Here is a 48,652-nt window from a genome sequence, read left to right as displayed (position 1 = left end):
AATGGCGCGCTCGGGAGGATTCGAACCTCCGACCGCCTGGTTCGTAGCCAGGTACTCTATCCAGCTGAGCTACGAGCGCGCATCGTGGGGCGCGTATTATAGGGAGTCAGTGCTAACTGTCAACGCTTTTAATACACATCTGCGGGAGCAGAAAACGTGGCGGAGAGAGAGGGATTCGAACCCTCGATAGGGGTAAACCTATACACCCTTAGCAGGGGTGCGCCTTCAGCCACTCGGCCATCTCTCCAGTTCACGGCGCGCATGATACCACGTTCCCGCAAAAATCAAAGGAAAAATTTTAACAAAATTAAGGTGTTAGTAATTCCCGTGACTTTCGTCGTGACCTTCGTCACCATCTTTCTCGCGCTGGATGCGCTGGTAAATCTCTTCACGGTGTACGGCAACTTCTTTTGGTGCGTTAACACCAATGCGTACCTGGTTTCCTTTAACGCCTAAGACAGTCACAGTGACTTCGTCACCAACCATCAAAGTTTCGCCTACGCGACGGGTTAAAATAAGCATAGGAGTTCTCCTGACATTCCTGTTCGGTTCTAGGGTGCTTTGGCGGTTAAGCCGATATTCTCACGTCCCAATGCTCAGTATTGACCACTATGGTCAGAAATGAAGCCAAGGCGAGGCGTTATTGAGAATATTTAGTTATTAGGGGGCTCTCAGTCATTGAGCGCCCCCTAATGAGGATCGGAAAGGACGGAGGGTTATTCTGCCTGCTCTTCTGCATCCAGGCCAAAGGCTGTGTGCAGAGCGCGGACCGCCAGTTCCAGATACTTTTCTGCAATCACAACAGAAATCTTAATTTCGGAAGTGGTGATTGCCAGGATATTAATATTCTCGTCAGCAAGAACTTTGAACATTTTGCTGGCAACGCCGGCATGAGAACGCATGCCCACACCAACCATAGACACTTTACAGATGTCATCGGTTCCGGTGGCTTCACGGGCATTCAGTTCAGTAGCCAGGCTGCTGAGAATTTTCAGCGCTTTCTGATAGTCGCCACGGTTTACGGTGAAAGTGAAGTCGGTAGTACCGTCTTCGGACACGTTCTGAACAATCATGTCCACTTCGATATTCGCGTCGCTGATTGGCACCAGAATACGGGATGCCACACCCGGAACATCGGGTACACCTTTCAGGGTGAGTTTTGCTTCGTCGCGATTGAATGCAATGCCTGAAATAACTGGATTTTCCACGGAGCTCATCTCCTCCATCGTGATCAAGGTGCCGTTACCTTCCTTAAATGAGGAAAGTACACGCAGGGGAACTTTGTACTTACCGGCAAATTCGACCGAGCGAATCTGCAGAACCTTTGAACCCAGGCTGGCCATTTCCAGCATTTCTTCAAAAGTTACTTTATCCATACGGCGCGCAGCCGGAACAACACGCGGATCGGTGGTATATACACCATCGACGTCGGTATAAATCTGACACTCGTCTGCGCCCAGTGCCGCAGCCAGTGCAACACCTGTGGTATCAGAACCACCACGACCCAGCGTGGTGATATTGTTGTCGTCATCGATCCCCTGAAAACCAGCCACAATCACCACGCCACCGCTGTCCAGCTGCTTACGCATGGCGCTGGTGTCGATATCTTCAATACGGGCTTTCATGTAAGAGCTGTCGGTTTTGATACCAACCTGCCAACCGGTGAAAGAACGGGCATCCACACCGCGCTTCTGCAGCGCCATCGCCAGCAGGGCAATCGTCACCTGCTCGCCGGTGGAAACCAGCACATCCATTTCGCGTGGAGTCGGATTTTCGGAAATGCCTTTCGCAAGACCAATCAGGCGATTGGTTTCACCGCTCATTGCGGAAACGGCAACAACAAGTTGATGGCCGGCGTCGTGGAAAGACTTAACTTTATCGGCAACGGCCTCGATGCGTTCAATAGAACCTACGGATGTACCGCCGTATTTCTGTACGTATAGCGCCATGATGTGTCTTTACTGGGATTGACTGGTTGAAGGGGCGCTCATTAAACAACAAATGTCCACAACAAGAAAGATGGCCTATTGGCTTAAAACGCAACAGTCTGATGCCTGACCAACGTTTATTACCGGGGATAAATTACCGCAGCCGGGAAAAGCACATAAAGCGTCAATCTGCAGATAAAAAAACAGCGGGCAATGCCCGCTGTTTTTCAACCAGATCTGACGATCAGGACAGCTGAGCCTGAGCCCAGTTATTAAAGGCGGCCAGAGCGTCGTCAATGCCTTCCGGCTTCTGACCACCGGCCTGAGCCATTTCCGGCTTACCGCCACCGCGGCCATCGACATAAGGAGCACATTCTTTAACCGCATCACCGGCCTTGGCTTTACCAATCAGGTCTTTGGTCACACCGGCCAGCAGTGTCACTTTGCCTTCGGTTTCTGCTGCCAGCATGATCAGCGCAGAACCCAGCTTGTTTTTCAGCTGGTCCATGGTGGTGCGCAATGCTTCGACATCGGCACCATCCAGACGGGCTGACAGCACTTTCACGCCGTTAATATCCTGCGCATTGTTAGCCAGATCGGAGCCGGCACTGGAAGCCAGTTTGGATTTCAGCGCATCCAGTTCTTTTTCCAGCTGACGGTTACGCGCCATCAGTTGCTCAACTTTGTCGCCAACGTTATCAGCCGAACCTTTCAGGTTGCGGGCAATACCGTTCAGGGTGGCTTCTTCGCGGGCAATAAAGTCCAGCGCTGCCTGACCAACGACCGCTTCAATACGGCGGATACCGGCGGCAATACCGCTTTCGCTGCTGACTTTCAGCACGCCGATATCACCGGTGCGCTTCGCGTGAGTACCACCACAGAGCTCGACCGAGAAATCATCCACACCCATCGACAGCACGCGCACTTCGTCGTCGTATTTTTCGCCGAACAGTGCCATCGCACCGGAGTTACGGGCATCGTCGATGTTCATCAGACGGGTAGTTACTTCGGTGTTAGCGCGGATCTGGGCGTTAACGATGTTTTCGATCTCAGCCAGCTCTTCTGCTTTAACCGCTTCCAGATGAGAGAAGTCGAAACGCAGTTTGTCGTAAGTCACCAGCGAGCCTTTCTGACTGACATGCTCACCCAGCACTTTGCGCAGCGCAGCGTGCAGCAGGTGAGTGGCCGAGTGATGAATGGCCGTCGACTGACGCTTTTCCGCATCAACCGTTGCGGTCAGCTGGTCACCGACTTTGACTGAACCTTCAACCAGCACGCCTTTGTGCAGATGGTTTTTGCCTTCTTTGCTGGTGTCTTTCACCTGGAAGACAACGCCGTTGGCTTTCAGGAAACCGGTATCACCCGCCTGACCGCCGCTTTCGGCATAAAAGGCGGTTTCATCCAGCACCAGTACGGCTTCATCACCGGCGTTCAGTTGCTCAACGACCACACCGTCTTTAAACAGGGCTTTCACGCTGCCGGTATTTTCCAGCTGGGTGTAACCAAGGAATTCCGTTGTTCCGTCGATTTCCAGACCTTTGCCGTAGTTACCGGCAAAGTTACCGGCTGAGCGGGCCATTTCGCGCTGTTTATCCATTGCCACATTAAAGCCGTCTTCGTCGACTTTCAGGTCGCGCTCACGGGCAACGTCGGCGGTCAGATCCAGCGGGAAACCGTAGGTGTCGTACAGTTTGAAGGCGGTTTCACCGGGAATGGTATCGCCTTCCAGGCCGGCGATAGCATCGTTCAGAATCGCCATACCTTTATCCAGCGTTTTGGCGAACTGCTCTTCTTCCAGACGCAGCACTTTTTCGACGTGCGCCTGCAGTGTGCGCAATTCCGGATAAGCTTCGCCCATCTGCTCAACCAGTGCACCCACCAGCTTGTGGAAGAAACCAACCGACGCTCCCAGCATATGACCGTGGCGAACAGCGCGGCGGATAATACGGCGCAGCACATAACCACGGCCTTCGTTGGATGGCAGCACGCCGTCAACAATCAGGAAGCTGGTTGAGCGGATATGGTCGGCGATTACGCGCAGAGACTTGTTCTCGGTATCTTTGCAGCCGGTCAGTTCGCCGGCCGCCGCCAGCAGTGCCTGGAACAGATCGATTTCGTAGTTGCTGTGCACGCCCTGCATGATTGCCGAGATACGCTCGAGGCCCATACCGGTATCAACAGAAGGCTTCGGCAGTGGGATCATCTCGCCATCAGGCTGACGATCAAACTGCATAAATACGTTGTTCCAGATTTCGATAAAGCGGTCGCCATCTTCTTCCGGTGATCCCGGAGGCCCGCCCCAGATATGTTCGCCATGGTCGAAGAAAATTTCAGTACACGGACCGCACGGGCCGGTATCACCCATCGCCCAGAAGTTATCGGACGCGTAGCGGGCGCCTTTGTTATCTCCGATACGGACGATTTTTTCCGCCGGAATGCCCATCTGCTTGTTCCAGATGTCATAGGCTTCGTCGTCTTCGGCGTAAACCGTAACCATCAGTTTTTCTTTCGGCAGGTTCAGCCACTGCGGTGAGGTCAGGAATTCCCAGGCAAACTTAATCGCATCTTCTTTAAAGTAATCGCCAAAGCTGAAGTTACCCAGCATTTCAAAGAAGGTGTGGTGACGCGCGGTATAACCGACATTTTCCAGGTCGTTATGCTTGCCACCGGCACGCACGCAGCGCTGAGACGAGGCCGCGCGGGTATAGCTGCGCTGATCCTTACCAAGAAAACAGTCTTTGAACTGCACCATACCGGCATTGGTAAAGAGCAGAGTCGGGTCGTTACCGGGAATCAGCGGGCTGGATGGCACCACTTCATGGCCTTTGGAGGCAAAGTAATCAAGGAATGCCTTGCGAATGTCTGAGCTTTTCATACGGCTGCGGGTATCCGGAAGCGGTTAGTCAAAGTTAAAGGAGAAGGAGTATAGCGGTTTGCGCGCTTCAGGCCGAGTCCCCGCAAGCGTGTTCCTGGCAGTAAATATCAGCCACACAATAAATGGAGCACAGGATTTTGCCCGGAGATCCGCATTGATAAGCGAGAACAGCACGGGAATAAGCTGTCAGATCTGACGCCCACCGCACCGGCAGGAAAAATTGCTTGACGATAGACACAACAAAGATAACTATATAAGCATATTCTAATTTAGAAAAAGGTGATGTTATGAATGTCGATCGCATGATTTTCGCAATTGCCGGCCTGTTTATCCTGATCAGCGTTGGCCTGTCTCAGGTTCACAATATTAACTGGCTGTGGTTTACCGCTTTTGTCGGCGCCAACATGTTTCAGGCCGCATTCAGTGGTTTCTGCCCGCTGGCAATGATTCTGAAAAAACTGGGGATCAGCACCGGTAAGGCTTTCCAGTAATACTGCCGGCAGCGAGCTCTGGCAGGAATCAACCCTTATAAATTGGCCGGAATTCACAGGTTCCGGCCACCTTCCGCCGCTATAATCCCGCCCTCATCCGGAGGGTTTATGCGTTATATCCATATTTTATTCTTGTCTTTCTGCGCTCAGGTGTCGGCTGCCGACTGGCAACCCTATCCAGCTGAACTGCCCCAGTTCGATTACAGCGCTGACCGCCTGCTGGAATTCTGGCCACAACTGAATCAGGGGCCCGGTCTGCCCTATCCGGACGAAACCTTTCTCCGCGACATGATGGCGAAATATCCGCAACTCGCCGAATTTACCTTAACCCTGGCACGCCAGCCCGATGCCCATCCTGCCCTGCAGGCACTACTCAACGACAACCTGCAGCCATTGGCACAAGCCAGTCAGCAGGTCTGGCGTCTGCATTACGAAGGCCATTTTCAGCAGGCTTATGAATTGGGCAAACAACTCGGGCCTGCGGGCTCCATTCCTGCGCTGTACTCCAAGCTGATGTATGCCGCACTGATTGTGCAGGACAAAGACACCAAGCTTACAACCTTCCGTGAAGCCGCAGCCGAGTCTGAACGCCTGCTACCTCTTGCCCCTGATTATGCCTTCGCCGAATTTGGTCTGGCTTATGCCCATGCCCGGATTCTGGAACTGCTGGATACCAGCGCCGCCACGGCCACCGGTTTTCTCGGTGACACCCAGGACGCGATGGCAGAGTTACAGGAACGCTATCCGCAGCAAGCCCTGTACCCGGCGATGCTGGGCGGCTTACATGCCGGCGTGGTCGAACGTGTCGGCTCCTTTGTTGGCCGCATCACCTACGGCTCCACCGAAAGCCGGGCTCTGGAAGCATTCAAGCGCGCACTGGAATTACAGGACAAGCTGCCGGTGATCTACAACGAATACGTCAACGCCCTTGCCCGACTGGATAAAGACAAGTATCACGACAGAATGATCACACTGCTGCAGCAATGCGTTAAACTGCCGGTACTGAGTGCAGAAGAAGCCCTGAACCGTCAGGTCTGCGCTGATCACCTGCAACAATGGCAAGTGGCCGACTGAGCACAGCCATCACCGGATATAACAATGATTACTGCTCTGCTGATTGCCATGGTTCCGGCCATGGTGCTGCTGATGCTGCATCTGGCCATCGGACCTTTCGGCCATGTTCGCTTCCTGCACTGGCATCTGCGCTGGAAAAAAATGCCGGTCTGGCTGCAACAGAGCCTGTTAGTGCTGGCAACAGGCATTTTACTCGCCGGCGCCAGCCACCTGCTCGGCATCTGGCAACAACCCACGCCCCTTCCTGCCCACTGAAACACAGCATTCGCAGACATACTCCGCTAATGTGAAATTCTGATGAATAAAAGCGGCCAATCGTGACAGCTTTGTCCGTATAATGGCGGCAGTTTTTTCACTTACCGGAGTCTCACCATGCAACGTATCGTCATTATTGGCGGTGGTGCAGGCGGACTGGAACTGGCAACCCAATTAGGGCGCAAGCTCGGACGGCGCGGAAAAGCCGAAGTCGTCCTTATTGATGCCAACCCCACCCACCTGTGGAAGCCCCTGCTGCACGAAGTCGCCACCGGCGCACTGGATTCAGGGATAGACGAGCTTAACTACCGCGCCCACGGCAAGGTACACGGCTTTAGTTTTCAGCTTGGACGCATGTCCGGCCTGCAACGCGAACAACGCGAAGTGGTGCTGGCGCCAATTCACGACGAACAGGGCGAGCTGATCGTTCCGCAGCGCAGCGTCAGCTACGACACGCTGGTGATTGCCATCGGCAGCGTAACGAACGATTTCGGCACGCCTGGCGCTAAAGATCACTGCATTTTCCTCGACAGTCGCCAGCAAGCCGAACGCTTTCACCGCACATTGCTCAACGAATTCCTGCGTGCCAGTAACAGCGAAAATCCACGCAATCTGGAAATTGCGATTGTCGGTGCCGGTGCAACCGGGGTGGAATTGTCTGCGGAGCTGTACAACACCGCCGAAGTATTGAGCAGTTATGGCCTGAAGAACGTTTCGCCAGAACAGCTGAAGGTTACCTTAATCGAAGCAGGCGAACGCATTCTGCCGGCACTGCCACCAAGAATATCCGCCGCTGCAACCCGTGAACTGGAAGCGCTGGGCGTATCGGTTCGTACCGGTACCCTGATTACTGAGGCCACTGCCGAAGGCTTTGTTACCAAAGATCAGGGCACCATTCCGGCACGGCTGAAAGTCTGGGCCGCCGGGGTAAAAGCACCGGAGTTTATGAAAACACTGGGACTGGAAACCAACCGCGCCAATCAGCTGATCGTTAATGCCAGCCTGCAGACCGAAGACACGAATATCTTTGCCCTCGGAGATTGCTGCAGCGTAATGCACAGCGATGGCAAGCCGGTACCGCCACGCGCTCAGGCTGCTCACCAACAGGCGAGTCATCTGGTTAAAGCTTTGCGCGCACGTCATCAGGGACAACCATTACCGGAATTTGTTTTCCGCGATAAAGGTTCGCTGGTTTCTCTCAGCCGCTACAGCACCGTAGGCAGCCTTATGGGCAACCTGACCAGTGGTTCGATGATGATTGAGGGAAGATTGGCGCGGATTGTTTATGTGTCACTGTACCGGCTGCATCAGATTGCCCTGCACGGTTACTGGCATACCCTGCTGCTGAGCCTGGTAGGTCATATCAACAAGGTTATCCGGCCGCGCCTGAAGCTACACTGAGCTATCAGGCTTCATTTGTCTCTGCACTCAACGCCTGACGGTAATCGCCGGGCGTTGCATCCGTCCAGCGTTTGAAAGCTTTATAAAATGCACTCGGCTCGGCATAGCCGACCATAAAAGCAATTTCATATAACGGGATACTTTCATCGCGGATCAGACGCATGGAAAGCGCCTGCCGGCTTTCGTCCAGTAAAGCCTGATAGGTTGTACCCAGCGCTTTCAGTCGACGCTGCAAATTACGCACACTGATGCCCAACTGGGCAGCCACATCTTCCTGTGACACCTGACGCTTCAGCAGACACCCCTGCAGAATGCGCTGCAGTTCATTGTACAACCTTACCTGTTCCTGAAATTTATCGGCGTTACGCTCAAAGTCACGCAACAGGCTGGCATACAGAATCGGCTGCTGTCCCGGATTCAAACGCTGCCAGGCAGCTGCTGATATATCCAGAGCATAATGCTCACCTGCCGTAACAGCCGGAACAGAAAAGGCGTTCAGTTCAGTAATAACATCAGGCTCCAGAGGTACCCGCAGAGTCAGATCCTGATCGGTATAGCATCGGCCCAACACCTGGTAACAGGCCTCAGACAATGTTAACAGGCCCTGCAACAACTGCTGCGGCAGCAGTTGCAGGCTGCTCTGGGGCTCAGCCCGTATAACCACTTTGTGCTCACCCGGGCTGACAACAAAATGAATATTGCCAACGGACAGATGCATAAAACGCAATGCAGAAACCAGCCCCTGGGACAGGTTCTCAGAGTATTTTAATAAGCGACTCAGCGGTAAATCACGTTGCGCCAGATAACGACCGGTACGGGCAGGCAGCAGCCTGTCGCTGCTTTGCGAGGCAATATACTGGTGGGCAAGCTTCAGCTTGTCAGCATCGACCCATGGCGGCATAGGCTCCGCTGGCGTCATGCTCAGTAAACTCCAGACAGGAGTGATATCAATACCTTGACTGTCCCAGAAACTCAGCAGGTGCTGCACCAGTACGATATCGACCTGTAAAGTTGGGCTCATATCCCTCCCCAACGATCTTATGATTATTAATTGCCGGTCTCCACCGGAAATTGAACATTCGTTCTATATTTAAATATATGATTCCGATCATGGTTAGCGGTGAGGGGAGTGTCAATAGACTGAGGCGACAGTGAAAATAATGTCGTCAAAAAGGCAGCTTAGTCAGGAATATTCACTAGGGCCTGTCGACACTAATTGAATAGGTCCTGCTGAGAGCTAGTTTTTTTCAGAACAAGGAGAGAGGAGTGATATTAGCGGGCTAAATGAATGACGAACGACGAAGTTAATGAGAAAAACTGGCCTCAGCCCGAAGGGTTATGGCTAAAAATCCCTCATCCTGCGTTGCTGTTCGTTCGCTTAACCCGTTAGGCCACACTCTCAGCGCCTTGTTTGAGATATTTTTAGCCAATAACAGGCCTGTTTAATTAGTGTCGACAGGCCCTAGATGGTGACAGGAACTTAATCGTTGTCCGAATGTTCAGCCATAGCCAGCTGCTCAAGGGCATAACTGGTTTGCTCACCCGTAAAACCACGATAGGCCAGAAAACGATATAAACGGGCGCGTTCACGCATATCCTGTGGCGGTAGCCCGCCGGGGCATTTGCGTTGTGCCAGGTCCAGTGCCAGCTCATACCAGTCGACACTGAGATTGGCGATAGCACTCTGAATCTGCTCTGCGCTCAGGCCTTTTTCACGCAACTCCTGTTGCAGGCGCACAGGACCATAACGCTGACAGCGGCTGTTGAGGAAAGACTCGGCAAAACGTTCATCGGATTGCCAGTGACGCTCGGCGAGGTCATCAAGAACCGTTTCCACATCGTCAGGGTCAGCGGCTTTCGGGGAGAGTCTACGTGTCAGTTCGCGGCGGGAATAATCACGCCGGGACAGCAGATCAACAGCCGCCCGGCGTAATTCAGCCTGCGTCAGCTCAGGCTTCGGTTTCTTCATCCACTTCACTGGTAATGTCAGATGCTACGGCCACCGTCAGCATCTGGCTGCGGATACCGGCTTCAATTTCTGCAGCCATTTCAGGGTGATCCTGCAGGAACAGTGCAGCATTAGCTTTACCCTGCCCGATCTTGTCGCCTTTATAGCTGTACCAGGCACCGGATTTATCCACCAGGCCACACTTAACACCCAGGTCGATCACCTCACCCATGTGGTAAATACCCTGACCGTACATGATCTGGAACTCGGCCTGCTTGAATGGTGGCGATACTTTATTTTTCACCACTTTAACGCGGGTTTCGTTACCAATAACTTCATCGCCCTGTTTAACCGAACCGATACGGCGGATATCCAGACGTACAGAAGAATAGAACTTCAGCGCGTTACCACCGGTCGTGGTTTCCGGACTGCCAAACATAACGCCGATTTTCATCCGGATCTGGTTAATAAAGATCACCAGACAGTTGGCGTTTTTAACGTTACCGGTAATTTTACGCAGAGCCTGAGACATCAGACGCGCCTGCAGACCAACATGGCTGTCGCCCATCTCGCCTTCAATTTCAGCTTTAGGAACCAGTGCAGCAACGGAGTCGACAACAATCACATCCACTGCGCCGGAGCGTACCAGGCTGTCACAGATTTCCAGTGCCTGTTCACCGGTATCCGGCTGCGATACCAGCAGGTTGTTGAGATCGATACCCAGCTTCTCGGCATACAGCGGATCCAGAGCGTGCTCGGCATCGATAATGGCAACGGATTTGCCCATTTTCTGCGCCTGCGCCATCACCGATAAACACAGTGTGGTTTTACCTGAGCTTTCCGGGCCGTAGATTTCAACGATCCGGCCCTGTGGCAGACCGCCAATGCCCAGAGCGATGTCCAGCCCCAGAGAACCTGTGGAGATAGCAGGAATGGCTTCGCGCGGCTGCTCGCCCATCTTCATAATGGCGCCTTTACCAAACTGACGTTCAATCTGGCTCAGTGCCGCATCAAGTGCTTTCTGTTTGTTAGCATCCATCGCTCTGTCCTGTCTGTGTTTAATCTGGTTAGTCTGTCTGACCGGTCTGTTACCTGCTCATGACCAATCACTGTAAATTTAACCAGTATTTAAGCACAGCTTATTCTCAGCGCCAACCCTTCTTTTTTTGTCAGCAGGACAGCCAGCGGCATAAGCCCTGAATACCATGCACAACCGCCAGTGCGCGCACCTGTTCGCGGTTACCGGGAAAGTGGCAGCATTCCGTAATCTGCTGCTCGGCGTTTCCCCAGGCAAACCAGACGGTACCCACGGGCTTATCTTCGGAGCCTCCGCCGGGTCCGGCCACACCACTGACCGCCACGGCCAGATCACCCAGACTGTTATTGACGGCACCGGCCACCATGGCGCGCACCGTCTCTTCGCTGACCGCACCAAACTGCTCAATAATCGCCGGTGGTACGCCGAGGTAGCGGACTTTGGCTTCGTTGGAATAGGTGACAAAACCACATTCAAACCAGTTCGAACTGCCGGCCAGATCGGTCAGCGCACTGGCAATACCGCCACCGGTACAGGACTCCGCAGTGACCAGCCGCAGATTACGGCTCTGCAGAATTTCAGCCAGTACGGCAACAGAAGCATTCAGTTCAGGGCTCATTTCTGTATCCTCGCGGAATCACTTACAATCTGCCGTTTACATTAACACGCCCGTTTTTTAAGGACACTCGCCCGATGAGCCAGGCAACCGCCCAGCACACGCCGATGATGCAACAGTATTTCCGCATCAAAGCCGAATTCTCCGACACTCTGCTGTTTTATCGCATGGGCGATTTTTACGAATTATTTTACAGCGACGCCAAACGTGCGGCACAGCTGCTCGACATTACCTTAACCGCCCGCGGTCAGAGCGGCGGCGAGCCGATTCCGATGGCCGGTATTCCATACCATGCTGCCGAAAACTATATCGCCCGGCTGGTAAAGCAGGGCGTGTCGGTGGCGATTGCCGAACAGATCGGCGACCCGGCGACCAGCAAAGGGCCGGTCGAACGCAAAGTCGTGCGGGTGATTACACCAGGCACCCTGACCGATGAAGCTTTTCTGGATGAGCGTTCCGACAACCTGCTGGTTGCCCTCTGTTCTGAGCAACAACGCCATGGTTTAGCCGTGCTGGAAATCAGTTCCGGTCGTTTCTCGGTGCTGGAGGTCGACGGTGAAGATGCTTTACTGGCCGAGATCGAACGTCTGCGTCCGGCGGAATTATTACTCAACGAAGATCAGCGCCAGCCCGCCGGTCTGCGTGAACGCCAGGGGGCGAAATTACAGGCGCCCTGGCACTACGAATCCGACACCGCATTCCGCCTGCTGACCCAGCAGTTAAAAACCCGCGACCTGCGTGGCTTTGGCTGTGAGCATATGACGGTGGCTATCCGTGCTGCCGGCGCACTGCTGAATTACGCTCAGGAAACCCAGCGCAATAATCTGCCGCATATCCGCTCGCTGCAGATCGAGCAGCCGGATGACACGATTATTATCGACCCCGCCAGTCGCCGGAATCTGGAAATCGACATCAACCAGAAAGGCGACAGTCAGCACACGCTGGCCTGGATCATGGATAAAACCGCCACGGCGATGGGCAGCCGTTTGCTCAAACGCTGGCTGAACCGTCCGCTGCGCGACCAGGCACTGCTGCAACAACGGCAGGGATTCATCGCCCAGCTTATTCAGCATTACGCCGCCGAAGAATTGCACAGCAGCCTGAAACAGGTCGGCGATATTGAACGTATTCTATCGCGCGTGGCACTGGGTTCCGCCCGCCCGCGCGACCTCGCACGGCTGCGTGATGCGCTGGCCATCGTGCCCGATATCCGCCAGCAGTTAACCCGCCTCGACAGCGCACTGGCTGAACAATTACTGGAACGGGCGCAGGAATTCCCGCACTGGGTTGAACGCCTGAGCAAAGCCATTATTGAAAACCCGCCGGTCATTATCCGCGACGGCGGTGTGATCGCCGAAGGCTACGACAGCGAGCTGGATGAACTGCGCGCACTGAGCGAAAACGCCGGCGATTATTTAATTAAGCTCGAAGAGCAGGAAAAAGAACGTACCGGTATCAGCACCTTAAAAGTCGGCTACAACCGCGTGCACGGCTATTACATCGAAATATCCAAAGCCCAGTCCGATGCCGCACCTACGGAATATATCCGTCGCCAGACGCTGAAAAACGCTGAACGTTTTATTACGCCGGAGCTTAAAACCTTCGAAGACAAAGCCCTGAGTGCCAAAAGCCGCGCATTAAGCCGCGAAAAAGCCCTGTACGACGAACTGGTACAGGCGCTGGCCGAAGAGCTGATTCCGTTGCAGGTGTGCGCCGCGGCGCTGTCTGAGGTGGATGTACTGTCGAATCTGGCCGAGCGTGCCGAAAGCCTGCGTTTTGTTCAGCCGCAACTGGTCAGCGACGCGGTGGTCGATATTCAGCAGGGGCGACATCCGGTAATCGAAAATCTGATCGTCGATCCCTTTGTCGCCAACGATACCCGCCTCGATGCCCAACAGAATATGCAGATCATTACCGGTCCGAACATGGGCGGTAAATCGACCTATATGCGTCAGGTTGCCCTGATTGCCCTGCTGGCCCATATCGGCAGTTATGTACCCGCCGGGAGCTGCACCCTGGGCCCGATTGACCGGATTTTTACCCGCATGGGTTCTTCCGATGATGTCGCCGGTGGCCGTTCGACCTTTATGGTGGAAATGACCGAAACCGCGAATATCCTGCACAATGCCACCGCCCAGAGCCTGGTATTAATGGATGAAGTCGGCCGTGGCACCAGCACTTTTGACGGTCTGTCTCTGGCCTGGGCCAGTGCCGCACATCTGGCCGAACATATCGGTGCATTTACCCTGTTTGCCACCCATTATTTCGAGATGACCGCCCTGCCGGAAAACCACAGCAATGTGGTTAACGTGCACCTGAAAGCCACCGAACACGACGACCGTATTATCTTCCTGCACTCGGTAGAACAGGGCCCGGCCAGCCAGAGTTATGGTCTGCAGGTCGCCCAGCTGGCCGGCGTACCGGACAGCGTGATTCAGCAGGCCAAGGTGCAGCTGTTACATCTGGAGCAAAGCTCCGGCGTCAGCCCTGCAGCTATACCAACGTCTGTTACCAGCGGTGCGGAGAATACGGCACCTGTGACGCATAAAGCGGCAAAAGCCGATCAGCCGCTGCAGAATGATCTGTTCGCCGCCCTGCCGTCAGCCGTTGAAGAGCGCCTGGCCGCACTGAATCCGGACGATTTGTCACCACGGGCGGCACTGGAACTGATGTATGAACTGAAGGCACTGCTGTAAAGCAGCGGCCTTCTTATAGCCAGCGTGCGGTTTTTTACGACTTCGTTAGAACCATTAGGCCGTTGGCTATAACCCATATTTATAGCGGACGAACTTGCCCACTTGCCCGCTCCTACCTAGAATGGCGGATTACTAAACACCCGGAGACTGAGTATCTTATCAGTCTGCCAAGAACCGGGGGAAAGCGCCGATGATTTGCGAGATTAGGAGATACCCCAGATGACGTTCGTCGTTACTGATAACTGCGTGAAATGTAAGTACACCGACTGTGTGGAAGTCTGCCCGGTTGACTGTTTCTACGAAGGTCCGAACTTTCTGGTGATTCACCCGGATGAGTGTATCGACTGTGCACTGTGTGAGCCTGAGTGCCCGGCAGAAGCGATTTTCTCCGAAGACGAAGTACCGGCCGGTCAGGAACAGTACATTGAACTGAACGCAGAACTGGCCGAAGTATGGCCGAACATCAGCGAGAAAAAAGAATCGCTGCCGGATGCCGAGGAGTGGGATGGCGTTCCGGACAAACTGCAGCATCTTGAGCGTTGAGTTTTCCAGCTCAGCATCCGGGTTAAACCCCGGGCAATAAAAAAGCGGCCAATGGCCGCTTTTTTATTGCTGCTGTTCAGTGATCAGGCATCACCGAACAGAGTGGCTGCGTTCAGACCCTGCTTCTCCATGATCTCACGCAGACGCTTAAGGGCTTCGACCTGGATCTGACGAACACGCTCACGGGTCAGACCGATTTCGCGACCCACATCTTCCAGGGTGCTGGTTTCATAACCACGCAGACCAAAGCGGCGGGATAATACTTCACGTTGCTTCTCTGGCAGTTCTTCAATCCAGCGATCCAGATTGGACTGAATATCCTGATTCTGCAGTTCTTCACCCGGATCGGTTACACGTTCATCAGCAATGGTATCCAGAATGGATTTATCGGATGACGGTCCCAGTGGAGTATCAATCGAGGTTACACGCTCATTCAGTTTGAGCATGCGTTTTACATCTTCTACCGGTTTTTCCAGCAGAGCTGCGATTTCTTCTGCGCTTGGCTCATGATCCAGCTTCTGGGTCAGCTCACGGGCTGCACGCAGGTAAACGTTGAGTTCTTTGACCACGTGAATCGGCAGACGGATGGTACGGGTCTGATTCATGATCGCCCGTTCGATGGTCTGACGGATCCACCAGGTGGCGTAGGTAGAGAAGCGGAATCCGCGTTCCGGATCAAATTTCTCAACCGCGCGGATCAGACCAAGGTTGCCCTCTTCGATCAGATCCAGCAGCGATAAGCCGCGGTTAACGTAACGGCGTGAAATCTTCACCACCAGTCGCAGGTTACTTTCAATCATGCGACGGCGACCCATCTCATCACCCTTGCGGGCCAGACGTGCATAGTGCACTTCTTCTTCCGCAGACAGCAGTGGGGAAAACCCAATCTCATTGAGATACAACTGAGTAGCATCCATCGTTTTGTAGGATGTATCTGCCGCAAAGCGTTCTGTTGTTTCGTCTGCCGAATCCTGTTCAGACTCAGACTCTTCCACCAGTGCCAGCGCTTCTACATCATCAAAAACGTCTTCTTCGCGTAGTTCTCGTTGTTGTACTGCCATGTTCATTCCCGCCTTTGGTTATCGTCCTGAACCTGAACCGAAACAGGTTTTATGCCAGAACGACTGATTAATTTCCGACCGCTCTACCCAGGCCGGCTGGGTAAGTATCTGAGCGGATCAACCGGCTTGCCGTTTCTTCGGATCTCAAAGTGAAGTTTCACTTTGTCGGTACCAGTAGATCCTATTTCGGCAATCTTCTGGCCAGCTTTAACGACTTCTTGTTCGCTGACCAGAATGCGGCTGGTGTGGGCGTAGGCGCTGAGGTAAGTATCGTTATGTTTGACGATGACTAAGTTGCCATAACCGCGTAAGCCCTGACCCGCGTAAACCACGGTTCCTGCCGCTGCTGCCAAAACAGATTCTCCCAAAGCACCGGCGATATCAATCCCCTTGTTCACGGGCTTTTTGGTTGAAAAATGACCAATCAAACGGCCGTTTACCGGCCATTTCCAGTCAGTATCGGCTGCATTGTCGCTATTTTTTGGCGTGTTATGACTTGTTTTGACGGGAGGCTTAGCTGGCCTCTGACTTTTTGGCAGCGGTTTTGACGGATTTTCGACGGCAGTAACCGTGACCGGAGCAGAACGGCGGGCGACATTTCTTATGTCAATCTTTTGACCAGGATAGATAACATAGGGGCTGGCTATTGAGTTAGCGCTCGCCAACTCCCGATAATCGATTCCGTAACGCCAGGCGATAGAAAACAGCGTCTCACCCCGTTCTACAAGATGGAAACCCGTCGCGGTTTGTCCTTTACTGAACTTCTCTTCAACTGAGACAAATTCTCGGCCAGAAAGACACCCTGTTAATAGTGTAGCTATCGTGACTAATATGACAGTGGTCAGTGCTTTCATCGTCGTCCGTCGGTGGTTGTTTTTTGACACTCAAAAATGACAGCTTTTTGAGCCCTGCGGCGCGCCTGATTGTTTTTAACCAAAGACACTTAAAAATAAAATACTTATTCTAAATAAGTCTAAAAAATTCAAAGTTTTTATCAGATTTGCGGCTTATATACGGAACTCTACCCGTTTTCACAAAAAAACCGCATTGCTTACTTGCAGATTTTTATTTTTAGTTAACACTTGTTCTCTCTGGGCGAACGAAAACTACTGCGCCGTTCTGGACGCAAAACGCTCAAGCCCAAGAACCAATAAAGCTCCCGCCAGCATCAATCCCAGCGCCAGCAATAAGGATAAACCACTGTCCGGCAGGATATTGCTCTGAATAAAAGGTACCTCTGCCCCATGGCTGTTCAGGCGCGTACTCAGGGTTTCTTTCCAGGGCCAGACTTTCAGCAGGGAACCCGCCATAAAGCCCGTCAGCAATGCAAACATGGCATCTTTATAGTGATGCAGTAACCAGCTCAGCAGACGCGAAAAAGCCATCAAACCGATAGCAGCGCCCACCGCAAAGGTGCCCAGCAGTTGTATATCCAGTTGCCGCACGGCACCGAGAACCGGCTCATACAGCCCCATCAGCAGCAGAATAAAGCTGCCTGAGATCCCTGGCAGGATCATGGCGCAGATCGCAATGCTGCCGGCCAGCAGAATAATCAGTGGTGTCGGCGTGACCGAAGTTGGCGATGCCGTGCTGATAAAGCCGGCGATGACGGCGCCCAATGCCAGCAACACCAGTTGTGCCAGGCCCCAGCGTCCGATTTCTTTGCCGATATGCCAGCAGGAGGCCAGAATCAGGCCGAAGAAGAAGGCCCACAGCCACACCGGATAGTTCATCAGCAGATAGTGAATTCCACGCGCCAGCGACAACAGTGCCAGCAGGATGCCGCTGCCCAGCACCAGCAGAAAGGTGCCGTTAATGCTTTGCCAGAAAGCGCGCGGGCCGTCTTTAAACAGCGTTTTCAGTGCCTGCAGGTTGATATTTTTGATGGAGTCCAGCAGCTCGGTATAGATGCCGGTAACAAAGGCGATGGTGCCGCCGGAGACACCGGGCACCACATCGGCAGCCCCCATTGCTATGCCTTTGAGGAACAGCCAGAAGTGTTGCATCGCGTCCTTGTCCTTATAGATGAAGAGTTATCAGATATCAGCAGCGGTACTGTCATTGCTCTGAGATTAACGCTGTACGCCGGGTAAAAAAGGTACAAAGCGCACGCTTTCGAGGGTTTTACGGCTGAAGTGTTCCCCATGACGGGTAATCAGCACCAGTTTTTGCTCCTGGGTACCGACCGGCATAATCAGCCGTCCGCCATCGGCGAGTTGCTGTAACAGGGAATCAGGTACATCTTCCGGCGCTGCGGCGGCAAGAATACCGTCATACAGGCCGTGCTCGGGCCAGCCCCAGGTTCCGTCGGACAGTTTCAGGGTGACATTGCGGTAATTCAGTTGCTGCAGACGCTGGCGGGCACGCTGATGCAGGGGCTCAATGCGTTCCACACTGAACAACTTGCCGACCAGTGGGCTGAGAACCGCGGTCTGATAGCCGGAACCGGTACCGATCTCCAGCACCCGGTTAAGCGGCCCGGCAGCGAGCAGGATTTCGGTCATGCGCGCCACGGTATAAGGCTGGCTGATGGTCTGGCCGTTACCAATCGGCAAGGCCGTATCTTCGTAGGCACGGTGCGCGAGCGCTTCATCCACAAATAAATGACGCGGCGTCTGGGCAATAACGTCCAACACCTCTTCATTTTTAATACCGGCTTCACGCAGGCGCTGCACCAGACGGTTGCGGGTGCGTTGTGAAGTCATTCCTATGCCGGTCAGCTGCTGCTCGTTCACTCAGAGATCCTGCTCAGTTCAGAACCTCAGCCATCTGCTCAAGCGCAGTATGCTGGGTCATGTCCATCTGGATGGGGGTAATGGAAACCTTCCCCTGTTCTATCGCATGAAAATCGGTACCGGGACCGGCATCGGCAACGTCGCCGGCGGCGGAAATCCAGTAGCATTCTTTGCCACGCGGATTGGTGGTCAGCACCGGATTGTCAGAGCGCTGACGGTGGCCCAAACGGGTAATTTCAAAGCCGTTCAGCTCGTCGTAGGCACGATCCGGCACGTTGATATTGATCACCGAATTGGCCGGCAGACGCAGCTGTTCCAGCTTCGGCAGTAATTCCAGCAATACCCGCGCGGCCGTGGCAAAGTGTTGTTTGCCGGTCAGCGACACCGCAATCGGTGTCTTTGCCAGAAAACGCCCCTCCATTGCGGCGGCAACGGTGCCGGAATAGAGCACGTCGTCACCTAAGTTGGCGCCGGCATTGATACCTGCGATCACCCGCTCACAGCGGTTTGTGTAAAAGGCATTAACGCCCAGATGCACGCAGTCGGTCGGCGTGCCATTGACGCTGATAAAACCATTATCCAGATGCAGCGGATGCAGCGGCCGGTCGAGGGTCAGCGAGTTGCTGGCACCACTGCGGTCACGGTCGGGCGCAACCACCAGAACGTCTCGCCCGGCATCGGTCAGCGCCTGCGCCAGGGTACGAAGCCCGGGAGCATGAACTCCATCATCATTCGACAGCATCAGCGTCATGCGCATTCACCCTTCGAGGGCCTGTTAACACTAATTAAACAGGCCTGTTATTAACTAAAAATTTCTCAAACAAGGCGCTGAGAGTGTGGCCTAACGGGTTAAGCGAGCGAACAGCAACGCAGGATGAGGAATTTTTAGCCATGGCTGAGGCCGGTTTTCCCCATAAACGTCGTCGTTCGTCATTCATTTAGCCCGCTAATATCACTCCTCTCTCCTTGTTCTGAGAAAAACCGGCTCTCAGCAGGCTCGATTCAATTAGTGTCAACAGGCCCTAATTCCTGTACCTGCATCAGTTCACGGATTACGGAGGTCGCATAATACCCGGCGGCCAGTGAAAAGGTGAGCACTAAATCGGTCGTTCCGGCGTCTTCCTGCCACTGCCAGCTGAGATTGGCAGGCAATGCGGCCAGAGCACGGCGCTCCTGCTTAAGACCGGCATGCTCCATACCATCGCACAGTTCTGGCTGCTCCGCCGCGACGCGGCTTTCCAGCGCTAAGGCATCGTCTGTGCTGTTCAGGCGGCCCCGGCCCCATAACGGCCCGGTGCTTAAGCCGCTGTCGTCGGCGATATCACCGGCCAGCGTTTGCCCCCAGAGTCCGGCACGGATACGTTCGGCCAGCACATTATTGAAAATCAGCGAACGGATGGCTGACAGATAAATGCTTTTCTTGCCCGGATTACGCACACGGATTTCACCGGCCAGCATGGCGCGGCCGGATTCAATATTGCCGCCACCATGACCAAAGCGCTGCTCACCAAAATAATTAGGCACGCCCAGTGTTTTGATCTGCTCCAGATTGCTTTCAATCAGCGCGCGCTCACCCTGCACCTGACGCAGACGGATGGTAAAGCGGTTACCGAGAAGATCGCCGCGGCGCAGCTTTTTAGAATGGCGGCTCTGACTCAGTACCGTCATTTCGGCATCATTCAGAGCACTGAAATCCGGCGCTTCGACCCTTGGCAGATAAATACTGAACCACTGGCGGGTGATGGCGTTGCGGTCTTTCAGGCCAGCGTAGCCGACATCCATTTCCTTAACTCCCGCATGGGCTGCCAGACGTTTGGCAATCCAGGCGGTGTTGGCCCCGTTCTTCTCAATATGCAGCCAGACGTGCTCGCCTTCACCACAGGGCAGCGCCAGCGGAATTTCTTCCACGCAGAAATCGTCATTCTGTTGTTTCAACAGGGCGCTGGCACCGGTGTGCGGATAAGCGTTGGGCCAGTCAGGCAGGAGTGTTGTTGTCAAAAGGGCTCTCGTTTTTCAGCGTTAAAATTTAAATCAGCGGGCGGCAGTGATCAGTAAAGCCACCGCGTGTACGGCAATACCTTCTTTACGCCCCACATACCCTAGCTTTTCGGTGGTGGTGGCTTTGACGTTCACATCATCCAGACGCACGTTCAGATCGGCGGCGATGCACTCGCGCATGGTCTGAATATGCGGTGCCATCTTCGGCGCCTGGGCAATGATGGTGATATCGACGTTACCCACCTGATAGCCTTTATCGCGGATCAGACCGACCACATGGCGCAGCAGTACACGGCTGTCGGCTCCGGCCCAGGCATCATCGGTATCGGGAAAATGCTGGCCAATATCGCCCAGCGCCGCCGCACCCAGCAGTGCATCGGCCAGCGCATGCAAAGCCACGTCACCATCGGAATGGGCTTTCAGGCCGTGGCTGTGCGGAATCTGCACGCCGCCCAGAGTAATAAAATCGCCGTCTTCAAAAGCATGTACATCGAAGCCATGACCAATGCGCATAACAACTCTCGTTCAGGAATGTGGAGATAAAGAGGTGGATAAAAACAGTTCCGCCAGCGCCAGATCTTCGCGCCGCGTCACTTTAATATTGTCGGAGCGGCCAGCCACCAGCAATGGCTGACAACCCTGCTGCTCCATCGCCGACGCTTCATCGGTGACTGTCAGGCCCTGTGCCAGGCAAGCGGTTAACGCCTGCTGCAGCGGACCATAACGGAATACCTGCGGCGTTAATGCATGCCACAGCTGCTCACGCTCAACGGTATGCTCAATCACGATTTTGCCGTCGCGCAGCACCCCACGCTTCATGGTGTCGCGGGTTGGCGCAGCCAGAATGGCGCCGGGGTCGGCCAGCTCGCTCAGCAGCTTATCCAGATCGCCATGGCGCAGGCAGGGCCGGGCGATATCATGCACTACCACCCAGTCCTGCGCTGTTGCAATGCCCTGCAGTGCGGCCAGACCGTTCAGTACCGAATCGCAGCGCTCACGGCCACCGGCAGCACGGATAATACGCTCGTCACTGGCGTATTCACTGTCCGGCCAGTAAGGATCATCGGCCGATAACACCAGCACCGCCTGCTCAAATGCGGGGTAACTGAGAATCGCATCCAGAGTGTAATCCAGCAGAAAGCGTCCCTGAATCGGCAGGTACTGCTTCGGCCGGTCGGCCTGCATACGGCTGCCAACACCGGCGGCGGGCAAAATAGGAAAGTAACGCGCAGTCGTCATTATTGTTTGCCGGCAGGAGGGTCTACAAAAAGGATAAAGGTTTCGCCATCGCGCACCAGACCGAGATCTTCGCGGGCTTTTTCTTCCAGCAGGGTCTGGCCGTGGCGCAGATCTTCAACTTCAGCCAACAGAGCGTCATTTTCACTTTGCTGCACCTCGTTATCCTCGCGCAGCAAAGCAATACGCTGCTGCAACTGGCGGCTGGCAACCACACCGCTGTCATCCAGCCAGATGCGGTATTGCAGCACCAGCAACAGCAGTACCGGCAGCACAAGCCAGATCAGCAGGCGAAAATGAGGCATAAGTTTGTCTGACATATCCGTTTCCCGGTCAGGGTAGCATCGCTCATGGTGTCGTTGTATGGCTCTTCATTAACAAAAAACGGGCAATTAAGCCCGTTTTTTGTATTCAGCCAGTATTACTGACCTTTGATCTCAGAGCGACCTTTGTACGGTGCTTTGGCACCCAGTTGCTCTTCGATACGCAGCAGACGGTTGTACTTGGACACACGATCTGAACGGCACAGGGAACCGGTTTTGATCTGACCCGCCGCAGTACCTACCGCCAGATCGGCGATGGTGCTGTCTTCGGTTTCACCGGAGCGGTGAGAGATCACAGCGGTGTAGCCTGCGTCTTTCGCCATTTTGATGGCGTCCAGAGTTTCAGACAGAGAACCGATCTGGTTGAACTTGATCAGGATGGAGTTACCAATGCCCTTCTCAATACCTTCTGCCAGAATCTTGGTGTTGGTTACGAACAGATCGTCACCGACCAGCTGCACTTTGGCACCCAGTTTTTCAGTCTGATATTTCCAGCCAGCCCAGTCAGATTCGTCCTGACCGTCTTCGATAGAAACGATCGGGTACTGGTCGCACAGTTCAGCCAGGTAGTCAGAGAAACCTTCAGAGGTGAAGACTTTGCCTTCGCCTTTCAGGTCGTACTTGCCGTCTTTGTAGAATTCAGAAGACGCACAGTCCAGAGCCAGAGTCACGTTGTTGCCCAGCTCGTAGCCCGCAGCAGAAACGGCTTCTTTGATCGCAGCCAGTGCATCGGCGTTAGAGGCCAGGTTTGGTGCGAAACCACCTTCGTCACCCACGGCGGTGTTCAGGCCCTGAGAAGACAGTACTTTTTTCAGCGCGTGGAAGATTTCGGCACCACAACGCAGCGCTTCGGCGAAAGACGGCGCGCCAACCGGCTGCACCATAAATTCCTGAATGTCGACGTTATTATCCGCGTGCTCACCACCGTTGATGATGTTCATCATCGGTACCGGCATAGAGTAAACGCCCGGAGTACCGTTGATATCGGCAATGTGAACGTACAGTTCAACACCTTTGGCCGCAGCAGCCGCTTTGGCAGCCGCCAGAGAAACCGCCAGAATGGCGTTGGCGCCCAGTACAGACTTGTTGTCAGTACCGTCCAGCTCCAGCATTTTGTTGTCCAGCGCACGCTGGTCCAGAGCATCCATACCAACCAGAGCAGGCTTGATGGTGTTGTTTACGTTGGCAACGGCTTTCAGTACGCCTTTGCCCAGATAACGGCTTTTGTCGCCATCACGCAGTTCCAGTGCTTCGCGGGTACCGGTAGAAGCGCCGCTTGGTGCACAGGCTGTACCGAAAAAACCGCCTTCCAGGATAACGTCCGCTTCAATGGTCGGGTTACCGCGGGAGTCCAGCACTTCACGTGCTTTGATATCAACAATCTTTGCCATAGTTGGTTGTCTCCAGAAAACAGAGGCTTTCTATTTTTAAATTAATGGGAATCTTTGTAATCAAACGCCGCGGCGATAAAGGCCGAAAACAGGCCGTGTCCATCACGCGGAGTCGAGGTAAATTCTGGGTGGAACTGACAACCCACAAACCATGGGTGATCCGGTACTTCCACAACTTCGACCAGCTCGCCATCGACCGAACGTCCGGCAATGCGCAGACCGGCTTTTTCCAGTTCCGGCACCAGAGAAGAGTTCACTTCGTAACGGTGACGGTGGCGCTCAACAATCAGTTCTTTACCGTAGGCTTTGGCGGTGGTTGTTTCCGGAGTCAGCACACATTCCTGACCGCCCAGACGCATGGTGCCGCCGAGGTCAGAATCTTCGCTGCGGGTTTCAACATTACCGGAAGCGTCCTGCCATTCAGTGATCAGGCCAACCACCGGATGCTTGGTATCGTTGCTGAATTCGGTTGACTGTGCATCGTCCCAGCCGACCACGTTACGGGCGAATTCGATTACCGCCACCTGCATACCCAGACAGATACCCAGGTATGGGATTTTGTTTTCACGGGCGTACTGAACCGTGCGGATTTTGCCTTCAACGCCACGGTTACCGAAACCACCCGGCACCAGAATGGCATCAACGCCTGCCAGAACATCAACGCCTTTACGCTCAACGTCTTCGGCATCGATATAACGGACGTTTACTTTGGCCTTGTGGTGGATACCGGCGTGATCGATTGCTTCGATCAATGACTTATAGGCATCCAGCAGATCCATGTACTTACCGACCATGGCGATAGTGACGCTTTTCTCCGGATTCAGTTTGGCATCAGCCACAACATCCCACTCGGACAGGTCTGCTTCGCGACAGGTCAGATCAAACTTCTCAACAATCAGATCATCCAGGCCGGCATCGTGCAGCATGCGTGGGATCTTGTAGATGGTATCGGCGTCTTCCAGCGGGATTACGGCACGCTCTTCAACGTTGGTGAACAGTGCAATCTTGCGCAGTGCAGAGGCATCGATCTTATGGTCGGAGCGGCAGATCAGTACATCCGGCTGCAGACCAATAGTGCGCATTTCTTTAACAGAATGCTGAGTCGGCTTGGTTTTCGTCTCGCCCGCGGTAGCGATATACGGAACCAGAGTCAGATGCAGCGACAGAGCGCGCTTGGATCCCAGCTCGACTTTCATCTGACGCACAGCTTCCAGGAATGGCTGGGATTCGATATCACCAACGGTGCCACCGATTTCCACCAGCGCCACATCAGAACCTTCAGCGCCTTCGAGTACACGGCGTTTGATTTCGTCAGTGATGTGCGGAATAACCTGCACGGTACCGCCCAGATAATCACCGCGACGCTCTTTCGCCAGCACATCGGTGTAAATACGACCGGTAGTGAAGTTGTTGCGGCGTGACATGGTGGTACGGATAAAACGTTCGTAGTGACCCAGATCGAGGTCAGTTTCCGCACCATCGTTGGTTACGAAGACTTCGCCATGCTGGAACGGGCTCATAGTGCCCGGATCGACGTTGATGTACGGGTCCAGCTTGAGCATGGTGACCTTAAGGCCACGGGCTTCCAAAATGGCAGCCAGAGATGCAGAAGCGATGCCTTTCCCCAATGAAGAAACAACACCACCTGTGACGAAGATAAATCGTGTCATAGAAGGTCCGCGAGACAGAAATGGATACAAAACGGAAGGCACAGAACCTTCGCTCAAGATGGGGGGGCAGAATACCAGAAGAGGCTATCCGGGTAAAATCAAAAGGCGCTTTCCAGCAGCCATTTTTCTCTGTTAGTCTGACAGCTTACAAAGAGTTACCGGAACTGACCGGAATTTATCATGACAACAACCCGCTACGCTTTCCGCAGCCAACAGATGCACAAACATCTGCACGCCGTCTCTGTATCCCTGAGCAAGGGTAAACAGTGGTGGCTATCTGCCTGCGCGGCCGTCGGGTTAACAGTCTGATTTTAAACTGATTTACCCACCGGCTGCGGATCTCCGTCGCCGGGAAGCCCCCCTTATAAAAGCCAGCCCCCCTCCGACCCAGACCGCAGCCTCTTTTAACATCAAGGAGAGAACCATGGCTGCCACCGAGCCCGCCACACCCATACCGGCATCAACAACCGACACAGACACAACCCCAGCCCGCTTCGGCCTGATGCTGGCACTGTGCGCTGCATTTCTGTTTTCTACCAAGCCCATCATCATCAAATGGCTGTACGACCTGGGCATGACCGCACTGCCATTAATGTGGCTGCGTATGATGCTGGCGATGCCGGTCTATGTTGTTGTCGGCTGGCTGGCCTGGAAGCGTCTGCCGGTAAAACCGACTGCGCTGCAGCTGTTAAAAGCCGCCGGCACAGGCCTGCTCGGTTACTGGCTGGCGTCCTATCTGGATTTGCGCGGGCTCGAATATGTCAGCGCCCAGCTTGAGCGGCTGATGCTGTACGCCTATCCGACGCTGGTGATTATTCTCGGCGCGTTATTTTTTGGTCAGACCTTTCAGCGCCATCATATTGTTGCGCTGATTCTGACCTACATTGGCCTGATACTGGTATACGGACAGGATCTGCAGTTTGCCGCCGACAATATCGCCACCACCAAAGGTACATTGCTGATACTCGCCAGCGCCCTGTCGTTCTCGCTGTATATTCTGTTCAGCAAAAACGCCATCGGCAATATGGGCAGCCTGTTGTTTACCAGTATTGCGATGGGATCGGCAGCGCTGGCCACCATGCTGCATTACAGCATCAGTTATGGCATCAGCCTGCCGGAAATGGACAGCACCCGCTGGTTGGGCACCATTGTGCTGGCCATATTCGCCACCGTTTTACCTTCGTTTTTAGTCAGCGAAGCTATTAAACGCATCGGCCCGGCGAAAACCAGCGTCAGCGGTACGATAGGCCCGGTGGCCACCACGCTGATGGCGATTATTTTTCTTGGCGAACCCTTCGGCTGGCTGACCGCCGCCGGTATGGCGCTGGTGATGTTTGGTGTCAGCCGGCTGCAGCGTTAACAACCCCTTTTCCAGATCAGAATTGCGACGTGTTGCCAATAAAACACAGTACCGGCGACAGAAATCTTCTTAACAATTCTGATAACATGACAGTCGCAGATTCGGATTTGAAGACAGTCGACAATAGCGGTAAGACGATCCGCCGATCAGGAGAACACAATGAACAAAAATGAAACGCTCCAGCAACTGCGCCAGGCGCGTACCGGCCACCTCCGCTGGCAGGCTCATGCACAATCAATTCTGTCTGCGCCCAACCATCTCGATAATATCAGCGAGAAAGCCCCCATGAATCACACTGATTGCCAGTTCGGGCAATGGTACTTCGGGCAGATGCAGGCGCTGAAACACATTCCGGGCTATCAACAGATTGATCCGCTGCATGAACGGCTGCATCAGCTTTACCGGGAAATTTTCGACATTATGCTGGAGAAAAAGTCGGGTACGTTCAGCTGGCTCTTTGGCAGTGATGCCCGCCATCGCCAGCGCTGCATCGATAAGGCACGCCCAGTCATGGATCAACTGAGCGCCACCTCAAAAGAATTGCTCGCCGCAATTGATGAACTGCAGAAAACCATCGAGCAAATGCCGGAGCTGGCATAAATCAGCGCGGGTGACAAAGATTCTCCATTGCGCCAGAAGCTGTTGTTACCCGCACACAATATGAAATATCACGCTTAATTTTAACCGAAGCCGGGAGTTGAGCTGGCTTAACCTTAATGTTTAAGCGGCAGCAAAACCTTTTTCGCCTCCGCTACCACCGCCGTGCGCAGATTTTTTAACAGCGAACTTTCGGTCTGCCAGTAATGCCAGTACAAAGGCACATCCAGATGATAGCCCGGCACCACATCGCGTAATTCGCCCGACTTAATATGCTCCGCCACCTGTACCTGCGGAATCATACCGTAACCGATCCCCGCCAGAGCCATGCGCACAAAACCACCGGATGATGGACATTGATGCGTGCGCTGTGGTTCGGCATGTTCGGGCGAAACGCTTTGTAAGAAACGATGCTGCAAACGGTCGTCACCGCTGAAAATCAGACAGGGCAGCTGTGCAATCGCTTTCTGGCTGCGCTTCAGCTGATGGCGGCGGATAAACTCAGGACTCGCCAGTGCACGATAACGCATCACCCCCAGGGGTTGACTCAGGCCGCCATTCACCGGGGCCGCCGTGGCACAAATGCAGGCCATCACCTCGCCGTTACGCATACGTTTAAGACCGACATCCTGATCCTCAACAACAAAATCAAAATCCATCTGCACATAATCATCGCAGCGCAATAATGCTGGTGCCAGCCAGGTATCCAGCGTATCGGCATTCACCGCAAGTCGGATTTTTACCGATTCTGCGCTTTCCTGCGGCAGCAACAGTCCCTGCTCCAGCTGCTGCACCTGCTGCAGATGATTGGTCAGGCGCTGGCCAAGATCGGTCAGCCTTGGTGGCGAGGTGCGCAACAATACCGGCTGCCCCAGACGAAATTCCAGCTGGCGGATACGCTGGCTCACCGCCGACTGACTGACGTTCAACCGCTGTGCTGCGCGCTCAAAACCACGGCATTCAAGTACGGCCACCAGAGCCTCCAGAGCACGATAATCCATCATAAGAACACCTTATATCTCATAAGATTTATTACTTGGACTGATAATAAGCAAAAGCCTATTGTGCGCGCCATCACTTTATAAACACCCAACCGGACACCATCGTGGAACACCTGTCTCTCTATTTCGCACCGCTACTGACCGGTTTTGCCGTGACCATGGGCTTAATTGTTGCCATCGGTGCGCAGAATGCCTGGGTACTGAATAAATGCCTGCGCAATGAAAACCCGCGCGCGGTCGCAGCCGTCTGTATCAGTCTGGATACGTTACTGATTTTTACCGGCGTGTTTTTTATGCACTATGTGCAGGATCTGGTACCGGCACTGGTACCATTATTTACTTGGTTTGCCGTCGGCCTTTTGCTGTGGCTGGCCCTGCAGGCGTTTATCCGGGCATGGGGAAATCAGGGTGGAGCCTTAGTCGCCGCCGGAGCAGCCAGCACAGAAAGTGCCTGGCGCAGCGCCGGTCAGGCGATGCTTATTTCGCTGATTAATCCACATGTCTATCTGGATACCGTCGTATTAATCGGCAGCGTAGGCGCACGTCAGGAATTACCACTGCTGTTTGCACTCGGCGCATCCTTTGCGTCTTTCCTGTGGTTTTCGACACTGGTGCTGGGTGCAAAAAAACTACGGACTCACCTGAGCTCGCCGCAACAATGGCGGATATTCGACAGCGTGATTGGTGTTGTGATGTTGCTGGTTGCAGGCTCACTGGTCAGCCATCAGTTTGGATAAGGACTGTAAATACTCCGCCTAATCATCAGCTCTTGCCGCGACGATAAACGTGGCTATATTCCATCCGAAAGCACAAAAAAGCTGGAGCAACCGGGAATTAACGAAGATCAGTGGCTGACGATGACGCGACAGTTCGAACAGTGCTTCAGCACCTTCGCAGGCAATGAACATCAGCTGCGCTATGCCTGTGAAAAGCTGGATTATCAACGACCGTCTGGACTAAACCGGTGCAAAGCAGCGCTTGGTTAATAAGAAAGCGCAACCACGCGCATAAATCAGGTATAACCTGAGTTTTTTCGTTTCCGACATTCATCAAAAACACGCAAACCCTCCCAGCTTAGTCAACCAATGAACTTTAGTAAGCTCATTATTTTAATCGGCCGCCAGCGGTGCAGCCGTTTCCTCCAATTAGCTCCTAAGATGGGTGTCCTATTAGTACCATAAACACCCAACCGGACACCATCGTGGAACACCTGTCTCTCTATTTCGCACCGCTACTGACCGGTTTTGCCGTGACCATGGGCTTAATTGTTGCCATCGGTGCGCAGAATGCCTGGGTACTGAATAAATGCCTGCGCAATGAAAACCCGCGCGCAGTCGCAGCCGTCTGTATCAGCCTGGATACGTTACTGATTTTTACCGGTGTTTTTTTTATGCACTACGTGCAGGATCTGATTCCGGAATTAATTCCGTTATTTACCTGGTTTGCCGTCGGCCTTTTGCTGTGGCTGGCCCTGCAGGCCTTTATCCGGGCATGGGGAAATCAGGGCGGAGCCTTAGTCGCCGCCGGAGCGGCAAGTACAGAAAGTGCCTGGCGCAGCGCCGGTCAGGCGATGCTTATTTCGCTGATTAATCCGCATGTCTATCTGGATACCGTCGTACTAATCGGCAGCGTAGGCGCACGTCAGGAATTACCCCTGCTGTTTGCACTCGGCGCATCCTTCGCCTCCTTCCTGTGGTTTTCTACGCTGGTGCTGGGAGCAAAAAAACTGCGGACTCATCTGAGCTCGCCGCAACAGTGGCGGATATTCGACAGCGTGATTGGTGTTGTGATGTTGCTGGTTGCAGGCTCACTGGTGAGCCATCAGTTTGGATAAGGACTGTAAATACTCCGCCTAATCATCAGCTCTTGCCGCGACGATAAACGCGGAGCTATTCCTGATAGCGCCACGACCATTCTGGATCGCCTTGGCATCAACAGTGATCAATGGCTAACTATGATGCAGCAATTTGAGGAATGCTTTACGACCTTTGCTGGCCATGAAACGAGCTTAAGAACAGCCTGTGAAAAGCTAGACTACCAACGACCTTCCGGACTGAGCCGTTGCCGAAGGGCCTTCGGCTAGAAAAATCCAGAATACCAACGCCACTTCAAAGCCAGCCGGTAACAACCGGGATTAGGCGAGCCCGGAATCCGGCACCCTCCGCCAAAACTCCAGTATTTTTAACTGTCTGGTCAATGTTTTCCAGATTCTGGAAAAAATCGTATGTCGACGCTGGAAAAATTTCTCATTCAACCATTTGCCACTATAGTGGGTGTCCTATTTAGTAGTTTCCTCCAATTAGTTCCTAAGATGGATGTCCTATTAGTTCTGGTTTCTGGTGTTCTATTTAGTTTCTCAAAAACTCATCAATACCATCATTAAAATCGTGAAGTATTCTTTCTTTATCTTGAATCTCCCCCATACGTTCACATGCTTCAATGAGCATATTCATACCCCCTCTTATACCATCTGCGACATAAGCCTTAAAATCATTACTATCAACACCATCCCATTTTTCCTGGGGTATAGAGAAATCGATTGTAAGAATCGCCTTATTCTTTACTTTCTTTAACCGCTCCGGCCCCTCTGACTTAAAGTTTCGGATGCTCCCACTTACACGAAAAATAATCGACAGATACTCCAAGGTATAAAAATATCTGTTTTTTCTTTCATCGTTATAGAATATTTCATTCAAGCGCATATGATACGGACCAATCACATTCCTTGAATTTCCGCCACCATATTGAGCACTAAACTGAATCAAACTCATTTATTTATCCTTACGCATATGCGGAGGAACATAGTTAGGGTCATAATTTTCATGTGATGGGTCACGTTTCCCTGCCCAAGGCTCTTTATTCTTTGGTCCAGGCTTTCTTTCCACCATAAACCGCTCTATTTCTGCTGCTCGATCTCTAGAGACCTATGTGGACACCCACATTAACACCTTCTTCCGATAGCGCAATACAAAACCAAGATCTAGGCTAATCATTCGAGCCATGCAGGAAACCATCATGCCAAAGCCCAGAGAACAACAGATCTCACTTAAAGCGACACCCTATTATCACTGCATATCACGCTGCGTCCGCCGGGCATTTTTGTGTGGCACAGATAATATTACCGGCAATTCCTACGAACATCGTCGCAGCTGGCTGGAGAATAAACTCCTCGATCTGCCACAGATTTTTGCAATTGATATCGCGGCCTACGCTATTATGAGCAACCACTATCATGTGGTTCTTCACGTTGATTCTGATCGCTGCAACCTCTGGTCTGATATTGAAGTTGTTGAGCGCTGGCATCAATTATTTAAAGGTAATTTACTGTCGCAACGCTTTGTGCGCGGCGAAGTGTTACCACAAGCAGAAACCCGTGTTCTTAAAGAGAAAATCGAACTCTGGCGTTCACGGTTAATGGATATCAGCTGGTTTATGCGCATACTGAACGAAACCATTGCCCGCGAAGCAAATCTGGAAGACGACTGTACAGGTCGCTTCTGGGAGGGCCGCTTTAAATCACAGGCCTTGCTCGATGAGGCGGCACTAGCAGCCTGCATGGCGTATGTAGATTTAAACCCGGTGCGGGCAAGTATGGCGAAAACACCCGAAAAATCCGACCATACCTCTGTAAAACAGCGCGCTGAAAAAGCAAAAATAGCATCCTGCCCAAACCATCTGTACCAACAACCCAAACAACTTCTGCCCTTTGCCGGCAATCCAAGACAAAACATGCCAAAAGGGATCGCCATGCGACTGACAGACTACCTGGAACTGGTGGATGCAACCGGCCGGATTATCCGCAGTGATAAACGCGGAGCTATTCCTGATAGCGCCACGACCATTCTGGATCGCCTTGGCATCAACAGTGATCAATGGCTAACTATGACGCAGCAATTTGAGGAATGCTTTACGACCTTTGCTGGCCATGAAACGAGCTTAAGAACAGCCTGTGAAAAGCTAGACTACCAACGACCTTCCGGACTGAGCCGTTGCCGAAGGGCCTTCGGCTAGAAAAATCCAGAATACCAACGCCACTTCAAAGCCAGCCGGTAACAACCGGGATTAGGCGAGCCCGGAATCCGGCACCCTTCGCCAAAACGCAAGTATTTTTAACTGTCTGGTCAATGTCTTCCAGGTTCTGAAAAAATCGTATGCCGTCGCTGGACAAATTTCTCACTCAACCATTTGCCACTACAGTGGGTGTCCTATTTATACTATACTGGTACTGGTGTCCTATTTATACTCTTAGTTCGGAAAGTATCGCAATCTTTACAAGCAGCAGTAGCTAAATCATCAGCATCATTTTTAGTTTGTTCAGATGTATTTCTACCCCTAAAGGTTCGGCTGTCTTTATGTATATCCTTAGAAACTTCAACAGCAGTACCTTGATTATGTACTTGCCTACGCTCAGTGCCACTACAGTGGGTGTCCTATTTAGTATTTTGAATACTGCCAAGTCTTTCCTGGCTGAGTATATTTTGGCATTGGACACCTCGTCAGTTTGACTTTGGTGTCCGTTAAAGCGGGGGAAGCTCAGTGGGTGTCCTATTAGCCTTATTAGACGGGACAACAATTCGAAGTGTTAAATCAGACCTGAACCATTACACCTTCCAAAACAATCTAGATGAATTGTCATCAAATTTAAAAACAATCATATTTTCATCATCAAATAAAATACACGAACGAACAGCATATTTTGAATTATACGATGACACAAGATCGACATTGAACACGCTTTTTTTATCAGTTTTAATCATGACACCACGATTACCTTCTACTCTTTCCACCACATCAGGATTAGATGTCGACTCAACAAAGCACTTATATATTTTAACTTCATCTTTCGCGACCACTGCTTCAAAAAAAAAATATTTAACAAAGAAGACACCTCCATTATGAAGATCCACATCCACATCCACACTCGTCCTATATTTCACTTGTTCTGAAACCATTCGTTCACCATATTCCAGTCTGTATCACTCAAGTTAACAGGTTTTACTTGTTTTTCAACGAGGTATTCTAGCTCCTTACCATACATGCCAACAGGACCAAACTCATTAACAAAGTCACCCTTTGATGAAGCAGTAGGAATAGTAGTTAAAGCGAAATCATCCCCTCTATTAATAGCTTCATCAAGCAATGGTTGATTGTATTCTTCCCAAAAGCGTCCTTCAGCGTATGTTACATTAGCAGGTTGATCAGGGATATTTAATAGATTGAAGCCACCTTCCTTTTCACCTATATCATAGGTTTTTGGATAATTTGTTATCTCTAAAGCTTCTTCAGTACCTGAACCCTGATAATCATATTTACCCAACACCGTTGTAGTCTTCTCTGGATTTGCATCAATTACAATCCCATTTGACAATTCTATTTTGCTAGGCTGAGCATCAACATAAACTCTCGGTGTTTCTTGATTAAGATAACCAAAATCCCCCTCCGCATCATACGATCCATTATTTCCACTAAATGAGCTACCTTCTTCCCTTCTCGCCTGTGTTGCAGCATTACCAGCAACCTCACTGCCTTCTTTCAGCATCATCCCCATCTTACCGATGAGGGCACCGCCGGCAGCTTCTACCGTACCAATAGCTAAATCAATCCCGGCATCGGTGGTTGGGCTAACCTCTCCGGGGTGGGTATCTGCACTGAACGAGTTCAGTACATTGCTGCCGCTCTGGTATTGATGATCGGCGATCAGTTCGTTGTAGCTGTCAATGGCCTGCGTTGTGCCATGCGAGGCCAGCGCTCCGCCACCTAAGATAGCAACACCACAACCCAAACCGACTGTTGCAGCACAACCCCCCGTAGCAATAAGGGCTCCGCCTGCCGCTTCTATCATGCCACCAGCGGTTGCTACGGACTGCTGAGTTCCGGCTACGATATTTTCATGGCTGGTAATCTTGTCATCGATCTTATCTTTCAGGCCATAGGCAAAGTCGTCGTCCGCTGCCTGGGTGTTTACACCAAAAACATTCAGGGTGCTTTTTATATCTTCGCCCTGTGCTTTCAGTTCCTGACCCCTGTCCTGCAACCCTCTTACTTTTTCATACAAAGGGTCATGTTCAGACACCCCTGCAGCACACTCCACTGCGACACAGGCCAACGCCTCAAGATCAGCAATTTCCTGCGCCTTTTGTTCTGCACTCAGGTTGGCTTTGTTGTTGATATTGGCCCGTGCCTGATCCAGCAGGCTGGCTTCATTCCGGTTCAGCTGACGGGCTTTGAGTTCATTATTGTTAATGGCAGCAATGTTCTGTGTGCCTTGTTGTACATTACTGCTGTTTTGGTTAGCTGCATTCCATTGCTGTTGTGTACCATTTCCCTGCGTACTGATTCCGGCAAGACCGCTGTAGGCATCCCAGACCTCTCCGGCACGGTCACCATGATTGGTGGCCAGTGTGGTTTGATCATCCCGGCTAAGGCTGCCGGTCTGACCTTCTTGTGCCAAACGATGACGGGTCTGTTCATGCACCAGCGTTGATACGGTGTCGGTACTATTGGTCATATCGGTGTTGTCGATATTGACGTAAATACCATCACCATTTTCGTGGTACGCACCTTCAACTTCGGTTTTGTTGACGGCGGTGCTGTCGATGGCGAGGGTGTTGTCCTGCAGTTGCGAGCCATCGTAAAGCGAGATGTCTGCGCCGTTTTCCAGCCCCTGGGCATCGGTCAGTGCATCACTCAGCTTTTGCAGACCTTCTTCACTGCCTTCTGCACCTTCGTCACCGCGCAGTTTATTTTGTTGTTTTTCATCGGCTGCCGCCGCTGCCAGCACTTTTCGTTCGGTTGCGTAGTTGTTGACGTTACTGAAGAAATCCAGGGCACTTTGATCGGTATTGGCAACGTCTTTAGCGGCCTGAACGATTTCTTTACCGTGCTCAACACTATCGACAACGTCTTTCGCTATTGCATTCTGCCCACCATCACTAAATAACCGATGATCCACCGTCACCGTGGCATCCAGCCCGCCGGTCTGCTGGTCGAGGGTGATTTCCTGGGTGTTGCTCAGGTCATTATTTACATCAGCAATATCGTGCGCCGTACCGTCTTTTTTCTGCACGGTGCCGCCGCCGAGGGTGGCGTAGGTGGTTTGTTCAGTGTTGTGGCCGTTGTTCGTTAAGCCGACGGTGGTACTGCCACTTGCATAGCCTTCGTTGTCGTCGGTCTCGGGCTTATCACCCGACCAGCCGGTTCCTACACTCAGATTTACGCCACGGCTTTCGCTGGTGTTGTGATCGTAGAGGTTGTTGATGGTCAGCTCGTCGGTGATGAGCGCCAGGTTGCCGTTGTCGGTTAGGGTGCCGTCTTCATTACGTGTGGCACTGGCAACGGTGGCACCGGTGATTTCGGTGGTGTCGGCGTTGATGGTGACTTTGCCGTTACCGGATGCTCCGCCGATAAGGGTGGTCTGGTTGTTTACCCACTTGCTGTCGCTGCTGCTGTCGTTCTGGTTACCGCCGACGTTGCTTGGGTCGATAGGCAGACTGCCACCCACGCTGCCGCTAACGTTATAGCCTTCGCTATGACTGCTGGAACGGCTTTCGTCCTGCAGACTGGCAATGGTGAGCTGGCCGGTGGTGATGTCAATATCGTTCTGAATTTCGATATTCGCACCGGCAATGGTGAGCTGGTCACTGGTGCTGGTTAAGCTGCCGGCATTGATGCTGCTGTTAACGTGGGTTTTGGAGTAGCTGTCAGACTCACTGCTGTTAGCGCTGGCGTTGGCACTGAAAGAATCATTACCACCACTGTTGCTGAAGCTCATGCCGGCGCTGTATGTCTGCTCGCTGGAGCTGCTGGTGCTTTCTTCCGTTCCGGCGGTAATGGTGACGCTGTTGCCGTTAAGTGCCAGCTGATCCTGCACATTAACCGATGAGCCAATAATGTTGAGGGCGTCGGTGGCATTAAAGGAAGCATTGCCACCCACATTAATATTGGAGCCAACATAAGTCTGACTGGTGCTGGTGCTTTCTTTTTCGGTGGTGGTGGTCTGGGCACTGGCGCTGGCGTAGAAGCCGCCGGTGCCGGTCGATCCTGCGGCCGTAGCGCCCGCTGCGGCAAAGTTCAGCGTAGCCTGTGCCAGCTGAGTGGTGGCGGCAGCAAGGTTCGCTTTGTAGTCATCCAGGGCACTGGCCGCCAGACTGCCATCTTTAATACGGCGCTCTGCATCGGCGAGAGCATTTTTGGCAGCTTCAACATCGGCTCCGGCCTGAGCGACGGCATCGGCGGCGTAAACGGCATCGACGTAGGCGTTTTTAACGCCCAGCGAAGTGGTGCTGACTTCGGTTTTTTCGGTATGAGTAGTGCTGCTGTTTTCGGTTACGCCTTCGACGTTAATATTTTGCGCAGTGAGGCTGGCATCGCCACCTGCACTGAGATCAGAACCGAGGAGATTAATATCGCCTTCGCTGTTCATAATCAGATTGCCACCCACATTAAGGCCCGCGGTAACGGCGGTTTCCTGGGTAGTGGTGGTGGTTTCGGTATGGTCGGTAGCGGTTACACCAGCAACCGTTACTTCCTGCTTGCCCACTGCAGGCTTGGTAGAAGCAACCGTTTGCTCGCTGCTGCTTTCGGTGGTGGTGGTGGTGTCCATCACGGCAGTAATAGTGGTGCTGCCGGTCTCAATATAGCCATTACCTGCGGCATTGATCTGGCTGCCGTCAACCTGCAGGTGATCATCCACCCGCACAATCAGGTTGCCGCCAGCATCCACGCTTGAGGTGGCATTATGGGTGGTTTCAACCCGCTGTTCTTCGCTGTGGCCAACGGTGAGGGTGGTATCAACACCCAGGGCTTCGAGTTGAGAGGTAACGCCCATGCTGCCGGCAACAAACATAGCGGCGGAGGCGAGGTTTTTCAGCGGGCCTTTGAGGCCGGATTGTTTAACGTTCCATTCTTCGTCTTTTAATTCCACGGTACCCACGGTGAGATTACCGATGCTGCTGCCATCGGCGCTGATAAACTGACCGTTATCATCCAGTACCGGTGCGCCGTTTTCGTCGCGCAGCAGGTTGGTGTCACCGAGGGTGATGTTATTCTCTGCCGCCACTGAAGACGCCAGTATCGCAACATCACCACCGTTACTGTTGATCTGTAAATTGGCCGATCCTGTGCATCCTGCACTCTCGGCATTGGCACATCCCTGTCCGGCACCACCACCTGCCCGGATGGTACTGCCAACAGCTTCTTGTTTTACATGGCCTTTTTGTTGCGCACTGGTGGTCGCAACACCACTGCCACTTTTCTCTTTGCTGTAGCTGTCCTGATTAATACCAGCGGTAATCAGGATGTTATTTTCGGCATTCAGTGTGGCATTACCACCGGCACTGACATCAGCTCCGACCAGAGTCATATCATTACGGGCATTCAGTAACAGATTGCCGCCTGCGCCAAGTTCAGTTCCCTGAAAGGTCAGGGTTTCCTGTTGCGTGGTGGTTTTTGACGAGCTGAAGGTGCCTTTCTTCTCACTGTAGCGCTGCTGATAATCGCGCTCAGTTACACCCTGCAGATTAATATTTTCTGCATCGACCAGAGCATCGCCGCCGATGTCAAATTTGGCGGCCTCGGAGTTAAAGTCGCCACCGGCACGGAAGCTGGCATTACCGCCACTACGGATCTGGCTGGTGAGGAATTCGGTATGTTCATCAATGTTTTTACCACGTTGACTGCGGCGATCCAGTTGCAGGGCATTGAAGTTAATATCACCACCGGCCTGCAGATTCATATCGCCAGAAGTGGTCAGGCTACCTCCATTGTTGTTTATGTCATTACTGGCAACAACGCTCAGGCTACCCGCTGAGATATTCCCCCCGTTACCGGCAATGGTGTTGTAGTTGGTGCCATCGCCAAAGCGCATAACATTGCGCTGGTTTTTAAAGCTTTCGGCATAGATATTCGCGCTGTTTTTAACATTAATATTGCCAGTATTTGTAAAGTCACCCACGCTGATATCCATGCTATCAGCCACAATACTGCCCGCTGCCGGGGTAGTAATTTGCTCAAGCGTAGCCTCAGGCAGATAAACGGTAGGAACCAACTGCTGAGTTCCACCAATGTTCATGCTGACATACCAGATCATCGGTGCTTCGAGCTGGGCAATCTGATCACGGGTGAGTGCCTGCCCTACCTGAAGGTTGCCATTGCTCTGGTGCTGCTCAAGATAACTGACGGTGTTGTCATACAGCGCCTGACGTTGCTCTGCCGAGCTGGACCAGTCGGGCGAGAAGTAGGCGGTACCGGTTTGTGCCAGTGCAGCCTGGGTAATAGCCTGAGCTTCCTGATACGGGTCCAGTAAGAATACCGGCTCTGTATCGGGCAGCTGAGTATCTGTAAGCCGTTTAAAAATGTAGTCAGGCTGCAGCTCATACTCGGTGTCGGCAATAATTCTGCTGAGGATATCAGGATCAAGATCAAACAGGCTGGCGCGGCCGTTATTCATGCTGCGGTCCTGACCTTTATTCAGACTACTCCGTGCCTGGTTAAGCTCAGCACGTGTTGCACTCAGGTCGGGGGCATTGATGCTGTTAATCCAGTCCGTTGTGTCAGGCAGGTTAACTGATCCGGTAGTGACGTTCTGTATTTCAGCCAGACTGGTTGTTTTATTTTGCCATTGCGGAGTGCCATCCCCCAGTACTGGAGTTAAAGACTGATACTGGAGGCCTTCAATTGAAACATCAGCCCCCTGCCAATTATTGAGGCGCGGAGGGTTGTTACCTACACGGGTATGTTTTTCAACCTCTGGAGTGTACTGGCCTTTGTCCTGCCAATAGTTGCCGGATAATTTCCACCCTGATCCCCCGGCACTAATAGCACTCAGTTGTTGCTGAAGTGCAGCTTGTGCTGCTAATTCTTCGGCCGTTTTATCACCTGCTACAGAGGCGGCATTGAGGGCATCGAATGACAGGCCTGGAATAATAAATGAAAGCAGGGAGATCGTTGGGGTTGGTTCACTGTTGGCAACATCCACCACAACGCTGTCGGCACCATTAGAAAAGCTTCCTTTACTAAAAGCACCTGCCACTTCCGCATCAACTTCTGAATTACTTTCAGAAACACTCGAATAAATTCCTTCTGAAAAATCCTCCTGACTTTCCGAAGTGATACTCTTGGCATTAACAACTCCAATATTATTAAATGATTTATCAGCTTGATATGAAATGTTTCCACCTGATGTTATTTGACCAAGAGAAAATTCATTCACCGATTCAAAGGAGCCTGGAGCTTTAGATGAGCCTTCTTTATTATTTGATGTAAGATCATCACTCCACATGGTATCCCAATAATATTTCCCCCCAACCACACTGATCTTTGATTCAATCAATTCTTTTGCAGCAGTTGAAACCTTACCATTCGAGGAATTATACCTGGACTCTAGTGACAACCCGTATGTTTCTTTATGCTGCTCATTGTTAACATTCTTATCCTGCCAACTAACTTCATTCAGTATATATGAAGTCTTTTCACTACCATTATTAAGTGCTCCTTGTATCTTAATATTTCCGGCAGCAGAAACATCTCCCACCATATTATTCAGATCACCATTATTAAGTTTTATCTCACCTCCACTCAGCACCTGACTGCGAGCATAATCATTAAACACATAACCGGATAAATAATCGACCGAATGTTTATAATAATAACGCGTCGCCTTTGAAACACAGCTACCAGCAACTTTCTTAGTACATTCCTTTTTTCTCCAATATGAAAAATCATAATTCGAAACCTGCTCATGGTAAATAGTCGAATCACTACGCCTATATCCCTGATTATTAAGATTACCATTCAGCAAAAGGAGTGAACCAGCTGTATTAATAAGCCCAACACCCTGCTTATCCGAATCAGCGTAGCCATTATTAACATTGATCGCCGACAAGGTATTCCATACACCTGCACCAAGGGATTCAATTGAACCGTTATTATTAATATTGCCAACAGAAGTCAGGTGAAACGAGTTTTTAGCATTTATATACGAACCAGTTTTATTATATATATTCCCAAGAGTATCTAGCGTAACATCATCGTTATAAGCGACAATCTTTGAACCCACCATATTATTGACATCCCCGGAAAGATAAGCATCAATCGCCTCTGCGTACATCCGGTCATTATTAATAATACTTCCGGAACGGTTCTCTGCCGTACCCAGGGACCAGATGCCATCTATAGTAATCCGGTCATTATTCAGCAGTTGATTAAAGTGCCACTGGCTGTCACCCGATGCCTTAACGTTGCCATTAACAATGATGTTCTCAGCCGCAATATCCAATCCATCATCAGAATGTATCTGACCATTATTAATCCAGTCAGACGCTTTATCTGCAGCGGAGAATCCATCGGCTAGTCCGGATATACGGATGCTGCTGCCGTTACCCGAAGCAGAATTCTTGGTCGAGATAACTCCCGTTGAACGGTTTTCAAAGCGGCCAGTATCGATCTCGAAGTCTGCTTCTCCACGAACGTTACCAGTATTCTGGAATGAAGCAGAGGTGATGTTGAGGTCGGAGGTAAAATCTATATCACCATGATTATTCAGGGCTCCGGTAATATTCCACCGACTCAGGCCTGCGCCATTGCCGATATCGATATTGCCTTGCTGCTGAACCGTTAATGTATTTGCGTTGATATCAATCTGATTATCACCAATTAGCGCGCCTGAAACAGACAGATCGTTACCATCAATAAAGATATTCGAGGCCTGATAAACTCCGCCCATAATTCCGTTGATATAAAGATTCAGTGTTTCAGCAGCAACAAGTCCGGTGGGCTGATTTTCTGCAAGCGCTTGCGTCCGGATGGCAGAAGAGACACTGACTTCGTTGATATGCTGTGAAGCACTGCCAACATTCAGGGTATTGCCATAAATCAGGTGCTCATTTTCAAGACGATTGACTGTGACAGAGGTTGTACCCTTACCGATTAATTCACCACCATTGTGTAACCGGTTCGCTTTTAATGAAAGATCGGCTTCACTTTGCATAAAACCAACATTAGAGATCAGATCCTGACTGGTCAGACTGATGTTATTAGCGAAGATACTCGCCCCGATGTTATTAGAGATAGTTTTGGATTGTAAATCAATCTGATCCCGTACCAACAAGATACCATCATTATGGATATCCTCCAGAACAGCAGCCGGGGCTCCTGTAATTGATCCGGCTTGAATATAACTGTCAGATCCATAATTTCTGAGCGCACCAGCATCCTTCAGAACCAGCGCACTGGTCAATGATATATCACCATAGTTTTCCAGAAGGCCAATGCCGTTAAGATGCAGAGCCGTTTCTATATTGCCATCATTGAGTTCACGAATCAGTCCACGGTTTTCAAGATGTCCTTTTGTTAATGCAATACTGCCATTAGTTATTTCAACGGATGCATTATCACCATTTACAAAACTGCCTGAATTAAGGTCGAACACACCTGCCGTTGTCTGATTGGATACCGCATCTGGATTATTTAAAATCCTGTTTCTCTGAGCATCGTTTAATACAAGCCCAGACTGATAAATAGTTCCATTATTTGTCAGCAGGTTATCCGCGAGCGAAATTTTTGCCTCTCCAGCACCAATAATGCCCTGATTATTAAGCGGACCACCACTCATTGATAAGGATGAAGCAATCAGCAGACCGCTGTTCGTAACTGAACCGGCATTTTCAATTATGAGCCCACCAGCACTTCTGATTCCCGCAGCCTCGTTTAAAGTATTATTTGCCTGATGGGTTGCCAGGTCAGCTTCATTATTAGAAAACTCACGAATATTTTTGACCAGAATCAACTCATCTGACTCAATAGACCCCATATTGAAAAAACGATCAAAACCAGAAAATATTGCCGATCCAAAATCAAGAACTGATCCCGACTCACTTTCACTGTACCGCTGAGTTATCACGCCAGTTTTGCGATTAAGAAAGTCGGGCTTTATAGTTACACCATTGCTTCCTGTAACACTGATATTTGTCGCAACCCACTGTCCGGCATTATCAATATCTGCACCAGAGATACTCAGATCGTGGGCACTGAGCATGCTACCTTCATGACTGATAAAACGATTATAGGTTGCAGGGTTGTTTTTGCTCAGGTCAATCGTCGCTATTTCAGTTACAATATTTCCACCATTCACCAAGCCTGCAGAGGAGTCGATATTGAGAGTGTCAGCAAAAACATCTCCCTGATTAAAGAATTCCTGTCGATCACGAACAATATTCAGCGTACTAGCGTCGATGCGCCCTTGTTGGATAAATTTTTCATTTCCGATCTGAACCGCGCCATTAGACAAAATCACTCCCAACTTATGATTTTCAACGGAATCAAGACCAGAAAAATTAACATCATGGCTACCTTGCAGCGTGCCGGCATTGATATATGTTCCAGCAGATCCACCCTCTGACTGCCAGCTGACGGTTCCGGTGATCGTCTGTGTTCCATGATTATTAAATAGCGCAGTATCAGACTTTGCGGTATAGACCGTATTGCCTGATACCAGATCAGCTCCGGAATTATTAGCCAGATTCTGATAAGTTAGGTCTAAATACTCAGCCCCCAACTGATTATTATTAATTACATCACTGCCACTCAGAACAAGACTATCAGCGGTAAGGACACCATTATTTTCAAAGACATTTGCGGCCTTAATTACTGCATTGGCAAAAGAAGCCACACTACCGTTATTGCTAATATTGCTACCGATTACGCTTAGCTCATCAGCCGCCAGAATGTTTCCTGAATTTTCTACCCTGCCTGCAACATTAATATCAACATTGTCTGCACCAAGCTCACTGTCAGCATCTAAAATCAGGTTATTACTGCTGATTTCAACAGAAGCGCCATTCAGAATACTATTTTTAACATTAACATCATCTGCAATTAAGTCGGTACTTGTAGTTATGATGCTGCTATTTTTAAGCAGTGCTTCGCCATCACCGACTCTGAACTCAAGATTTTTTGCCGCAACATCACTGTTATTCAGTACCGCATGAGTATCTGTAGTCAGCGACAACGTATCAGATAAGTCAAACTGCCCCTGCAGCGAAGCAGTATCTGCAGTTACGGTGAGGGATTCCCCGGCGATAGCAGCGACCAGATTCAGCTGCTGAGCAGCGGTCAACTGAATTTCGTCTGCATTCACACGGCTTGCGGAAACATTAACGTTATTCCCTGCCACGCTCAGCTTGTCTGAATTGATATCTGTATTGTTTAGCCCCAGATCATTACTGGTCGTTATCGCCAGACTATCCGCCAGCTTATAAGTACCGCTAACAGAGGCATCGGCCGCGGTCAGATTAAGACTGGTCGCATCAACCCGCCCCTTGAGATCAAGTTGTTGAGCTGTGATTATCGTTGCGGTATCTGCTAATAATTCAACACTATGTAATTGTGCATTGTTACCAGCATTCAACATCTGATTGATTGCTGCTGAAACCATATTATTGATAACAAGGTTATTACCTGCCAATACCGAAAACTGATCTGACCACTGGTAATCATCATCCAAACTAGCTGTTGTCGTATTGGCAGTTATTGTCTTCAGCTCAATATCGTTATCAGCAACCAGACTGGCTGTGTCAGTCGTTAAACTTACATTATTCATGACCAAGTCGTCTGCCTTCAGAGCAAGCGCACTGGCAGAAAGGTGGGCATCATCGATGAATAATTCGTTATCGGTTATTACGGACAACGTGCTTGACAGATCAAAACTACCACTTATTTCAGCCTGGTCAGCGGTGACAGTCAGGTTATTACCGCTAATATCGCCATCTAAACTCAGTTCATTATTTGAATTCAGTTGTGCCTCATTTACTTCCAGAGTCACACCATGAGCACTGATACTATTGCCTTGCAGCAAGATGTTTACAGAACTAGCGGCAATATTGTCGACATCCAGATCATGACCTGCGGTTACCGACATATCATCTGCCAACAGGTAGCTACCCGTTAAAGTAATATCAGTACCAGCATTTACCGATAAATGGTCGCCACTGATAACGGGGGCAGAACCAGTTCCAGTCAGACTAATATTTTTATCTGCATTTAAGTAGCTGCTACCAGCAGAAACTTCGAGATTATCAAGCGTAATATTATCAGCTTTGAGGTTCAGGTTGTTGGCATTAATGCTGACAGTCGTGGAAGTTATGTCACTTTGAGCTATCACTGACAGTTGATCTGCCAGAGAATAGGAGCCATCTATTTCAGCAAAACCCGCCTGGACAATTAAATCGTTACCGCTGACACTGCCTGAAAGATTAAGATTCTGTTTAGCTATCAGAGAGGTTGCTTCTGCATTTATATCGATATTTACTGCACTTATATTATTGCCAGCCAAGTTAAGATCACTTGTTGTAAAATCAGCATCAGTTGCAGTCAGCTTATCTGCAACAACAATATTGAGGTTATCGGCAAGTTTATAATCACCCGCCACATTAACATTGCTCGCAGTTAAATCTAAAGAATTACCGGTTAACGAACCAGAAATTGTGAGATTCTGATTCGCCATCAACTTAGCCTGATCTGCGCCAAGCATTACATTATGGGCCTGTAGGTTATCGCCGTTCAGCATAAGATTAACGGCTTGCGCGACAACCCCATCAATAATAAGGTCCCGATCAGTTGTAACTGATAGCGTGTCTGACAGAACGTATTCACCTGATAGTTGTGCATCACTACCTGACCGAGCAGTCAGCGAGTTACCTTTCATCGTACCTGACAAACTCAGATCCCTGTCTGCCACCAATTCAGTACTGTCCGCAACAATATTGGTTTCAGTCAGCACAAGATCTGCAGCAGTTAATATTAAACTGGCAGTGGTTATATCAGCATTATCGGTACTCAGCTGATTTTCTGCCCGGGCAGTGATATTATCAGAAAACTGATACTGCCCACTTAAATCGGTATTTTGCGCGGCAATCGTCAGGCTATTACCGCTAGCTGATCCTGAAATTTTTATATCTTCATCAGCTACCAGATGGATATTATCTGCTGCCAAGCCGGCACTGGTAAGGATTATATTCTGACTGCCAAGACTAATATTTTTGGCAGAAGCACTCACATCTTGACCAGTAAGTTTATCACTGGCGATCACAGACAGTTGATCAGACAGCTGATATTGACCTGACAGATCTGCATTGGCTGCACGAACAATTAAATTATTTCCTTTAACCACCCCTGACAGCTGCGTATCCTGACGACTGGTCAAGTATAAAGAATCTGCAGTTATATCAGCATTGGTTAATACAAGAATCTGCCCATCAAGTTTCAGCTGATCGGTTACAGCAATCATATTATCGGCCATTAACTGATTTGTCGTTGCAACAGACAGGCTATTACTCAGACCATACTGACCGGAAATATCTGCATTGGCAGCATTGATTATTAAATCATTACCGACAATGGAGCCCGACAATATCAAATCATTCGTTGCAGTCAAAACTGTCTGATCAGACTCCAGCACAGCACTATCGGCACTGACTCTATCTCCCGCCAGCATCAGATTAACAGCTTCAGCTACAATACCATTCACTTTCAGCTCATTGCCTGCTGCAACGGATAATACATCTGATAAAGCATAGTTCCCGGTAAGGCTGGCATTGTTACTCGCTTGTACACTCAAGGAGGTACCAACCACACTGCCGGAAAAAGTCAGATCTTTTTTTGCTGTTAACTGACTGTTTACTGCACGGATATCCGTCTGCGAAAAAGTCAGGTCAGTAGCTGACAATGCCAAATCTGCCGTATTAATTTCAGCATCATCTGTTGTCAAACGATTCTCAGCACTGATCTGTACATTACCGGCCAACTGGTACTGTCCGCTTAAGTTAACATTTTGTGCATTGATGCTCAGACTGTTCCCGGTAACGGAAGCCGAAAGAGAAGCATCATTCATTGCCTCCAATTTTGCATTTTCAGCAAAAACAGTTACTTCAGATGCTTTAAGATCATTACCAGACAAACTGAAATTTTTTGCTGTAATATCACTGTCATTAATCGTCAGTTGATTTTCGGCAGTTACCGACAGGTTATCGGCCAGATTGTAATGACCAGAGATATCTGCATTTCGTCCATTAACAAGTAAAACCTTGCCTTTCACCGATCCGGATAACTCAATATCCTGTTGTGCTTCAAGAGATATATGACTGGCTGTTAATTGATTATTATTAATTTCCAGATTGTTACCAGTAAGCATCAAGTCTATAGCTTGTGCCACTATACGATCAGACTTCAGGCGATTGCCTGCTGTTACCACCATAGTGTCTGACAATGCGTAATCACCACTAACCTCAGCATTATCAGCAGTCAGAGTTAATTCATTTGCAACAATGGAGCCGGAAAGCTTTGCATCTTTATTTGCATGCAACTGGATTGCACCAGTCTGAATATCTGCCTGATTTATACTTAACTGGCTGGCTGTAGCAGCAAAATCATCAGCTGTAATTAGTATGGAATTTGCCGACAAAGCATTAGTGGCGGTCAGCTGTGCGCTATTTTCAAGCTGCATCTGGCCTGTAATGTCAATATTCTGAGCACTGATTTTTAAGTCTTCAGCACTGACACTTCCAGAGAAAGAAGCATCATCATCTGCAGATAAAACAACATCCTGAGCATTGATTTGTGTTGCATCAAGAGCCAAATCCTGACCGCTCACTGCTAAGTTTCTGGCCGAGATAACAGAATTTTTTGTCGCCAGCTGACCAGAGGTTATCGACATATTATCAGCAGCCTCATACCGCCCGGATAATGCTGCATCGGCAGCTTCGACACTCAGATTACCGCCATACATTTGTGCATTGGCAACAATAGTATCTGAAACAACGGCTAACTCATTTGTCGCGACAATCCGGGCCGATTCTTTTGCCACAAACGAAGAGGATGTAACGAAAATATCTGAGGCCAGCATCTCCCCTGCTGACAGGGCCAAATTGTTGCCCGTAAGGTTAAAACGTTCTGTGCGGATATTTGTATCAGAGAAGTCAGCATTACCAGCATTAATATCCAGGGTTCCGGCATCAGACTCTCCGATCTCGCCACTAAAAGACAGTATCTGAAAGGTATCACCCTGACTGGTAAAATCAGCACCAGCTCTAAATTGTAATACTTCACTATAATAGGATGAGTTTTCCGAGATCAGCACAGCCGTATTCAGATCAGTACGATAAGACATCAGCAATGCTTGCTTAAGATCCAGCGCTTCCGTTTTGGCGTCAATATTATTAAATAACCAGGAAGAATCTGTCAGGCCAAGACTGGATCCCTGAAAGCGCATATCAAGCCCACTCATTCTTGAGCCTGTTACGACCATACTTCCAGCGTTAACATCCAGCTGATTAACAAGTATAAATGCGTTATCGATATAACTCTCGTCTGTCGCTAATGTCAGATCAGACACTTCAAACCGGCTATTATTTATACCCCATTGATGCGTATTGGCATTTAAAATATTGACGGATAATACACTATCAAGAAATCCGAACTTTCCACCGACCAGAGACGCCGTATTTATCCTGATGTCACCATCCTGAAACAGAGCATTATCTACAGTCTGTATATCTGCATCATTGAGAACCAATAAGTTGGCACTGGATCTCAGGTTATTTGAACTCAACAATAAGTTCAGCGATTTGGTCTCACCATTTAAATCAATCTCAGAGTCAGCATTAATTGTCAGATCCTGAGTAATAATGGATGTAGTATCTCCTGTAGAAACAACATTACCGGAAACAGATACTGAGAGATTGGCAATCAAATCATCTGTAATATTCAGTTCATCTTCAGCGACAAGCGTCAACTTTTTGAAAGCATCAGCATCTGATACCGTCAGCCCACCAGCAGAAGAAATAAACAAATCATCTGCATGAGAAAACAGATAACCATCAGCCTTTACCCCCAAGCCTTTCTCTGTCCCCATAATATTGATTTTACCGGCCTGCATTGCGCCAAAAACACTCGCGTCAATTGCCAGTGCCCGGTCAGGAGTTCCTTCCGGACTTTTAACCGTGACTGCAGTTGAAGAATTATCATCTGAGATCAGAGCGTCATAATTAAGATCATAGGTTCCGGCAATAATATTCAATGAATCAGGCACATCGACTTCACCATGAATACCAATGTAACGCCCTAAAAGATCAAGCGCTTTTGGTTTATAACGGTAACTCAGACCTTCACCTTCAATGCGAACAGAGCCATCCCGAATATCAAAGTTAAGCTGATCGTCGCTGTAGAAGGACCGGCCAGTAATCATAGAAGCGCGATCAGTATTAATAAAACCACAGCCGTCACAGGTAATGCCGTTAGGATTAGCAATAATAATATTCGCTTTATCACCAAACACCTCCATCAGACCATTCAGATCCGAATCGGATGCCCCGGTTACTTCATTCAGAATAACCGAAGCACTGCGCCCACCGAGTGCTGGGTTAGCA

The 48,652-nt window shown here is 50.8% G+C and carries 33 protein-coding genes and 2 tRNA genes; 11 read left to right on the top strand and 24 right to left on the bottom strand.

The features are described from left to right. Positions 1–2: 2 nt before the first annotated feature. The 5 genes from LGT44_RS17615 to alaS form a co-directional block, all read right to left on the bottom strand. A tRNA-Arg gene (locus LGT44_RS17615) sits at positions 3–79 on the bottom strand. Positions 80–157: 78 nt separating this feature from the next. Beyond that, positions 158–247: transfer RNA gene (locus LGT44_RS17610), tRNA-Ser, on the bottom strand. 68 nt (positions 248–315) lie between these two features. Beyond that, complete coding sequence (gene csrA / locus LGT44_RS17605) at positions 316–522, bottom strand: carbon storage regulator CsrA (RefSeq protein ID WP_225693004.1); 207 nt, start codon at positions 520–522, stop codon at positions 316–318. A gap of 194 nt (positions 523–716) precedes the next feature. Then, positions 717–1,949 carry an aspartate kinase gene (locus tag LGT44_RS17600; RefSeq protein ID WP_145466478.1) on the bottom strand — a complete coding sequence of 411 codons (1,233 nt, stop codon included), beginning with the start codon at positions 1,947–1,949 and terminating at the stop codon, positions 717–719. A gap of 223 nt (positions 1,950–2,172) precedes the next feature. Next, positions 2,173–4,803: an alanine--tRNA ligase gene (gene alaS / locus LGT44_RS17595; protein ID WP_230332468.1), complete on the bottom strand. Its 2,631-nt coding sequence runs from the start codon at positions 4,801–4,803 to the stop codon at positions 2,173–2,175. Between the two features lie 287 nt (positions 4,804–5,090). Here alaS and LGT44_RS17590 point away from each other — a divergent pair, with 287 nt between their 5' ends. The 4 genes from LGT44_RS17590 (at position 5,091) to LGT44_RS17575 (ending at position 8,024) form a co-directional block, all read left to right on the top strand. Next, positions 5,091–5,294: a YgaP family membrane protein gene (locus tag LGT44_RS17590; RefSeq protein WP_145466480.1), complete on the top strand. Its 204-nt coding sequence runs from the start codon at positions 5,091–5,093 to the stop codon at positions 5,292–5,294. A 108-nt stretch (positions 5,295–5,402) separates the two neighbouring features. Continuing rightward, complete coding sequence (locus LGT44_RS17585) at positions 5,403–6,368, top strand: tetratricopeptide repeat protein (protein WP_230332469.1); 966 nt, start codon at positions 5,403–5,405, stop codon at positions 6,366–6,368. Positions 6,369–6,392: 24 nt separating this feature from the next. Further along, a complete protein-coding gene (locus tag LGT44_RS17580; RefSeq protein ID WP_230332470.1) occupies positions 6,393–6,623 on the top strand; it encodes a hypothetical protein in 231 nt (76 codons plus the stop codon). A gap of 117 nt (positions 6,624–6,740) precedes the next feature. Then, positions 6,741–8,024 (top strand): NAD(P)/FAD-dependent oxidoreductase, encoded by a 1,284-nt coding sequence (locus LGT44_RS17575; RefSeq protein ID WP_145466483.1) that lies wholly within the window; start codon positions 6,741–6,743, stop codon positions 8,022–8,024. 4 nt (positions 8,025–8,028) lie between these two features. Here the strand turns inward: LGT44_RS17575 and LGT44_RS17570 are convergent, their stop codons facing one another. The 4 genes from LGT44_RS17570 to LGT44_RS17555 form a co-directional block, all read right to left on the bottom strand. Next, on the bottom strand, positions 8,029–9,045 hold the full coding sequence (locus LGT44_RS17570) for a helix-turn-helix domain-containing protein (protein ID WP_230332471.1): 1,017 nt from the start codon (positions 9,043–9,045) through the stop codon (positions 8,029–8,031). A 459-nt stretch (positions 9,046–9,504) separates the two neighbouring features. Beyond that, on the bottom strand, positions 9,505–9,993 hold the full coding sequence (recX, locus tag LGT44_RS17565) for a recombination regulator RecX (protein WP_230332472.1): 489 nt from the start codon (positions 9,991–9,993) through the stop codon (positions 9,505–9,507). Next, entirely contained in the window at positions 9,974–11,011 is a 1,038-nt protein-coding gene (recA, locus tag LGT44_RS17560) for a recombinase RecA (RefSeq protein ID WP_145466486.1), read from the bottom strand. Before recA ends, recX begins: the two co-directional genes overlap by 20 nt. A gap of 130 nt (positions 11,012–11,141) precedes the next feature. Further along, positions 11,142–11,627 carry a CinA family protein gene (locus LGT44_RS17555; RefSeq protein WP_145466487.1) on the bottom strand — a complete coding sequence of 162 codons (486 nt, stop codon included), beginning with the start codon at positions 11,625–11,627 and terminating at the stop codon, positions 11,142–11,144. A 74-nt stretch (positions 11,628–11,701) separates the two neighbouring features. On the opposite strand from LGT44_RS17555, the gene mutS reads away from it, so the two are divergent. Continuing rightward, complete coding sequence (gene mutS, locus LGT44_RS17550) at positions 11,702–14,320, top strand: DNA mismatch repair protein MutS (protein WP_230332473.1); 2,619 nt, start codon at positions 11,702–11,704, stop codon at positions 14,318–14,320. A gap of 219 nt (positions 14,321–14,539) precedes the next feature. Next, positions 14,540–14,863, top strand: a complete 324-nt coding sequence (gene fdxA, locus LGT44_RS17545) for a ferredoxin FdxA (RefSeq protein WP_145466489.1) — start codon at positions 14,540–14,542, stop codon at positions 14,861–14,863. Positions 14,864–14,946: 83 nt separating this feature from the next. Here fdxA and rpoS read toward each other — a convergent pair whose 3' ends face one another. The 11 genes from rpoS to LGT44_RS17490 form a co-directional block, all read right to left on the bottom strand. Further along, positions 14,947–15,924, bottom strand: coding sequence for an RNA polymerase sigma factor RpoS (rpoS, locus tag LGT44_RS17540; protein WP_145466490.1), 978 nt, complete (start codon positions 15,922–15,924; stop codon positions 14,947–14,949). Between the two features lie 83 nt (positions 15,925–16,007). Beyond that, a complete protein-coding gene (locus LGT44_RS17535) occupies positions 16,008–16,778 on the bottom strand; it encodes a peptidoglycan DD-metalloendopeptidase family protein (protein ID WP_225692996.1) in 771 nt (256 codons plus the stop codon). Positions 16,779–17,030: 252 nt separating this feature from the next. Next, a complete protein-coding gene (locus LGT44_RS17530; RefSeq protein WP_230332474.1) occupies positions 17,031–17,930 on the bottom strand; it encodes a DUF368 domain-containing protein in 900 nt (299 codons plus the stop codon). A gap of 66 nt (positions 17,931–17,996) precedes the next feature. After that, complete coding sequence (locus LGT44_RS17525) at positions 17,997–18,629, bottom strand: protein-L-isoaspartate(D-aspartate) O-methyltransferase (protein ID WP_230332481.1); 633 nt, start codon at positions 18,627–18,629, stop codon at positions 17,997–17,999. 43 nt (positions 18,630–18,672) lie between these two features. Then, complete coding sequence (gene surE / locus LGT44_RS17520) at positions 18,673–19,410, bottom strand: 5'/3'-nucleotidase SurE (RefSeq protein ID WP_230332475.1); 738 nt, start codon at positions 19,408–19,410, stop codon at positions 18,673–18,675. A 251-nt stretch (positions 19,411–19,661) separates the two neighbouring features. Further along, positions 19,662–20,657 carry a tRNA pseudouridine(13) synthase TruD gene (gene truD / locus LGT44_RS17515; RefSeq protein WP_230332476.1) on the bottom strand — a complete coding sequence of 332 codons (996 nt, stop codon included), beginning with the start codon at positions 20,655–20,657 and terminating at the stop codon, positions 19,662–19,664. A 33-nt stretch (positions 20,658–20,690) separates the two neighbouring features. Next, the gene (gene ispF / locus LGT44_RS17510) at positions 20,691–21,170 is read right to left on the bottom strand and encodes a 2-C-methyl-D-erythritol 2,4-cyclodiphosphate synthase (protein ID WP_145466494.1); all 480 of its coding nucleotides are present in this window, start codon (positions 21,168–21,170) and stop codon (positions 20,691–20,693) included. A 12-nt stretch (positions 21,171–21,182) separates the two neighbouring features. Continuing rightward, entirely contained in the window at positions 21,183–21,896 is a 714-nt protein-coding gene (gene ispD / locus LGT44_RS17505; protein WP_230332477.1) for a 2-C-methyl-D-erythritol 4-phosphate cytidylyltransferase, read from the bottom strand. Then, positions 21,896–22,213 (bottom strand): FtsB family cell division protein, encoded by a 318-nt coding sequence (locus tag LGT44_RS17500; protein WP_145466496.1) that lies wholly within the window; start codon positions 22,211–22,213, stop codon positions 21,896–21,898. The genes ispD and LGT44_RS17500 overlap by 1 nt, the downstream gene beginning before the upstream one ends. Positions 22,214–22,314: 101 nt before the next feature. Then, positions 22,315–23,607 carry a phosphopyruvate hydratase gene (gene eno / locus LGT44_RS17495; protein WP_225692990.1) on the bottom strand — a complete coding sequence of 431 codons (1,293 nt, stop codon included), beginning with the start codon at positions 23,605–23,607 and terminating at the stop codon, positions 22,315–22,317. Positions 23,608–23,648: 41 nt separating this feature from the next. Further along, positions 23,649–25,277, bottom strand: coding sequence for a CTP synthase (locus LGT44_RS17490; protein ID WP_230332478.1), 1,629 nt, complete (start codon positions 25,275–25,277; stop codon positions 23,649–23,651). 424 nt (positions 25,278–25,701) lie between these two features. On the opposite strand from LGT44_RS17490, the gene LGT44_RS17485 reads away from it, so the two are divergent. Both LGT44_RS17485 and LGT44_RS17480 read left to right on the top strand, forming a co-directional pair. Beyond that, the gene (locus LGT44_RS17485) at positions 25,702–26,637 is read left to right on the top strand and encodes a DMT family transporter (RefSeq protein WP_230332479.1); all 936 of its coding nucleotides are present in this window, start codon (positions 25,702–25,704) and stop codon (positions 26,635–26,637) included. Between the two features lie 159 nt (positions 26,638–26,796). Beyond that, positions 26,797–27,237, top strand: a complete 441-nt coding sequence (locus LGT44_RS17480; protein ID WP_230332480.1) for a CZB domain-containing protein — start codon at positions 26,797–26,799, stop codon at positions 27,235–27,237. 113 nt (positions 27,238–27,350) lie between these two features. Here LGT44_RS17480 and LGT44_RS17475 read toward each other — a convergent pair whose 3' ends face one another. Further along, positions 27,351–28,238, bottom strand: coding sequence for a LysR family transcriptional regulator ArgP (locus LGT44_RS17475; RefSeq protein WP_328296358.1), 888 nt, complete (start codon positions 28,236–28,238; stop codon positions 27,351–27,353). A gap of 101 nt (positions 28,239–28,339) precedes the next feature. On the opposite strand from LGT44_RS17475, the gene LGT44_RS17470 reads away from it, so the two are divergent. Together LGT44_RS17470 and LGT44_RS17465 are read left to right on the top strand one after the other, a co-directional pair. Beyond that, a complete protein-coding gene (locus LGT44_RS17470) occupies positions 28,340–28,972 on the top strand; it encodes a LysE/ArgO family amino acid transporter (RefSeq protein ID WP_230333659.1) in 633 nt (210 codons plus the stop codon). A gap of 464 nt (positions 28,973–29,436) precedes the next feature. Beyond that, entirely contained in the window at positions 29,437–30,069 is a 633-nt protein-coding gene (locus LGT44_RS17465; RefSeq protein ID WP_230333658.1) for a LysE/ArgO family amino acid transporter, read from the top strand. 514 nt (positions 30,070–30,583) lie between these two features. Here LGT44_RS17465 and LGT44_RS17460 read toward each other — a convergent pair. Continuing rightward, positions 30,584–31,006 carry a hypothetical protein gene (locus tag LGT44_RS17460; protein ID WP_230332358.1) on the bottom strand — a complete coding sequence of 141 codons (423 nt, stop codon included), beginning with the start codon at positions 31,004–31,006 and terminating at the stop codon, positions 30,584–30,586. 244 nt (positions 31,007–31,250) lie between these two features. On the opposite strand from LGT44_RS17460, the gene LGT44_RS17455 reads away from it, so the two are divergent. Next, entirely contained in the window at positions 31,251–32,246 is a 996-nt protein-coding gene (locus LGT44_RS17455; protein WP_230333656.1) for a transposase, read from the top strand. Positions 32,247–32,836: 590 nt separating this feature from the next. On the opposite strand, the gene LGT44_RS17450 is transcribed toward LGT44_RS17455, so the two are convergent. After that, entirely contained in the window at positions 32,837–33,187 is a 351-nt protein-coding gene (locus LGT44_RS17450) for a hypothetical protein (protein ID WP_230330309.1), read from the bottom strand. Beyond that, positions 33,169–48,615 (bottom strand): hemagglutinin repeat-containing protein, encoded by a 15,447-nt coding sequence (locus tag LGT44_RS17445; protein ID WP_328296359.1) that lies wholly within the window; start codon positions 48,613–48,615, stop codon positions 33,169–33,171. Before LGT44_RS17445 ends, LGT44_RS17450 begins: the two co-directional genes overlap by 19 nt. Positions 48,616–48,652: the final 37 nt, after the last annotated feature.

The organism is Thalassolituus alkanivorans (assembly GCF_020447205.1).
In the GTDB taxonomy this organism is placed as follows: domain Bacteria; phylum Pseudomonadota; class Gammaproteobacteria; order Pseudomonadales; family Oceanobacteraceae; genus Venatoribacter; species Venatoribacter alkanivorans.
The sequence above is the reverse complement of the archived record's forward strand: the minus strand, read 5'-3'. Positions and strand labels throughout refer to the sequence as shown.

Bases quoted from the DNA above. Each gene is read 5' to 3' on its own strand.
- csrA (WP_225693004.1), bottom strand. From the start codon at position 522: ATGCTTATTTTAACCCGTCGCGTAGGCGAAACTTTGATGGTTGGTGAC.
- LGT44_RS17600 (WP_145466478.1), bottom strand. From the start codon at position 1,949: ATGGCGCTATACGTACAGAAATACGGCGGTACATCCGTAGGTTCTATT.
- alaS (WP_230332468.1), bottom strand. From the start codon at position 4,803: ATGAAAAGCTCAGACATTCGCAAGGCATTCCTTGATTACTTTGCCTCC.
- LGT44_RS17590 (WP_145466480.1), top strand. From the start codon at position 5,091: ATGAATGTCGATCGCATGATTTTCGCAATTGCCGGCCTGTTTATCCTG.
- LGT44_RS17585 (WP_230332469.1), top strand. From the start codon at position 5,403: ATGCGTTATATCCATATTTTATTCTTGTCTTTCTGCGCTCAGGTGTCG.
- LGT44_RS17580 (WP_230332470.1), top strand. From the start codon at position 6,393: ATGATTACTGCTCTGCTGATTGCCATGGTTCCGGCCATGGTGCTGCTG.
- LGT44_RS17575 (WP_145466483.1), top strand. From the start codon at position 6,741: ATGCAACGTATCGTCATTATTGGCGGTGGTGCAGGCGGACTGGAACTG.
- LGT44_RS17570 (WP_230332471.1), bottom strand. From the start codon at position 9,045: ATGAGCCCAACTTTACAGGTCGATATCGTACTGGTGCAGCACCTGCTG.
- recX (WP_230332472.1), bottom strand. From the start codon at position 9,993: ATGAAGAAACCGAAGCCTGAGCTGACGCAGGCTGAATTACGCCGGGCG.
- recA (WP_145466486.1), bottom strand. From the start codon at position 11,011: ATGGATGCTAACAAACAGAAAGCACTTGATGCGGCACTGAGCCAGATT.
- LGT44_RS17555 (WP_145466487.1), bottom strand. From the start codon at position 11,627: ATGAGCCCTGAACTGAATGCTTCTGTTGCCGTACTGGCTGAAATTCTG.
- mutS (WP_230332473.1), top strand. From the start codon at position 11,702: ATGAGCCAGGCAACCGCCCAGCACACGCCGATGATGCAACAGTATTTC.
- fdxA (WP_145466489.1), top strand. From the start codon at position 14,540: ATGACGTTCGTCGTTACTGATAACTGCGTGAAATGTAAGTACACCGAC.
- rpoS (WP_145466490.1), bottom strand. From the start codon at position 15,924: ATGGCAGTACAACAACGAGAACTACGCGAAGAAGACGTTTTTGATGAT.
- LGT44_RS17535 (WP_225692996.1), bottom strand. From the start codon at position 16,778: ATGAAAGCACTGACCACTGTCATATTAGTCACGATAGCTACACTATTA.
- LGT44_RS17530 (WP_230332474.1), bottom strand. From the start codon at position 17,930: ATGCAACACTTCTGGCTGTTCCTCAAAGGCATAGCAATGGGGGCTGCC.
- LGT44_RS17525 (WP_230332481.1), bottom strand. From the start codon at position 18,629: ATGACTTCACAACGCACCCGCAACCGTCTGGTGCAGCGCCTGCGTGAA.
- surE (WP_230332475.1), bottom strand. From the start codon at position 19,410: ATGACGCTGATGCTGTCGAATGATGATGGAGTTCATGCTCCCGGGCTT.
- ispF (WP_145466494.1), bottom strand. From the start codon at position 21,170: ATGCGCATTGGTCATGGCTTCGATGTACATGCTTTTGAAGACGGCGAT.
- ispD (WP_230332477.1), bottom strand. From the start codon at position 21,896: ATGACGACTGCGCGTTACTTTCCTATTTTGCCCGCCGCCGGTGTTGGC.
- LGT44_RS17500 (WP_145466496.1), bottom strand. From the start codon at position 22,213: ATGTCAGACAAACTTATGCCTCATTTTCGCCTGCTGATCTGGCTTGTG.
- eno (WP_225692990.1), bottom strand. From the start codon at position 23,607: ATGGCAAAGATTGTTGATATCAAAGCACGTGAAGTGCTGGACTCCCGC.
- LGT44_RS17490 (WP_230332478.1), bottom strand. From the start codon at position 25,277: ATGACACGATTTATCTTCGTCACAGGTGGTGTTGTTTCTTCATTGGGG.
- LGT44_RS17485 (WP_230332479.1), top strand. From the start codon at position 25,702: ATGGCTGCCACCGAGCCCGCCACACCCATACCGGCATCAACAACCGAC.
- LGT44_RS17480 (WP_230332480.1), top strand. From the start codon at position 26,797: ATGAACAAAAATGAAACGCTCCAGCAACTGCGCCAGGCGCGTACCGGC.
- LGT44_RS17475 (WP_328296358.1), bottom strand. From the start codon at position 28,238: ATGATGGATTATCGTGCTCTGGAGGCTCTGGTGGCCGTACTTGAATGC.
- LGT44_RS17460 (WP_230332358.1), bottom strand. From the start codon at position 31,006: ATGAGTTTGATTCAGTTTAGTGCTCAATATGGTGGCGGAAATTCAAGG.
- LGT44_RS17455 (WP_230333656.1), top strand. From the start codon at position 31,251: ATGCCAAAGCCCAGAGAACAACAGATCTCACTTAAAGCGACACCCTAT.
- LGT44_RS17450 (WP_230330309.1), bottom strand. From the start codon at position 33,187: ATGGTTTCAGAACAAGTGAAATATAGGACGAGTGTGGATGTGGATGTG.